Annotated in this window: 61 protein-coding genes and 1 pseudogene (2 of these 62 cut by a window edge); 53 read left to right on the plus strand and 9 right to left on the minus strand. The window is 64.0% G+C overall.

Going from position 1 to position 55785, the window contains the following annotated elements:
- Positions 1-231: the start of a DUF1217 domain-containing protein gene (locus tag ABIB06_RS19575; protein WP_247444778.1), read on the minus strand. 558 nt of this gene lie to the left of the window's left edge; only the first 231 of its 789 coding nucleotides appear in the window; its start codon is at positions 229-231; the stop codon falls past the left edge of the window.
- A gap of 142 nt (positions 232-373) precedes the next feature.
- Here ABIB06_RS19575 and motA point away from each other — a divergent pair, with 142 nt between their 5' ends.
- The 37 genes from motA to ABIB06_RS19760 all read left to right on the plus strand — a co-directional run bounded on the left by motA (position 374) and on the right by ABIB06_RS19760 (position 31094).
- Positions 374-1273 (plus strand): flagellar motor stator protein MotA, encoded by a 900-nt coding sequence (gene motA / locus ABIB06_RS19580; RefSeq protein WP_247344698.1) that lies wholly within the window; start codon positions 374-376, stop codon positions 1271-1273.
- Positions 1270-2208 (plus strand): flagellar motor switch protein FliM, encoded by a 939-nt coding sequence (locus ABIB06_RS19585; RefSeq protein WP_502916556.1) that lies wholly within the window; start codon positions 1270-1272, stop codon positions 2206-2208. The genes motA and ABIB06_RS19585 overlap by 4 nt, the downstream gene beginning before the upstream one ends.
- Positions 2189-2503: a hypothetical protein gene (locus tag ABIB06_RS19590; protein ID WP_354050089.1), complete on the plus strand. Its 315-nt coding sequence runs from the start codon at positions 2189-2191 to the stop codon at positions 2501-2503. Before ABIB06_RS19585 ends, ABIB06_RS19590 begins: the two co-directional genes overlap by 20 nt.
- A gap of 76 nt (positions 2504-2579) precedes the next feature.
- On the plus strand, positions 2580-2960 hold the full coding sequence (fliN, locus tag ABIB06_RS19595; protein WP_247344694.1) for a flagellar motor switch protein FliN: 381 nt from the start codon (positions 2580-2582) through the stop codon (positions 2958-2960).
- 2 nt (positions 2961-2962) lie between these two features.
- Positions 2963-4003, plus strand: coding sequence for a flagellar motor switch protein FliG (locus tag ABIB06_RS19600; RefSeq protein ID WP_247444780.1), 1041 nt, complete (start codon positions 2963-2965; stop codon positions 4001-4003).
- Between the two features lie 13 nt (positions 4004-4016).
- Positions 4017-5102, plus strand: a complete 1086-nt coding sequence (flhB, locus tag ABIB06_RS19605; RefSeq protein WP_354050090.1) for a flagellar biosynthesis protein FlhB — start codon at positions 4017-4019, stop codon at positions 5100-5102.
- A gap of 64 nt (positions 5103-5166) precedes the next feature.
- Positions 5167-5568 carry a flagellar basal body rod protein FlgB gene (flgB, locus tag ABIB06_RS19610; protein WP_247344684.1) on the plus strand — a complete coding sequence of 134 codons (402 nt, stop codon included), beginning with the start codon at positions 5167-5169 and terminating at the stop codon, positions 5566-5568.
- Positions 5569-5579: 11 nt separating this feature from the next.
- Entirely contained in the window at positions 5580-5996 is a 417-nt protein-coding gene (gene flgC, locus ABIB06_RS19615) for a flagellar basal body rod protein FlgC (RefSeq protein ID WP_211399645.1), read from the plus strand.
- Between the two features lie 2 nt (positions 5997-5998).
- On the plus strand, positions 5999-6328 hold the full coding sequence (gene fliE, locus ABIB06_RS19620; protein WP_007595893.1) for a flagellar hook-basal body complex protein FliE: 330 nt from the start codon (positions 5999-6001) through the stop codon (positions 6326-6328).
- Positions 6329-6343: 15 nt separating this feature from the next.
- Complete coding sequence (gene flgG / locus ABIB06_RS19625) at positions 6344-7132, plus strand: flagellar basal-body rod protein FlgG (RefSeq protein WP_247344678.1); 789 nt, start codon at positions 6344-6346, stop codon at positions 7130-7132.
- 13 nt (positions 7133-7145) lie between these two features.
- Positions 7146-7622 (plus strand): flagellar basal body P-ring formation chaperone FlgA, encoded by a 477-nt coding sequence (gene flgA / locus ABIB06_RS19630; protein WP_247344674.1) that lies wholly within the window; start codon positions 7146-7148, stop codon positions 7620-7622.
- Entirely contained in the window at positions 7619-8749 is a 1131-nt protein-coding gene (gene flgI, locus ABIB06_RS19635; protein ID WP_354050093.1) for a flagellar basal body P-ring protein FlgI, read from the plus strand. Before flgA ends, flgI begins: the two co-directional genes overlap by 4 nt.
- Positions 8750-8816: 67 nt before the next feature.
- Positions 8817-9578 carry a MotE family protein gene (locus ABIB06_RS19640; RefSeq protein ID WP_354050095.1) on the plus strand — a complete coding sequence of 254 codons (762 nt, stop codon included), beginning with the start codon at positions 8817-8819 and terminating at the stop codon, positions 9576-9578.
- Positions 9579-10274, plus strand: coding sequence for a flagellar basal body L-ring protein FlgH (gene flgH / locus ABIB06_RS19645; protein WP_354050097.1), 696 nt, complete (start codon positions 9579-9581; stop codon positions 10272-10274).
- 42 nt (positions 10275-10316) lie between these two features.
- Complete coding sequence (locus tag ABIB06_RS19650) at positions 10317-10760, plus strand: flagellar basal body-associated FliL family protein (protein WP_354050098.1); 444 nt, start codon at positions 10317-10319, stop codon at positions 10758-10760.
- The gene (gene fliP / locus ABIB06_RS19655; protein WP_354050100.1) at positions 10757-11497 is read left to right on the plus strand and encodes a flagellar type III secretion system pore protein FliP; all 741 of its coding nucleotides are present in this window, start codon (positions 10757-10759) and stop codon (positions 11495-11497) included. The genes ABIB06_RS19650 and fliP overlap by 4 nt, the downstream gene beginning before the upstream one ends.
- 242 nt (positions 11498-11739) lie before the next feature.
- Positions 11740-12648 (plus strand): flagellin N-terminal helical domain-containing protein, encoded by a 909-nt coding sequence (locus tag ABIB06_RS19660; RefSeq protein ID WP_354050101.1) that lies wholly within the window; start codon positions 11740-11742, stop codon positions 12646-12648.
- 273 nt (positions 12649-12921) lie between these two features.
- A complete protein-coding gene (locus ABIB06_RS19665) occupies positions 12922-13833 on the plus strand; it encodes a flagellin N-terminal helical domain-containing protein (RefSeq protein WP_247344659.1) in 912 nt (303 codons plus the stop codon).
- A 305-nt stretch (positions 13834-14138) separates the two neighbouring features.
- Positions 14139-15770: a flagellar basal-body MS-ring/collar protein FliF gene (gene fliF, locus ABIB06_RS19670; RefSeq protein WP_354069180.1), complete on the plus strand. Its 1632-nt coding sequence runs from the start codon at positions 14139-14141 to the stop codon at positions 15768-15770.
- The gene (locus tag ABIB06_RS19675; protein WP_354050104.1) at positions 15767-16456 is read left to right on the plus strand and encodes a hypothetical protein; all 690 of its coding nucleotides are present in this window, start codon (positions 15767-15769) and stop codon (positions 16454-16456) included. Before fliF ends, ABIB06_RS19675 begins: the two co-directional genes overlap by 4 nt.
- Positions 16457-16462: 6 nt before the next feature.
- Complete coding sequence (locus ABIB06_RS19680) at positions 16463-17782, plus strand: MotB family protein (protein ID WP_354050105.1); 1320 nt, start codon at positions 16463-16465, stop codon at positions 17780-17782.
- Positions 17779-18981 carry a chemotaxis protein gene (locus ABIB06_RS19685; protein WP_354050107.1) on the plus strand — a complete coding sequence of 401 codons (1203 nt, stop codon included), beginning with the start codon at positions 17779-17781 and terminating at the stop codon, positions 18979-18981. The genes ABIB06_RS19680 and ABIB06_RS19685 overlap by 4 nt, the downstream gene beginning before the upstream one ends.
- A complete protein-coding gene (gene fliK / locus ABIB06_RS19690) occupies positions 18978-20342 on the plus strand; it encodes a flagellar hook-length control protein FliK (RefSeq protein ID WP_354050109.1) in 1365 nt (454 codons plus the stop codon). Before ABIB06_RS19685 ends, fliK begins: the two co-directional genes overlap by 4 nt.
- Entirely contained in the window at positions 20293-20874 is a 582-nt protein-coding gene (locus ABIB06_RS19695; RefSeq protein WP_247444791.1) for a transglycosylase SLT domain-containing protein, read from the plus strand. Before fliK ends, ABIB06_RS19695 begins: the two co-directional genes overlap by 50 nt.
- Positions 20875-20970: 96 nt before the next feature.
- Positions 20971-22197 (plus strand): flagellar hook protein FlgE, encoded by a 1227-nt coding sequence (locus ABIB06_RS19700; protein ID WP_354050111.1) that lies wholly within the window; start codon positions 20971-20973, stop codon positions 22195-22197.
- Between the two features lie 34 nt (positions 22198-22231).
- Entirely contained in the window at positions 22232-23707 is a 1476-nt protein-coding gene (flgK, locus tag ABIB06_RS19705) for a flagellar hook-associated protein FlgK (protein ID WP_354050113.1), read from the plus strand.
- Positions 23708-23710: 3 nt separating this feature from the next.
- Complete coding sequence (locus tag ABIB06_RS19710; RefSeq protein ID WP_247444794.1) at positions 23711-24757, plus strand: flagellar hook-associated family protein; 1047 nt, start codon at positions 23711-23713, stop codon at positions 24755-24757.
- Between the two features lie 46 nt (positions 24758-24803).
- Positions 24804-25148, plus strand: a complete 345-nt coding sequence (flaF, locus tag ABIB06_RS19715; RefSeq protein WP_354050115.1) for a flagellar biosynthesis regulator FlaF — start codon at positions 24804-24806, stop codon at positions 25146-25148.
- The gene (gene flbT, locus ABIB06_RS19720; protein WP_247344631.1) at positions 25148-25558 is read left to right on the plus strand and encodes a flagellar biosynthesis repressor FlbT; all 411 of its coding nucleotides are present in this window, start codon (positions 25148-25150) and stop codon (positions 25556-25558) included. Before flaF ends, flbT begins: the two co-directional genes overlap by 1 nt.
- A gap of 14 nt (positions 25559-25572) precedes the next feature.
- On the plus strand, positions 25573-25992 hold the full coding sequence (gene flgD / locus ABIB06_RS19725) for a flagellar hook assembly protein FlgD (protein ID WP_247444796.1): 420 nt from the start codon (positions 25573-25575) through the stop codon (positions 25990-25992).
- Positions 25989-26255, plus strand: a complete 267-nt coding sequence (fliQ, locus tag ABIB06_RS19730; RefSeq protein WP_106945789.1) for a flagellar biosynthesis protein FliQ — start codon at positions 25989-25991, stop codon at positions 26253-26255. The genes flgD and fliQ overlap by 4 nt, the downstream gene beginning before the upstream one ends.
- A gap of 96 nt (positions 26256-26351) precedes the next feature.
- Positions 26352-28433, plus strand: coding sequence for a flagellar biosynthesis protein FlhA (flhA, locus tag ABIB06_RS19735; protein ID WP_354050118.1), 2082 nt, complete (start codon positions 26352-26354; stop codon positions 28431-28433).
- Positions 28430-29182, plus strand: coding sequence for a flagellar biosynthesis protein FliR (gene fliR, locus ABIB06_RS19740; protein WP_354050120.1), 753 nt, complete (start codon positions 28430-28432; stop codon positions 29180-29182). Before flhA ends, fliR begins: the two co-directional genes overlap by 4 nt.
- Positions 29183-29188: 6 nt before the next feature.
- The gene (locus tag ABIB06_RS19745) at positions 29189-29608 is read left to right on the plus strand and encodes a hypothetical protein (protein ID WP_354050122.1); all 420 of its coding nucleotides are present in this window, start codon (positions 29189-29191) and stop codon (positions 29606-29608) included.
- Positions 29605-30084 carry a rod-binding protein gene (locus ABIB06_RS19750; RefSeq protein WP_247444812.1) on the plus strand — a complete coding sequence of 160 codons (480 nt, stop codon included), beginning with the start codon at positions 29605-29607 and terminating at the stop codon, positions 30082-30084. The genes ABIB06_RS19745 and ABIB06_RS19750 overlap by 4 nt, the downstream gene beginning before the upstream one ends.
- Before the next feature lie 42 nt (positions 30085-30126).
- Positions 30127-30639 (plus strand): flagellar biosynthesis protein FlgN, encoded by a 513-nt coding sequence (locus tag ABIB06_RS19755; protein WP_354050124.1) that lies wholly within the window; start codon positions 30127-30129, stop codon positions 30637-30639.
- Positions 30636-31094 (plus strand): hypothetical protein, encoded by a 459-nt coding sequence (locus tag ABIB06_RS19760; RefSeq protein WP_354050126.1) that lies wholly within the window; start codon positions 30636-30638, stop codon positions 31092-31094. Before ABIB06_RS19755 ends, ABIB06_RS19760 begins: the two co-directional genes overlap by 4 nt.
- Before the next feature lie 126 nt (positions 31095-31220).
- On the opposite strand, the gene ABIB06_RS19765 is transcribed toward ABIB06_RS19760, so the two are convergent.
- Positions 31221-31991: a response regulator transcription factor gene (locus ABIB06_RS19765; RefSeq protein WP_354050128.1), complete on the minus strand. Its 771-nt coding sequence runs from the start codon at positions 31989-31991 to the stop codon at positions 31221-31223.
- 818 nt (positions 31992-32809) lie between these two features.
- Here ABIB06_RS19765 and ABIB06_RS19770 point away from each other — a divergent pair.
- Positions 32810-33748: a hypothetical protein gene (locus ABIB06_RS19770; RefSeq protein ID WP_354050129.1), complete on the plus strand. Its 939-nt coding sequence runs from the start codon at positions 32810-32812 to the stop codon at positions 33746-33748.
- A gap of 14 nt (positions 33749-33762) precedes the next feature.
- Here the strand turns inward: ABIB06_RS19770 and ABIB06_RS19775 are convergent, their stop codons facing one another.
- The gene (locus ABIB06_RS19775; protein WP_354050130.1) at positions 33763-34338 is read right to left on the minus strand and encodes a MarR family winged helix-turn-helix transcriptional regulator; all 576 of its coding nucleotides are present in this window, start codon (positions 34336-34338) and stop codon (positions 33763-33765) included.
- A 428-nt stretch (positions 34339-34766) separates the two neighbouring features.
- Between ABIB06_RS19775 and ABIB06_RS19780 the strand changes: the two genes are divergently transcribed.
- Together ABIB06_RS19780 and ABIB06_RS19785 are read left to right on the plus strand one after the other, a co-directional pair.
- The gene (locus ABIB06_RS19780) at positions 34767-36056 is read left to right on the plus strand and encodes an MFS transporter (RefSeq protein ID WP_354050132.1); all 1290 of its coding nucleotides are present in this window, start codon (positions 34767-34769) and stop codon (positions 36054-36056) included.
- 99 nt (positions 36057-36155) lie between these two features.
- Positions 36156-37043, plus strand: coding sequence for a dienelactone hydrolase family protein (locus tag ABIB06_RS19785; RefSeq protein WP_354050133.1), 888 nt, complete (start codon positions 36156-36158; stop codon positions 37041-37043).
- 112 nt (positions 37044-37155) lie between these two features.
- Here ABIB06_RS19785 and ABIB06_RS19790 read toward each other — a convergent pair whose 3' ends face one another.
- Both ABIB06_RS19790 and ABIB06_RS19795 read right to left on the minus strand, forming a co-directional pair.
- Positions 37156-38418, minus strand: coding sequence for a serine hydrolase domain-containing protein (locus ABIB06_RS19790; protein WP_354050135.1), 1263 nt, complete (start codon positions 38416-38418; stop codon positions 37156-37158).
- A 121-nt stretch (positions 38419-38539) separates the two neighbouring features.
- Positions 38540-39388 (minus strand): SDR family oxidoreductase, encoded by an 849-nt coding sequence (locus tag ABIB06_RS19795; RefSeq protein WP_354050136.1) that lies wholly within the window; start codon positions 39386-39388, stop codon positions 38540-38542.
- 148 nt (positions 39389-39536) lie between these two features.
- On the opposite strand from ABIB06_RS19795, the gene ABIB06_RS19800 reads away from it, so the two are divergent.
- Complete coding sequence (locus ABIB06_RS19800) at positions 39537-40253, plus strand: HAD family hydrolase (protein ID WP_354050138.1); 717 nt, start codon at positions 39537-39539, stop codon at positions 40251-40253.
- Positions 40254-40321: 68 nt separating this feature from the next.
- Here ABIB06_RS19800 and ABIB06_RS19805 read toward each other — a convergent pair whose 3' ends face one another.
- Together ABIB06_RS19805 and ABIB06_RS19810 are read right to left on the minus strand one after the other, a co-directional pair.
- A complete protein-coding gene (locus ABIB06_RS19805; protein ID WP_247350762.1) occupies positions 40322-40729 on the minus strand; it encodes a nuclear transport factor 2 family protein in 408 nt (135 codons plus the stop codon).
- A gap of 96 nt (positions 40730-40825) precedes the next feature.
- Positions 40826-42310, minus strand: coding sequence for a mannitol dehydrogenase family protein (locus tag ABIB06_RS19810; protein WP_354050140.1), 1485 nt, complete (start codon positions 42308-42310; stop codon positions 40826-40828).
- 141 nt (positions 42311-42451) lie between these two features.
- Between ABIB06_RS19810 and ABIB06_RS19815 the strand changes: the two genes are divergently transcribed.
- The 12 genes and pseudogenes from ABIB06_RS19815 (at position 42452) to ABIB06_RS19870 (ending at position 54679) form a co-directional block, all read left to right on the plus strand.
- Complete coding sequence (locus ABIB06_RS19815; protein WP_354050142.1) at positions 42452-43261, plus strand: FadR/GntR family transcriptional regulator; 810 nt, start codon at positions 42452-42454, stop codon at positions 43259-43261.
- A 55-nt stretch (positions 43262-43316) separates the two neighbouring features.
- Positions 43317-44309, plus strand: coding sequence for a sialic acid TRAP transporter substrate-binding protein SiaP (locus tag ABIB06_RS19820; protein WP_502916555.1), 993 nt, complete (start codon positions 43317-43319; stop codon positions 44307-44309).
- Positions 44310-44380: 71 nt separating this feature from the next.
- Entirely contained in the window at positions 44381-44959 is a 579-nt protein-coding gene (locus ABIB06_RS19825) for a TRAP transporter small permease (RefSeq protein WP_354050146.1), read from the plus strand.
- Between the two features lie 4 nt (positions 44960-44963).
- Positions 44964-46370: a TRAP transporter large permease gene (locus ABIB06_RS19830; protein WP_247350770.1), complete on the plus strand. Its 1407-nt coding sequence runs from the start codon at positions 44964-44966 to the stop codon at positions 46368-46370.
- Positions 46367-47418, plus strand: a pseudogene (locus tag ABIB06_RS19835) (L-idonate 5-dehydrogenase). Before ABIB06_RS19830 ends, ABIB06_RS19835 begins: the two are co-directional and overlap by 4 nt.
- Positions 47419-47432: 14 nt before the next feature.
- Entirely contained in the window at positions 47433-48623 is a 1191-nt protein-coding gene (uxuA, locus tag ABIB06_RS19840) for a mannonate dehydratase (protein ID WP_354050149.1), read from the plus strand.
- A 237-nt stretch (positions 48624-48860) separates the two neighbouring features.
- A complete protein-coding gene (locus tag ABIB06_RS19845; protein WP_354050151.1) occupies positions 48861-50522 on the plus strand; it encodes a thiamine pyrophosphate-binding protein in 1662 nt (553 codons plus the stop codon).
- Between the two features lie 3 nt (positions 50523-50525).
- A complete protein-coding gene (locus tag ABIB06_RS19850; protein WP_354050153.1) occupies positions 50526-51791 on the plus strand; it encodes an NAD(P)/FAD-dependent oxidoreductase in 1266 nt (421 codons plus the stop codon).
- 9 nt (positions 51792-51800) lie between these two features.
- On the plus strand, positions 51801-52544 hold the full coding sequence (locus ABIB06_RS19855; protein ID WP_354050154.1) for an aspartate/glutamate racemase family protein: 744 nt from the start codon (positions 51801-51803) through the stop codon (positions 52542-52544).
- A 174-nt stretch (positions 52545-52718) separates the two neighbouring features.
- A complete protein-coding gene (locus tag ABIB06_RS19860; protein WP_354050155.1) occupies positions 52719-53261 on the plus strand; it encodes a thiamine pyrophosphate-binding protein in 543 nt (180 codons plus the stop codon).
- Positions 53261-53851, plus strand: coding sequence for a thiamine pyrophosphate-dependent enzyme (locus ABIB06_RS19865; protein WP_354050157.1), 591 nt, complete (start codon positions 53261-53263; stop codon positions 53849-53851). Before ABIB06_RS19860 ends, ABIB06_RS19865 begins: the two co-directional genes overlap by 1 nt.
- Before the next feature lie 54 nt (positions 53852-53905).
- Entirely contained in the window at positions 53906-54679 is a 774-nt protein-coding gene (locus tag ABIB06_RS19870; protein ID WP_354069177.1) for an SDR family NAD(P)-dependent oxidoreductase, read from the plus strand.
- 1 nt (position 54680) lies between these two features.
- On the opposite strand, the gene ABIB06_RS19875 is transcribed toward ABIB06_RS19870, so the two are convergent.
- Both ABIB06_RS19875 and ABIB06_RS19880 read right to left on the minus strand, forming a co-directional pair.
- The gene (locus ABIB06_RS19875; protein ID WP_354050159.1) at positions 54681-55475 is read right to left on the minus strand and encodes an IclR family transcriptional regulator; all 795 of its coding nucleotides are present in this window, start codon (positions 55473-55475) and stop codon (positions 54681-54683) included.
- A 19-nt stretch (positions 55476-55494) separates the two neighbouring features.
- A protein-coding gene (locus tag ABIB06_RS19880; RefSeq protein WP_354050161.1) for an FAD-dependent oxidoreductase crosses the window boundary here: on the minus strand, positions 55495-55785 show its end. Its footprint extends 1443 nt past the window's final position; only the last 291 of its 1734 coding nucleotides appear in the window; its start codon lies off the right edge, out of view; it ends in the stop codon at positions 55495-55497.

Raw genomic sequence — 55785 nt, forward strand, 5'->3', positions numbered from 1 at the left:
CACCTTGCGCATGAACGCCTTGGCGTAGGTCATGTCGCTGAGACCAAAGGCCTTCATCGCGTAGGAATAGAGGCGATAGTCCTTCAGGAAGTCGTCGATGGTCTTCACATTGCCGATGTGGCTGAGGAAATAGTCGGTGTCGCGGCTGACATCCGGCTGCGTCGCGACCTGCGTCAGCGACTTGCCCATGTCCTTGGTCAGTCTGGTGTAGTCCGCGATGGTGGATAGCATGACACGCGTCCCTCTGGCCGCTCTTGCGACGTCGTCCCAAGCTGCCGTGAATTGCTTGCGCGAGGCTGACGACGGGGAAGCCAGCTTCGCGCAAGGCTCGCCGACTAGATATTCCCGATAGGATCGGTGATGGAGCGGCGTGTTGGGCAGTTTCGTGGGGATCGTCATCACGGTAGCGGCACTGCTGGGTGGATTTGCCGCCATGGGCGGGCATCTGGGCGTGCTCATGCAGCCGTGGGAGTTCGTGATCATCATGGGCACCGCGGTCGGCACCTTCATCATGGCCAATCCCTGGAAGACGGTCGTGGATACCGGGCTTGCCTGCATGCAGGCAGTGACGGGGGCGGTGCCCGGTCAGCGCTACTATCTCGACCTGCTCGGCGCGCTCCACGCGCTGATGCGCGAGCTGCGGGGCAAGGGGCGCAACGAGGTCGAGGCACATATCGACGATCCCGCGTCCTCCGAGATCTTCAAGGCGTTCCCGAGCGTGCTCGGGGATCCCTCGGTGCTCCAGTTCATCTGCGACTACGTCCGCCTCATCATCATGGGTAACGCGCGAACGCACGAGATCGAAGCGCTGATGGACGAGGAGATCCACACCATCGTCAAGAGCAAGCTGACGCCCTACCACGCGCTGGTGGTAGTCTCGGAGGCGTTGCCTGCACTCGGCATCGTCGCCGCGGTGCTCGGCGTCATCAAGGCCATGGGCGCGCTCGACCAGTCGCCGAAGCTGCTGGGCGGCTTCATTGGCGCCGCCCTCGTCGGCACCTTCGCCGGTATCTTCCTGTCCTACGGCATCATTTCGCCCTTCGCGATGAAGGTGAAGATGACGCGCGAGAAGCGTTGCCGGCCCTACATCATCGTCAAGCAGACGCTGCTGGCGTTCATGAACGGCGCCATGCCGCAGATCGCCGTCGAGCACGGCCGCAAGATGATCGCGAGCCCCGAGCGGCCCTCGATCGACGTCGTCGAGAACGAGACGATCGCCGGCCCCAAGGCTGTCGTGACCGAGGTTGAACCGAAGGCTGCGCGCGCATCATGATGGAAGACCTCGACGTCGATCAGCGCAAGCAGCTGCCGAACTATCTGCTGGACGCCGCCGGCATATCGATCGATCGTATGCCGATGCTCAATGTGATCTTCGATCGCATGGCGGCATCGTGCACGGACAGCCTGCAGCCGATGGCCGGAACGCCGTGCTATTTCTCGGTCAACGGTATCACCAACGACCGCGTCGGCGACATCGTCAAGGACTACGAGGCCAACGCGGTTGCGGCCGTGCTCTATGCCGAGCAATGGGACTCCCGCATCATCATCATGCTCGACCGCGACTTCGTGTTCACCATGGTCGAGGCGATGTTCGGCTCCGACGGCGCCGAACCGCCGCTCGACGTCGAGCGCAGCTTCTCGAACATCGAGATCCGCCTGGTCCAGGCGCTGTTCGAACGGTTCGCCAAGGCGCTGCAATCGGCTTTCGCCGGCACCTCCAATGTCGCTTTCCGCGTGGAGCGGGTCGAGACCGCCATGGCGTCGCTGGCGATCGGGCGGAGCGGCAACATGTCGATCTGCGCGAACATCATGCTGCAGGCACTCTATCGCGGCGGTCAGATGTTCCTCATCATTCCGCACTCCGCGCTCAACCCGCTCAGGCAGAAGCTCGCGACCGTCGTCGTCAGCGACGGCCGTGCGGCAGATCCGCGCTGGCGCGAGCAGATGGAGAGCGAGGTACACCGCACCGAGGTGACGCTGAGCGCGGTGCTCGACGAGAAGATGATATCCCTCGAGGACGTCGTGAAATTCAAGGTTGGACAGGTGCTCGAGCTCGAAGCCACGCCGCGCACGCTGGCCCGGCTCGAGAGCAACAACCAGGTGCTGTTCTGGTGCCAGATCGGCCAGCTTGATGGCTACTACGCCATGCAAGTGGCAGATCCCGTCGATCAGAAACGGGAGTTCGTCGATGATATCCTATCTCGTTGATGCCGTGCTGCTGATAGCGCTGGCCTTCACCAGCATGCGAGTGACCCGGATGCATAGCGAGCTGGCACGGTTGCGCAGCTACCAGGGCGAGTTCTCGACCATCGTCCACGAGTCGGCGGGTGCCTTCGACACGGTCATCACCGCGGCGCATGATTCCACCGCGAATCTCGGTCGGCTTGCCAACGTGCTGAGCACGAAGATCGATCAGGCCCATGAGGCGATCGCGGCGCTCGATGCGAGAAGCGGGCTCGCACCCGCGGCGACCGCGGGCGGCACCGACGTGAACAAGCATTGAAGCCGAAGCCGGCAGAACAAATACGATCGGGACGTTGCGGCGCTCCGTTAGCGGAAATACCAAGAGGCGAAACCAAATGGCGCAATCCTTCGACTATGAGTCCGCAGCGGCGTCCGACGACGGGCATACCGAGACATCTCCGCTGGAGCGGCTGGCGGAGATCGCCGCGCGCACCGCGGAGGAGAGTGGCAAGTTCGCCAATGTCGATGCCATCCTGCGTATTCCCGTGACCATGCAGGTGGTGCTGGGATCGGCGACCATTCCGGTGGCAAACCTGATGAAGCTCGGCCGTGGCGCGGTGGTTCCGCTCGATCACCGGGTCGGCGAACCTGTCGACGTCGTCGTCAACGGCCGCATCGTCGCCCGTGGCGAGGTGGTCGTGGTTGAAGAGGACAATTCCCGCTTCGGCGTCTCGCTCACCGAGATTGTCGGGCCGTTGGGGCAGGGTGATACCTGACCATGGCGGCACAGGTCGGCATCGCTCCCACCAAACAGCGAGGCGTTGCCACGCTGGGCGGAACGGAGAAGGTCGCGGCACTTCTGCTCGCCATGGGCCGGCAGGCGGCCGCGAGCGTGCTCGCGCAGTTCGAGCCGCAGGATATCCGCACCGTGACCAAGGCCGCGGCCGAGCTGCGGCCGATCACCGCGCAGGAACTAGAGGCGATCGTCGAGGAGTTCGCCCAGCAATTCTCGATGGGCGCCAACATTCTCGGCACCCTCGGTGGCCTGGAAGCCGTGCTCGGCGACGTGCTTCCCGCCGACCAGGTCTCGGCCATCATGTCGGACCTGCTCGGCAATTCGAGCCGGTCGGTGTGGGACCGCGTCTCGTCGGTGTCGGAAAACTCGCTGGCGAGCTACCTCTCAAAGGAGCATCCGCAGACCGCGGCGCTCATTCTGTCCAAGGTCAAGCCGTCCTGCGCCGCCAAGGTCATGAGCCAGCTGCCGTCGAGCCTGCGCAACGAGCTGATGCGGCGCGTGCTCAGCCTCAAGCCGATCGTCGACGACGCCATGAGGGTGCTCGAAAAGACGCTGCATGAGGATTTGACGCTGAACTTCGCCCGCAACCTCGGCGCGGACACCTACGCCCGCGTCGCCGACATCATCAACAAGATGGAGCGCGGACACATCGAGGACATGCTGAAGAGCCTGTCGGAGAAGCGGCCGAAGTCGGCCGAAGTGCTGAAGGAGCTGCTGTTCACCTTCGACGACGTGACCAACCTGACGCCGAAGGCGCGCACCATGATCTTCGACCAGGTGCCGACCGATCGCATTGTCATCGCGCTGAAGGGCACCGACAAGCACTTCCGCGAGATGATCCTGTCCTCGGTCGCCTCGCGCGTCCGCCGCGTCGTCGAACACGAACTCGCCATCGGCGAGCCGTCGAACCAGCGCGACGTGCTGGAGGCGCGGCGTGTGATCACCGACCTCGCGCTCGACCTCGCGGAAAAGGGCGAAATCGAGCTCAACCCCGAGCAGGAGGATGAGCTGGTCTTTCGCTGACCGCTGAACGGGCATGGCAGAAACAACCGATCAGGAGAGCAAGACAGAAGAGCCGACCGAGAAAAAAGTCCGGGATGCGCTCGAACAGGGCAAAATCCCGGTCTCTCGGGAGGCTTCCATCTTCGCGTCGATGGCGGCGCTGATGGTGATTCAGATGTTTTTGATCGGCCAGGGCGTGCAGCAATTGACGCCGATGCTGACGAGCTTTCTCGACGATCCCGACGGCTTCCCTCTCAGCACCGGGGCCGACGCCCTCAATCTCCTCATCGTAGTGGGCCTTCAGGCATTGCGATTCCTGGTGCCGCTGGTCGTCATTCTGTCGGTGTTTGGGCTGGCAGCGTCGTTGCTGCAAAATGCGCCAAGCCTGGTGCTCCAGCGCATCACGCCGGATATGTCGCGAATCTCGCCGCTTAGCGGCTGGAGCCGGCTGTTCGGAACGCAGGGCCTCGTCGAGTTCGCCAAGTCGCTGTTCAAGCTTGTCTCGGTGACAGTCGTCGTTGTCGTCGTGCTGCGCTCGTCGGAAGCGAAGGCGTTCGAGGCGATGTATACCGATCCGGTCGCGCTGCCGGAGATGATTCTCAACATCGCCATGCGGATCGTCTCGGCGATCTGCATCGCGACCATCGTCCTGGTCGCGATCGATCTCGCCTGGGCGCGCTTCCACTGGCGCCGTGAGCTGCGCATGACGCGGCAGGAGATCAAGGACGAGCACAAGCAGGCCGAAGGCGATCCGCTGATCAAGGCGCGCCTGCGCTCGCTGGCACGCGACCGCTCGCGCCAGCGCATGATCGCCTCCGCATCGCGCGCGACGCTGGTGATCGCGAACCCGACGCACTTCGCGATCGCATTGCGCTACAAGCGCGAAGAAAACCCGGCGCCGATCGTCGTGGCCAAGGGCATGGACGTGATCGCGCTGAAGATCCGCGAAATCGCCGAGCAGAATCGTATTCCGGTGATCGAGAACAAGGCGCTGGCGCGGGCGCTCTACGAGGCGGTCCAGGTCGACCAGGTGATTCCGGCGGAGTTCTTCCGACCGGTCGCCGAGATCATCTACTTCCTGCAGTCCAAGCAGGCGCCGCAGACCGAGAAGGTCCAGTAGAATTCCGAGGATGACGTCTCGCGCATCAGCCTGACGAAAGCTTGCGACCCTAAGCTCAACCCGAATGAACCAGAATGGTGATGTCGTGGGACCGCTTTATCTCTTCGAACTCGCATCGTCGCAGGCGCGTTACCTCGAACTCCGCCAGTCGACGATCGCCACCAATGTCGCCAACGCCAACACGCCGGGCTTCAAGGCACGCGACGTCGAGCCCTTCAACAAGGTGCTTGACAGCACGCCGGTGAGGCTCGCGACGACGTCGCCGTCGCACCTGCAGCTCTCCGCGGCCGAGAGCGACACGCGGGCGACCGCGAAGAAGGACAGCTGGGACGTGGTTCACTCCGGCAACTCCGTCAGTCTCGAGCAAGAAATGATCAAGGGAAGCGACGTCAGTCGCGACTACTCGATGAACTCGGCGGTGGTGCGGTCGTTTCACCGCATGCTGCTGTCGAGCGCGAAGACCTGAGGTGAACTGACATGCTGGACTCACTGCAATCTTCGCTGACGGTCGCGAGCTCCGGGCTCGAAGCGCAGTCGACGCGCATGCGCATCGTTTCGGAGAACCTCGCCAACGCGACGTCGACGGGGCGCGCCGCCGGCGCCGATCCCTATCAGCGCAAGACAATCACCTTCGATGCCGCGATGGACCGCGCCTCGGGCGCGCAGCTGGCGAAGGTCAAGGAAATCGGGGTCGACACCACGCCGTACCGTGTGGAGTACGACCCGGGGCATCCCGCTGCCGACAAGGCCGGTTACGTCAAGCTGCCGAACGTCAACATGATGATCGAGATGGCGGACATGAGGGAAGTCAACCGGTCCTATGAAGCCAATCTCCAGGTCGTGAAACAGGTGAGGTCGATGCTGGGCATGACCATCGACCTGCTGAGGAGCTGACAATGCTTGAGGCAATTTCATCCACCGCGATTTCAACCGCGCAAGCGGCGAGCCGTGCGACCGAAGCGCAGGCCATCTCGCCGGCGGCGACGCCCGCGATCCAGTCCGGCGGCGATGTCGGATTCGAATCCGTGATGAAGCAGGTCACGACGGACGCGATCGGGACGCTGAAGGCGGGCGAAGCGGCCTCGATCTCGGCGATGCAGGGCAAGGAATCGACGCGGCGCGTCGTGGAAGCGCTGATGTCGGCTGAGCAGGCCTTGCAGACGGCGGTCGCGGTTCGCGACAAGGTCGTTCAGGCCTACCAAGAAGTCGTTCGGATGTCGATCTGATCAAGGAGTGACGCTGTGAAATCGCTTGCCATCGCGGCTACGGGCATGAACGCCCAGCAGACCAACATCGAAGTCATCGCCAACAACATCGCCAACATCAACTCGACGTCGTACAAGCGGGCGCGCGCGGAATTCACCGATCTGTTCTACCAGATGGACCGCATGCAGGGCGTTGCCAACACCAACGGCTCGTCGCCGATCCCGGAGGGCGCCAATCTCGGCCTCGGTGTCAAGTCGGCGGCGATCCGCAAGCTGCACATCCAGGGAGCGCTCACGCAGACCGGCAATCCCTACGACATGGCGATCAACGGGCGCGGCTGGTTTCAGGTGCTCGGCCCGAACAACGAGGTGCAATATACCCGCGCGGGCTCGTTCAACACCAATGCCAACAGTCAGCTCGTCACGACCGACGGCTATCTGCTGGATCCCGCAATCACGGTGCCGCAGGGAACGGTCCAGGTCACGGTCAACCAGACCGGGCAGGTGTTCGCCAAGCTGGATACGGAAGTGAACCCGCGGCAGATCGGCCAGCTCAACCTCGCCAATTTCGCCAATGAAGCCGGCCTCGAACCGCTGGGCAGCAATCTCTATCGCGAGACCACGGCGTCGGGCACGCCGGTGGTCGGGCTGCCGGGCGATTCCGGCTACGGCAAGATCAACCAGCAATATCTCGAAGCCTCGAACGTCGACCCGGTAAAGGAAATCACCGAGTTGATCTCCGCCCAGCGCGCCTACGAAATGAATGCCAAGGTCATCCAGGCCTCGGATGAAATGGCCCAGACAGTCTCGAAGGGCATGCGCTAGTTCCGGTGTATCCATGTTGAACAGGATGGGCTTGATGGTGCGCGGGTTGGCCGCCATGCTTCTGGTTCTCGCCTCCGCGCGGGTCGCGGCGGCCGAGGAGAAGCGGCTGCCGGTGCCAGCCGTCTCGATCCGCGCCGGCGAGCTGATCCGGGACGACATGATCACCGAGCGCGCCTTTGCGCCGAACGTGCTCGGCGTCGCCATGTTCATCGAAGGCCGCCAGATCCTGGTCGGCCGGATGGCGCGGCGCACGTTGCTGCCGGGCCAACCGATCCCGACCAATTCGGTGGAGGATCCCTGGACGGTCGCCCGCGGCGCCATGGTCAAGGTCGTGGTCGAAGACAGCGGCCTGTCGATCGTGACCTACGGCGCAGCGATGCAGTCGGGTGCGCCCGGCGCGCTCATCCCGATACGAAACACCGATACCGGTGTGATCATCAGGGGCGTCGTTCAGCCCGACGGCACCGTCAAGGTCGTGGACGGGTCATGACCAGAGTCCTGCTTGCGCTCGTGCTACTGGTTTCCGCCGCCAGCGCCCAGGCCGCCGTTCGCATCAAGGACATCGCGGACATCAAGGGATTGCGCGAAAACCAGATCGTCGGCTACGGCCTCGTCATCGGCCTGAACGGCACCGGCGACACGCTCCGCAATGCCCCGTTCACGGAGCAGTCCCTGCAATCGATGCTCGAGAACATGGGCATCAATGTCAGGAACGAGACCACGAGCACCAACAATCCCCCGCGTCCGACGACGCTGCGCACGCGCAACGTCGCGGCCGTGATGGTGACCGCGGACCTGCAGCCTTCGATCAGTGCGGGCGAGCGCATGGACGTGAGCGTGTCGTCGCTCGGCGATGCGACCTCGCTGCTCGGCGGCACCCTGGTGATGACGTCGCTGCGCGCGGCGGACGGTGCGGTCTATGCAGTGGCGCAAGGCGCGGTCACAGTCGCGGGTTACAGCGTCGGAGGCCAGGCCCAGAACGTCAGCCAGGGCACGCCGACCGCGGGCCGAATCCCGAACGGCGCGCTGGTCGAGCGCGAGGTGCAGGGTAGTCTCCATGAGATGGAGTACCTGGTGCTGGAGCTGAAGAACCCCGACTTCGTCACCGCAACACGCATCCTCGACGCCATCAACCGCTACGCGGGCGGACGCTACCGCGCGCAGATCGCCTTCGAGCGCGATTACCGCACGATCGTGCTGTCGAAGCCACGCCACATCGGCCCGGTCCGATTCCTTGCCGAAATCGGCGAGCTGACCGTCGAACCGGACACGCCGGCGCGGGTGGTGATCAACGAGCGCACCGGTACGGTGGTGATCGGACGCGACGTACGGATATCGACCGTTGCCGTGACGCACGGCAATCTGACGGTCCGCGTCACCGAGCTTCCCGTGGTGTCGCAGCCGGCGCCGTTCTCGAAAGGGCAGACGGTGGTCGTGCCCCAGACCATGGTCGAGGCCAACGAGGCCGGATCGCAGGTGGCGATCCTGAGCGGCGTCGATCTCCAGCGCCTGGTGCGCGGGCTGAACCAGATCGGCCTGAAGCCATCAGGCATCATCGCGATCCTCCAGGCGATCAAGACGGCCGGCGCCCTTCAGGCAGATGTCATCGTGCAATGATGCGTAAGCGTCGTGCAAGCTTGGTCGCTCAATGCTCAGGTCTTGACCGAGAATCGCACGCGGCCCGATGTTGAAGCTGGATCACAAAGCCAAACTCCTCCTCCTGGTCGCGGCCTCCGCGCTCGCGAGCGCTTCGCCCGTGCTGGCGCTGGATGAGGCCAAGTCGTCGAAGCCGCTCAACCTGCTGTCCTTCGCGCGCGCCCGCGCGCCTGGACCGCAGAAGCCGATCACGTCGATCCCAAGCGACAATGCGTCGATCCGGGCGACCGCGTGGGCAGCCGAAGATTCAGGACCCGCGACCACGGGTGCCGTGCCAGCTTCCGAGAAGCCCGCGCCTGTACCCACAGCCGCGCCGGTGCGCTCCGCCAAGCCTGGCAGCGTCACGGTGCCGCCGAAGCCGGCGCCGCCCCAGGCCGCTGCAACCGCGGACAATGAAGTGGCCCTGTTCTGCAGCAATGTTGCCGACCCCGCCGTCGATGCAAGGCTGGCCTGGCAACTCAAGGAGCTGGAGAAGGCCGAGAACCTGCTCCGCGAGCGGATCGCCGAGGTTGAGGCCAAGCGCGCCGAATATGAGAAGTGGATGGCGTTGCGCGACGACTTCCTGAAGAAGGCCGAAGCGAGCGTCGTCGAGATCTACTCGCGTATGAAGCCGGACGCCGCAGCGACGCAGATCGCCGGGATGGCGGACGAGACGGCTGCGGCCGTGCTCGCAAAGCTCACCCCGAGGAGCTCGAGCGCAATCTTCAACGAGATGGAGACGGGGCGCGCGGCGCACCTCGCCGATCTGCTCGGCGGAATGCGTCGCGTGGATGACGGAAAGACCAAATAGATGAAGTATCTAATCGTCATCCTGTCTCTGTTGTTGCTTGCCGGATGCGTCACTGATCCGGCCGAGGTCCTGACTGGCCCGCGATTGTCGCCGGTCGGGAGCGGCCTGAGGACGCAGGCAGATCCGATTCCCGTGACGCCCCGCATGCGCTCGCCCGTCAGCTATCGCTCGACCTGGGACGACGGCACCGATCTCTACCGCGACGCCCGCGCCCGGCGCACCGGCGACCTCGTGACGGTGATCATCTCGATGCAGGACAAGGCCAAGCTCGACAACAAGACCGACCGCTCGCGCGATTCGCAGATCAAGTTCGGGCTCGACTGGCTGATGGACATCGCGGGATGGCAGGACAAAGGCTCGACGAGCGCCAACCTCAGCACCAACACCCAGATCAAGGGCAACGGCCAGATCGACCGCACCGAGGATATCAAGCTGTCGATCGCAGCCGTCGTCACCGACGTGTTGCCGAACGGCAATATGATGATCAGCGGCTCGCAGGAATTCAAGGTCAACACAGAAATGCGCGTGCTCAACGTCGGCGGCATCGTGCGTCCACGCGATATCTCGCGAGCCAACACGATCTCATACGAGAAGATCGCCGAGGCGCGCGTAGCCTATGGCGGTCGCGGAAATCTGTCTGACGTGCAGCAGCCTGGATGGGGACATCGGATCTATGACGCCGTGGCACCATTCTGACAGCAGCGGCCGTCGGGCCACGCCGCGAGGGCAGGGGACGTCATGCGCCTGATTGCGGCCATCGTGGTGTTGACCCTGATCGCGATCGGCGCGGGCGCCGTTGCCGGCCTGCACCTGTTTGCGGCCGCCGAGCGCGTCGCCGACGCGAAGAAAACCGCAACGCCGGCACCCCTTGCCTCGAGCTACGCCGGCAGCGCGCGGCTCAGGAAACTGTCTCCGATCGTGACCAATCTCGGCGCGCCGGCCAACAACTGGGCCCGCATCGAAGCCTCCATGGTGACCGAGAGCATGAACGACGAGGATGCCGGCATCCTGGCGGCCCACGTCAGCGAGGACATCGTCACCTATCTGCGGTCGGCGACGGTTGCGCAGTTCGAGGGATCCCGCGGGCTCCAGCATCTGCGCGACGACCTGACCGAGCGCGCCAATATCCGCTCCTCGGGCAAGATCCGCGAATTGATCATTGAGACGTTGGTGATTCAGTGAAACTGAGAATCCTGTTGCTTGCCTTGGTCCTGGTCGTGCTACCCGAGGTGGCACTGGCCCAGATTCCTGACCTCAACTCCCTGCTGCCGCCGGGCAACGGCTCCACCAGCGGCCGGATCATCCAGCTGATGGCGGTGATCACGGTGCTGTCGGTGGCGCCGGGACTGCTCATCATGGTGACGAGCTTCACGCGATTTGCGGTGGCGCTGTCGTTCCTGCGCGCCGGTCTCGGCCTCCAGACCACGCCGGCCAATCTGGTGCTGATCAGCCTTGCGCTGTTCATGACCTTCTACGTGATGGCGCCGACCTTCGACCGCGCCTGGGAAACCGGCGTCCAGCCGCTGATGAAAAACGAGATCTCGGAGGAAGAGGCCTATCTCAAGATCACCGATCCGTTCCGCGAGTTCATGCTGGCCCATGTCCGCGACAAGGATCTGCAGACCTTCGAAGCGCTCGCCGCGGAAAGCTTCCGCAAGAAGTTCGACGACAAGCGCGTCGACATGCGCGTCATCATTCCGGCCTTCATGATTTCCGAGCTCCGACGTTCGTTCGAGATCGGATTCCTCATCATCCTGCCTTTCCTCGTGATCGACATGATCGTGGCGACGCTGACCATGTCGATGGGCATGATGATGATGCCGCCGACGATCCTCGCGCTGCCGTTCAAGATGCTGTTCTTCGTGCTGATCGACGGCTGGAACCTGCTCGCCTCCGGACTGGTGCGGTCGTTCTCGTAAGAGGAGCGATCGCGGCCGATCGGCTGGTTATGGTTAGCAAAAACTAACATTAACCATATGATATTGCTATGTAATTCAAGCCGATCTTAATCTGCGGGCAAGATTCGGCATGTTAGCAATGCGTCACGGCGGGTTGGACCCACCCACATCAGTCCAAAGGCATGATGCCGCCCCTCTGTACCGGTGAAAGCCCGGTATGTCCCCTCGTGAAAATGTAACGCGTACATAAAGGGACATTCGCAATGTCAAGCCTGCTTACGAACTCGACCGCCATGACCGCACTCCAGACCCTGCGGTCTGTGAGCTCGCAGCTCTCCACCACGCAGACCCGCATCTCCACCGGCCAGCGCGTGTCGACTGCTTCCGACAACGCTGCCTACTGGTCGATCGCGACGTCGATGCGCGCCGACAACGCCGCGCTCTCCGCGGTCTCCGACTCGCTCGGTCTGTCGGCCGCGACTGTCGACACCGAATATACCGCTCTGACCACCGTCATCGGCGACAAGGACTCCGGCCTGACCAAGCTTCAGTCCCTGCTGGTCGAAGCCAAGACAGCCGGTATCGACCGCAGCAAGATCCAGGCGGACGTCACCCAGATCCAGCAGCAGATGAAGGCGACAGCCAGTGCGGCGACCTTCAACGGTATCAACTGGCTGAGCACGACCGCCACCACGCCGACGACCTTCAGCCTCGTGTCGTCGTACTCGCGTGTCGGCGGTACGCCCACCATCGGTTCCATCACCGTGACGACCGCCAACTACTCGCTCTACACCGCGACGCAGACCGGCATTCTGGACACGGCGGGCAGTACCGCTCCGTCGATCAACACGATGACCATCTCCGCGCTGACCGACTCGGCGGCTGACCAGACCCTGCTCGACGGCTACATCGCGCAGGTTACCGCCGGCATCAACTCGGTGGCATCGGCCGCCGCCAATCTCGGTGCCGTCAAGAACCGCCTCTCGACCAACTCGGACTTCGTGAAGTCGCTGATGGACTCCGTGGATCGCGGTATCGGTCAGCTCGTCGATGCCGACATGAACCAGGAGTCCACCCGCCTGTCGGCCCTCCAGGTCCAGCAGCAGCTCGGTGTGCAGGCGCTCTCGATCGCCAACAACAGCAGCCAGAGCATCCTGTCGCTGTTCCGCTAAGCCTCGAGCCATCTTGGGAGGGCCGCGCTTCTCGCAAAGCGCGGCCCTTTCGTTTTGGCGTGATGCCGCGCGCAGGCCGTAATTTTCGGCTGCCCTGTTGCCGAACGGGCACAGAGCCACAAGCCTCGCACAAGCTTGGCTCGCTACCTTCGCCGTTACGACAGGTTGGGCCTTGACGCTTTTGCGCAGTCCAAAGGCATGACGCCGCCCTGTCGTACCGGTGCAAGCCCGGTATGTCCCCAAACCTAATCCAATCTTCAAAGGGACATCAAAATGGGTTCTAGTCTCCTCACCAACTCCTCCGCAATGACCGCGCTGCAGACGCTTCGGAACGTCAGCTCGCAACTTGCTACCACGCAGAACCGGATCTCGACCGGCCAGCGCGTCTCGACCGCCTCGGACAACGCCGCCTACTGGTCGATCGCGACGTCGATGCGCTCCGACAATGCCGCGCTTTCCGCCGTCTCCGACTCGCTCGGTCTGTCGGCTGCGACTGTCGACACCGAATATACCGCTCTGACCTCGGTTATCGGCGACAAGGACTCCGGCCTGACCAAGCTTCAGGCGTTGCTGGTCGAAGCCAAGACCGCCGGTATCGACCGCACCAAGATCCAGGCTGACATCACCCAGATCCAGCAGGATATGAAGCTCAAGGCCAGCTCGGCGACCTTCAACGGCATCAACTGGCTGAGCACGACCGCCGCCACGCCGACGACCTTCAACCTGGTGTCGTCGTACTCGCGCGTCGGCGGTACGCCCACCATCGGTTCCATCACCGTAACGACCGCCAACTACTCGCTCTACACCGCGACGCAGACCGGCATTCTGGACACGGCGGGCAGTACCGCTCCGTCGATCAACACGATGACCATCTCCGCGCTCACCGACTCGGCGGCCGACCAGACCCTGCTCGATGGCTACATCTCGCAGGTCACCGCCGGCATCAACTCGGTGGCCTCGGCTGCCGCCAATCTCGGTGCCGTCAAGAACCGCCTCGCGACCAACACTGAATTCGTCAAGACCCTGATGGACTCCGTGGACCGCGGTATCGGCCAGTTGGTCGACGCCGACATGAACGCGGAATCGACTCGCCTCCAGGCGCTGCAGACCCAGCAGCAACTCGGCGTTCAGGCGCTCTCGATCGCCAACCAGAACAGCCAGAGCATCCTGTCGCTGTTCCGCTAAGCCGCGGCTTCGAAAACGACCGTGCTCCCCAGGGAGCACGGTGTCCGCCATGAACGGCGGATTTGACGGCACAAGACGTGCCCACATCGGTCTCCTGACGCCACATTCCAGGGCAGCACGCCCTGGCCGATCGCGCCGCGATGCGACCGGCTGTCCGCCTGTTGCCGACGCGCGCGATTGCGTCACTCAATCTCTTGTAAAATTGCAACGCCTCGCCTGCGAACCGACACATTCGTTTTCTCGCGCAACCTTCAGACAAGGTTGGCAGCGGAGTGTCCTCTACGTTCGCATTGGTATGAGGTCATATGCTGTTCAGTCGTGTGCAGATACAGCAACTGCTCAACAATCTGCCGGAGCTTGGGCCGCGACGCCTGATGGCCTTGGGACTGATCGGCTTTGCCGTTCTCGTCACCGTCGTCGGCGGCGCCTATTATCTCAGCCGGCCTGAGTTCGAGACACTCTACACGGGTCTTTCCCGCGAAGACGTGACGCGCATGGGTGCCGCGCTGCGCGAGCAAAACATCGCCTTCGACGTCAATACGGCCGGCGACGCGGTTTCGGTGCGCCCGAGCCAGACCATGCAGGCGCGGATGCTGCTCGCCGAGAAGGGGCTGCCGACCAGCGCCAATTCCGGCTACGAGCTGTTCGACAAGATCGGCTCGCTCGGCCTGACCTCATTCATGCAGGAGGTCACCAAGCTGCGGGCGCTGGAAGGCGAGATCGCGCGCACGGTGCAGTTGATGAAGGGCGTGAAGGCGGCGCGGGTGCATATCGTGCTGCCGGTGCGCGGCTCGTTCCGGGCGACGCAGCAGCCGCCTTCTGCATCGGTCGTGTTGCGCACCGACGGCACGATCGAGGCGCGCACGGCGCAGTCGATCCGTCATCTCGTCGCTGCCGCCATTCCGGGCATGAGCCGCGACAAGGTCACGGTGCTGGACGCCGACGGTTCGATGCTGCTCGCCGAGGAGGACGAAGCGACTGCAGCGCCAACCAAGATGGCGAGCCTTCAGAAGACTGTCGGCGGGATGGTGCAGGAGAACATCCGCAAGGCGCTGACGCCGTATCTCGGGATCGATAATTTCGAGGTGAGCGTCTCCCCGCAGCTTTCCACGGACAAGCGGCAGATCAACGAGACTGTTTACGATCCTGAGAACCGCGCCGAGCGCTCAGTCCGAAACGTGCGCGAGAAGGAGTCGTCGCAGAACGCGGACCGTTCGCAGCCGACGACGGTGCAGCAGAATCTTCCCGACCAGCAGGTGAACGCCGGCGGTGGCAAGAACTCCAACGAGGACAAGAGCCGCCGCGAGGACGTCACCAATTTCGAGGTCTCGTCCAAGACCACGACGACGGTGAGCGACGGCTATTCGGTGAAGAAACTCTTCATCGCCGTCCTGATCAATCGCGGGCGGCTCGTCGCCGACATCGGCGACAAGAGCAACCAGGCCATCGTCGACAGCAAGCTTGCCGAGATCAGCCAGCTCGCAGCCACGGCCGGTGGGCTGGACAAGGCGCGGGGCGACCAGATCCAGGTGACGGCCGTCGATTTCATCGAAGGCTCGCGCGAACTGGCGCCGGTGCCGCCGATCAGCTTCGTCGAGATGATCAACAAGCAGCTCGGCAGCGTCATCAACGCGGTCACGATCCTGGCCGTAGCCTCGATGCTAGTGTGGTTCGGACTTCGGCCCGCGGTCAACGGCATCCTGACCCATCGCGCGGCGCAGGAGCAGACCGAGGCGGCGGAAGCTGCCCAGCTCGAGGCAGCCGCCGGCGCTCTTGCATTGGCGGATAGCGAGGAGACCGAGCTCAATTTGGTCGAAGACCTCGAAGGCAAGATGCAGCGAACGCCGCAGAAGCGGCTGGAGCAGATCGTCCGTCTCGATCAGATGCAGGCGGCGGCGATCCTTAAAGACTGGATGCGACGCGAGGAGGCGGCATGAACGCGGCAATCGGAAAACTCCTGACCCAGTTCGACGCGAACGGGCGAGCCAAATCGCCGCCGCCCAAGATCCAGGATGTGCTGACAAGGCCGAGGGAGGTTCGGCGCGAGCCTCAGCCGCAGCCACAGGCCCATTCGCAGCCGCAGCCGCTGCTTCAGTCGCCGCCTCCGGCGCCGAAGACGGAAGCTCCGGCGGTCAATCTTCTGGACGATGCCTATCGGCGCGGCCACGCGGCCGGCGTAGCGGAGAGCGACGCCAGGATCGCCGAGGAACGCGTGCGCAGCGCGATCCGGCTCGGCGAGGAGCGGGCCAAGTGGTCCGATCAGCAGGCGGTCACGATCGTCAGCGGCTTCGAGGCGGCTTGCCGCGAGATCGAGACCAACATCGCCAGCTCTGTTGCGCGGATATTGCTGCCGTTTCTCGCCGATGCGGTCCGCGACAAGGCGATCGGGTCGCTGGTCGAGCAGATTGCGGCACTGACCGGCAATTCGCCGGTGCCGGTGTTCAAGGTCACCGGCCCGAGCGAACTGCTCGACCTGGTGAAGACCCAGCTCCAGACGGCCCGGCGAACGGGCATCGAGTACGAGGCCGCCGATACTTTCGAGGTCCGCGTCGTAGCCGACCAGACCGTGATCGAGACGCAGATCACGGCCTGGAGCGAACGCCTGAAAGAGGCGCGCCGGTAGCCCGTCATGAATGAGGTCAAATCAGAGCTCGTCATCATCCGCCGACGGAGCGCCTTCGACGACGAGAAGCCTCACGGCGGCGTCTGGAAGATCGCCTATGCGGACTTCATGACCGCGATGATGGCGTTTTTCCTGGTCATGTGGCTGATCAATGCGCTCAACCAGGATCAGAAGCAGGTGGTCGCGAGCTATTTCAATCCGATCATGCTCGCGGAGAACGCGCCTGCCCCGAAAGGCCTCAAGGACCTCTCCAAGAAAGAGACGTCGTCGTTCGAAGGCCAGGACGGCCGGCGTCAGCCGGCAGGACCGAGCGAGGAACGTCGCGGTGACTCTCCGACGGCCGAGAAGCCGCCCTTCTACGAGGAGAAGGTCCTGTTCCGCGATCCCTATACGACGCTCGCGGAGATCGCCAGCAGCGCAAACCAGGCCTCGGGCCAGCGGCGCGCCGGCGCTCTGACCTCTGCTGAAGAGGAGGGACTCAAGGGCGGCGACGCCTACCGCGATCCCTTCGATCCCGGTTATTGGAAGCTCGCGCCACAGGCATCCAAGGATGCCGATCGCATCATGGAGAGCGAGCCCAAGCCGAATGCGTCCGCGCGCGACACAGCGTCCGGCACGGGCGAGCCGCAGGCGCGCCGGGCCAAGCAGGACGATGCCGCCGGAAGCGTGGCTCCGAACGCCGATGCATCGTCCGCAAGCCTGTCGCCCCTGCTGCCGCCGGGGCCCGCGCCCTCGCAGTCTTCACGCGAAGGGAACGCGCAGCCGGGCGCCCAGGCCGGCATTCAAGCCAACGCCGCCGCGCAGTCGCGTCCCAACGATACGACGAAGGAATCCGAGCCGCGCGACGCAGCTCAGACGCAGCAACCGACGGTCAAGCAGCTTCAGTCGGCGATCGCGGAGGCGCTGTCGGATGTCAAGGCCGGCGCGGGACCGGTGGCTGAGGTGCGTCAGGTCGAGGAAGGCCTGCTGATCAGCCTGACCGACGACGCGAGCTTCGGCATGTTCGCGCGCGGCTCGGCTGAACCGCGGCCCGAGCTCATCCGTGTAATCGACAAGATCGGTCCGCTGCTGACGAAGCGTCCCGGCATGATCATCGTCCGCGGCCACACCGACAATCGGCCATACCGCTCGGAGACCTACGACAATTGGCGGCTGTCGACGGCCCGTGCGCAGATGGCCTACTACATGCTGGTCCGCTCCGGCGTCGACGCGCAGCGCATCGAGCACGTGGAGGGTTATGCCGATCGACGGCCGAAACTCCAAAACGATCCGGCGGCCGCGCAGAATCGCCGGATCGAGATCCTGGTCCGGGAGAAGCGTCCTTGAACAGGTCTCTGCTCCGCGCCGCGTTGCTGATGCTGCTGCCGTTCACGGCGGCAGGCGCATTTGCCGAGCCGGCACCGACACCGACCCTGGCGGCATCGATATCGGGCGAGCCATATGAACTCGTTCGCGCATTGCAGGCCGTGCAGGACGGCATCGCCAACGGCGATACCGCGGCGCATGGCAACCACATCGCGTTGATCCGGCAGATCGGCGAAAAATTTCTCGCCGCCGATCCGGGCGTGTGGAGCAACCCGCAGAACGGCCAAGCCGTCGTCATCTACCTGCTCAGCGGCGGCGGGCCGCAAATCGTCCGCAAGTTGCCGCGCGACAAGCTGAACGTCGACGGACGGCTGTTCGATGGCGCACTCGCCTATGTCGAGGGCCGTCAGGATGAAGCGCGCGAGCTGCTCAAGGACGTCAAGCCGCGGACGATCCCATCGGGCCTGGGCGGACAGGTCGCGCTGGTCCAGGGCGCGTTGTTCGCACGCGCCGAAGCATCGCTCGCGATCGAGCGTCTGGATGACGCGCGCCTGCTCTTGCCGGGCACATTGGTGGAGGAAGCCGCGCTGCGGCGCGAAATCCTGTTGGTCGGGCAAGCCGAGGATTTCGATAAATTCGAGTTCCTGACGCTGGCCTATATCCGCCACTACGGCAACTCGGTCTATGCCGGCGACTTCTGGCAGCGCTTTTCCACCGGACTGACGCAATCGAGCCTCGCGCTCGACGAGCGCCGGTTTGCGCGGATCACCACTTTGCTGGAGCAGATCGATCGCGCGAGCCGCCTGAAGCTCTATCTCGTGATCGCGCGCGCCGCGATGGCGCGCGGAGGTCTCGTCGTAACCCGGCTTGCCGGCGAGCGCGCGCTGACGCTCAGCGCCGATGCTTCAGCGGATCGCGAACGGGCGCATTTGTTCCGCGGCGTGTCGCGGGCGCTCACCGACGAATATGACGGTGGTCTTGCCGAGTTGAAGGCACTCGACCGGTCGAAGCTGCCCGAGCGCGACATTCCCTTGCTCAATGCAACGGTGCAGCTCGCACTCGACGTTCGCAAGCCGTTCGCCGGCGCATCCGCCGCCGCAGCCGACAAGCCTCCGGTCACGCCGGCGCGTATCGATCTCGCGTCGTCGACCGCAACGCTTGCGCGCGCACAGAAGCAGCTCGGCGAACTCGAGCTCCTCACCAGGGATCGCCGTCCATGACGAAGCTCAGTGGAACCTCCGGACAGGTCTTTTCGGGCCTCGCCGAAAGCCTCAGCATGCGAGGCACATCGCGCGCCGGCAAGAGCGGCGGGGCGAAAGCGCAGCCGGACACGTCGTTCAACGATCTGCTGTACACCGTCTCGAATCTCGCGAAGCGGGCGCTCAACGACGAGGGCAGCGACACGGTCGTGAAAGCCGGAACACTGCGGACGCGCCTGGCGCACCAGAGTGAGAAGGACAAGTCGAACGACGACACGGTGCACGAAGGCCCCGCGGCGGCCGAGGACCCCGGATTCACCGAGAGGCCCACCGAGAAATCTTCCGACAAGAAGACCGACAAATTGTCCGGGAAACATGTCCCTGTCGACCATACCGGGCAGGCCGACGTCCAGAACCAATCGAGCATTGCGGTGATCGTCGGACAGGAGATCGCCGCCGGACCGGTCGCGCAGCCGCAGATGCAAGCACCGGCGGGCGACAAGAACGATGCGTCCGGGCGCGACGGGCGGTCTGCCACGACGAAGCGCGAAGTTCAGGCCATGGGCATGGCGAAGACGATGACAGCCGACCCCGGCCCATCTGCTGTGGCTCCGATCGCCGCGCACTCGCAGGCCGCGGCTCCGCACGCGACGGCCGCCGCCCAGGCGACATCGACGCAAGACAGCGAGCCGTCGCCGAAGGCAACGGCACCCGGCTTCGAGGCCGTTGCGGCCAATGTCGAGCGTGCTGCCAAGGCCTCGGCGCGGGATGCATTGCCCGAGACGACCAAGGTCACCGTAGTCCAGCAGGAGACCCATCTGCCCCCGGCGCAGTTCAACGCTCCGCACCAAGTTGCCAATGCAGTCGTCGCCGAGCTGAAGGAATCTCCGGCACCGACGGCGTCCGCAGCTCCAGATCTTGCAGCGTCCCAAGCCAATGCGCCGGATCAGCCGCTCAAGATCCTGACCATCAATCTCGAACCGCCTACGCTCGGCAACGTCACCGTGCGCCTTCGTCTCGTTGGCAACGAGGTGTCCGTCCACCTCGCCGCCGAGCGCAAGGATACGAGCCAGATGCTTGACCAGCAGCGCGACTCGATCCGCGAGCTCATGCAGTCGGCGGGCTACGTGGCGGACGTTGCGCCCGTCCAGCACGGCTCGTTGGATGGATTCCAGAGCGGCTCCGGTCAGTCGCAGCCGCAGCTCTCGGGCCAGCAACAGCCATCGTCGCAGTCGCAAGGCACGTTCGACGGCGCGAGAAATTCGTCGGGACAGTCGGACGGCGGTGCGAAACAGGCCCGACAGGAGCGCCAGTTCAACCAGGAGACGCGTCATGACCAGGACGTGGCGCCGCAGATTCGTCGCGGCCCTGTTTATCTGTAACGCCGGCGCCGCGGCCGCGGCGACCGACAATTCGCGCCCCTGCGAGCGCGAGATGGCGCGTGCGTCTCAGCAGCACGGAATTCCGCTCGGCATTCTCTATGCCGTCGGCCTCACCGAGACCGGGCGGCGCGGCGCGCTTTATCCTTACGCGCTCGGCGCCGAAGGACAGACCGTGTTCGCCAAGGACATGAACGACGCGATCGCGAATTTCGAATCCATGCGCAGCAAGGGGATCAAGCTGATCGACCTCGGTTGCATGCAGATCAACCACTATTACCACGGCGACAAATTCGCGTCGGTGCGGGCGATGTTCGATCCCGCCAAGAACGTCGACTACGCCGCGCGCTTCCTGAAGGAGCTGAAGCAACGCGAGGGCAGCTGGACCATGGCGGTCGCCCGCTACAATGCAGGCCCCAACAACCAGCCGGCGCAGAAGCGCTACGTCTGTCATATCGTCGCTCATCTGGTCTCGAGCGGCTTCGGCGCGTGGACCGATAAGGCGCGCTCGTTCTGTCAGCCCAAAACGACCTGAAGGGATGACGTCAAAGTTGTGCATCGTTCCGCACCATCAGCCCCGCGCAAGCAACAACCACCATTGTAACTGCAACCTACCGAAGGAGCCCAATTCATGAGCCTGTATGGTGTTATGCGCACCGGTGTTTCCGGGATGAACGCGCAGTCCAACAAGCTGTCGACGGTGTCGGACAACATCGCCAACGTCAACACCACCGGCTACAAGCGGGCTTCGACCGAATTCTCCTCGCTGATCCTGAAGAGCGGCTCGGGCAATTACGATTCCGGCGCGGTCGAGACCACGGTCCGCTACGCCATCAGCGATGCCGGCAATTACCAGTTCACGACCTCGGCGACGGACCTCGCGGTGCAGGGCAACGGCTTCTTCGTCGTGCAGGATCCGAACGGCAACAATTTCCTGACGCGCGCCGGCGCGTTCGTGCCCGACAGCACGGGCAATCTCGTCAACTCCGCCGGCTTCCAGCTGATGGGTTACAACATCGCGAACGGCGCCACGCCCACCGTCGCCGCCAACGGCTTCGGCGGCCTGCAGGTCATCAACGTCAACCGGATGGCGCTCCAGGCGTCGCCTTCGACCAAGGCAGCTGTCGATGCCAATCTCGATCCGAGCGCTGCGATCATCGCGGGTCCGCCCGGTCCCGGCGCTTACACGTCGAAGACCTCGGTCGTCACTTACGACAACATCGGCAACGCGGTGACGGTCGACGTCTATGCTGCGAAGACCGCCGCGAACACCTGGCAGATCCAGCTCTACGATTCTTCCACCGGCACCGCGCTCGCGGGTGGTCTCAATACCTTCACCTTCGATGTCACCGCGACCGGCAAAGGCAAGCTCGCGGCCGCAAGCCCGACCTCGCTCACCGTGACCATCCCGGGCGGCTCGTCCTTCAACATGGATCTGTCGGCCATGACCCAGGTCGCTTCCAGCTTCGACTTCAAGGCGACGGTCGACGGCAACGCCCCGTCCGCGGTGGAGAAGGTGAACATCGACGACAAGGGTGTGGTCACCGCGGTGCTCAAGAACGGCACCGAGCTGCCGAGCTTCCAGATCGCGCTCGCGAACGTTCCGAGCCCGGACCATCTGACGCCCGAAGTCGGCAACGTCTATTCACCGAACCTGGATTCCGGAAACGTGCAGGTCGGCCTCGCCGGCCAGGGCGGGCTCGGCACCATCCAGTCGGGCGCTCTGGAAGACTCGAACGTCGATCTGGCGGACGAGTTGACTGCGATGATCGAGGCGCAGCGCGGCTTCACTGCGAACTCGAAATCGTTCCAGACCGGCGCCGACTTGCTGGATGTCGTCGTCAACCTGAAGCGCTGAGTCCCTCAGCGCTCGATCCCGGCAAGAGCAGATCATGAACCTTACCGCCGCTCTCGAATCCGCCCGCTCCTCGCTGATGACGTCGGGCATCCAGTCGTCGGTCATCTCGCGCAACATCGCCGGGGCCACCGCCACCGGCTATTCGCGCAAGCTCACCGTGCTGGACAATCACCCCGGTGCTGGCGTCTACGTCGCGGCGATCCAGCGCGCCGCCAGCAGCGGCTTGTACACCAACGTCCTGACCGCGACTTCGTCGTCTACCAAGCAGAGCGCGATCTATGACGGTCTCCAGAAGATCGCGGCCTCGACGGTCGACGATCCGGAGCTCGACCAGTCGCCGACGGCGCAGCTCAATGCGTTGAAGAAGGCGCTCCAGCAATATGCCAACGCCCCGGACAACACCACGCTAGCGCAGGCGGCGGTCGCGTCCGCCAAGGACATGGCGACGGCGCTAAACCAGGCGACCCAAACCGTGCAGTCGGTTCGTGAGGGCGCGGATGCCGACATGAATACGTCGGTTCAGAATATCAATCAGTTGCTCTCCCAGTTCCAGAGCGTGAACACCGCGATCGTGAAGGGTACGATCTCCGGCGACGACGTCACCGACTACCTCGACCAGCGCGACAGCATCGTCTCGAAACTGTCGCAAGAACTCGGCGTCACGATGTCGATCCGTCCCAACGGCGACGCGGCGCTCTATGCCGATAGCGGTGTCGTTCTGTTCGACAAGACGGCGCGCGCGGTGAGTTTTTCCCCGACCAACGCCTACACTGCCGGCACGACGGGCAATGCCGTCTACATCGACGGCGTACCCGTGACCGGCGCGAATTCCGTCATGCCGCTCAAGTCCGGCAAGCTCGCCGGCCTCGCCGAGTTGCGTGACAACGCCACGGTCACGTATCAGAGCCAGCTTGACGAAGTCGCACGCGGCCTGGTCGACGCCTTCAAGGAAGTCGACCAGTCCGGCGCCGCGCTGCCGGACGTCCCCGGCCTGTTCACCTACCCGGGTGCGCCGGCGATGCCGGCGAGCGCCACCGTCTCGGTCGGCTTGGCCGGCTTGATCAGTGTGGCCGCTTCGGTCGACCCTGTTCAGGGCGGCAACCCCAATCTGCTGCGCGACGGCGCGATCAGCGGCAACGCCGCATATCAATACAACACCGCCGGCAACGCCGGCTACTCGACCCGGCTGCAGCAGCTCATTGGCAACATGGATGCGTCGCAGCCGTTCGATGCAACCACGCAAGGCAAGCCGAACGGCAGCTTGATCGACTTCGCGTCGTCCTCGGCGAGCTGGATCGAAAGTCAGCGCACGGCCGCGAACGACAACGTCACCTACCAGAACACGCTGCTCGACCGTAGCACCGCGGCGCTGTCCAACGTCAACGGCGTCAACATGGACGACGAGATGTCGCTGATGCTCCAGGTCGAGCGGACCTATTCGGCCTCGTCGAAGATCATTTCCACCGTCGACGAGATGTTGCAGAGCCTGCTGGCTGCTGTGGGGAATTAAGTCATGATGAGCGCGAACTACATCTCGACTTTGATGCTGTCTTCGTCGCTGAGGTCCTCGGTTACGAACAATCAGGCCGCGCTCGCCAAGGCTTCGAAGGAAGCCACCACCGGCCGCTTTGCCGACGTTGGCCTCGAGCTCGGTGCCACGACGGGAAGCGACGTCACCCTGCGAGCGGACCTGAGCTTCGCCGATCAGCTCGTCGATACCAACGGGCTGGTCTCGGGACGCCTGGACATAACACAGAGCCGGATCACCCAGCTTGGTTCGACCGCAACGGACTTCCTCAAGGACCTGATCGCGGCCCGCAGTACCGACGGCGGCGGGCGGATCATCCTGCCGCCCGCGTCCTCCAACCTCCAGGATCTGATTGGCGCGCTGAACGTCTCCTATAACGGCTCGTCTCTTTTCTCGGGCATCAACACGCAGAACACGCCGATCACGGCCTACACCGCGGGCTCGGCCAGCAAGAACCAGGTCGATGCGGATTTCCTCGCGACCTTCGGCTTTGCGCAGTCTTCGGCCAGCGTGAGCAGCATCACCCCGGCTCAGATGCAGACCTTCCTCGACACCACCTTCGATGCCGAGTTCGCGAGCCCGGCCTGGAACACCAATTGGTCATCGGCTACCGACCAGGTCATGCAAAGCCGTATCTCCACGACCGAGATCGCCGATACCTCCGTCAGCGCCAATCAGCCAGGCTTCCGCAAGCTCGCCGAGGCCTACACCATGATGGCGGATCTCGGGAACGTGAACCTGGACCAAGCGACGTTCCAGGTCGTCGTGGACAAGGCTATCGGCCTTGTCGGAAACGCCATCAGTGACCTTGCTACCCTCGGCGGCAACATCGGCACGGTCCAGCAGCGGATCACCGGCGCGACCGATAGGCTGAAGCTGCAGCAGGACATCCTCAACAACCAGATCGTCAAGATGGAGGCGGTCGACCCGACCGAGGCCTCGGTCCGGGTCAATACGCTGCAAACCCAGATCAAGACAGCGCTGGCGCTGACATCGCAGCTCCAGCAGATCAGCCTCATCAACTACCTCTGAGCCAAGTACTTTTGAGAAGCCTCCTTTGTAAGGCAGAGTTGTCCTGATGACGTTTGAAGCCTATGAAGTGGTCGTCGACGAGAGCGGATATGAAGCGCGGGGCCGCGAGCGGCAGGCGCTCAGTCTCGGCATCGACCGGCTCGAGCGGATCCAGAAAGACCGCTTCAGCATCGAGGATCTGGTCGAGAGCCTGCTTTATGTGCGGCGGCTGTGGACGATCTTCATCGAGGATCTCGCGCATCCGGAAAACGGACTTCCGGTCAAGCTGCGCGCCGACATCATCTCGATCGGCCTGTGGGTCGTCAAGGAAGCCGACCGCCTTCGCGAAGAGAGGTCGAACGACGTGATGCAGCTCATCGAAATCAACCGCCTGATCCGAGACGCTCTTTGATGAAGATATCCTTGCGGGCGGGCGAACGGGTCTACATCAACGGCGCGGTGCTGCGTGTGGACCGCAAGGTCTCGGTCGAACTCGTCAACGACGTGATGTTCCTGCTCGAAGGGCAGATCATGCAGGCCTCCGACGCCACCACGGCGCTGCGGCAGCTCTATTTCATCGTCCAGCTGATGCTGATGAATCCGACTGATGTCCGGGATGCTTCGGCGCTCTACGGGCAGCATCACGCAGCCCTGATCGCGGTGTGCGAGAGCCACGAGATGCTGCTCGGACTTGGCGCGGTCGACGAACTGGTCGGAGCAACCCGTTACTTCGAGGCGCTCAAGCGGATCCGGGCGCTGTTTCCGGTGGAGCAGGCCATCCTGGCCGGCGCCACGATCGATTCCCCATTCGAGGCTGCCTGACAGCGGAGAGTCACATGAACGTCACCAGCGCGACCGATAGCACCAGCAAGTCCAGTTCGACCAGCTCAACCACGTCGACGTCGAGCACCGGCGTCGACTACAACACGTTCCTTCAGCTCCTCATCGCAGAGATGAAGAACCAGGATCCGACCAATCCGATGGATACCTCGCAATATATGAGCCAGTTTGCGCAGCTCTCGTCGGTCGAGCAGGCGATGCAGACCAATACCAAGCTCGACTCTTTGCTATCTTCGCAATCGCTGTCGCAGGCAGACGGGCTGATCGGAAAGACCGTCAGCTTCACGGACTCGACCGGAGCGACTTTCAGCGGCAAGGTCGCTTCGATTTCCATCAACACCGACGGCTCCGTCGCGACGCTCGAGGACGGCACGAAAGTCGCGGTCGGCCCGGGGCTCACGATCAGCCAGTCATGAACGAACGGGACGCTCTCGACATCGTCCAGGCGGCGATCTGGACCATCATCGTCGCCTCCGGGCCTGCCGTTGGCGCCGCGATGCTGGTCGGCACCCTCATTGCGCTGATCCAGGCTCTGACCCAGATCCAGGAGGTGACGCTGACCTTCGTTCCGAAGATCATCGTCATTCTCTTGGTCGTTGCCGTTTCCGGCTCCTTCATCGGAGCTCATCTCTCCACCTTCACCGAGATGGTCTATTCGCATATCGAGCGCGGCTTCTGATCCGGGCGGGCTCGGGCACCCCTGGCCGCCTCCTGCCACCACCCCCGCGTAAGCTTTGCACGGCAGATTAAGGGCCGGATCCTCTGCCGGTGACCCATGTCCGATACGTTAGCTGCCAGCCTGCCGACCCCGCGACGATTGGGCGCCGACGCCTTTTTCGCAGGCGGCATCGTGGCCATGCTCACGATCCTGTTCCTGCCTATCCCGCCGATCCTGATCGATCTCGGCCTCGCCTTCTCGATCGCACTGTCGGCGCTGATCCTGATGGTCGCGCTGTGGATCCAGCGGCCGCTCGATTTCTCGGCTTTCCCGACCGTGCTGCTGATCGCCACGATCCTGCGGCTGGCGCTGAACGTCGCGACGACTCGTCTGATCCTGTCGCGCGGCGGGGAGGGGGAAAACGCCGCGGGCCACGTCGTCGCCGGCTTCTCGAAGTTCGTCATGGGCGGCGACTTCGTCATCGGCCTGATCATCTTCGCGATTCTGGTCACGGTAAACTTCGTCGTGATCACCAAGGGCGCGACGCGTATCGCCGAAGTCGGCGCCCGCTTCACCCTGGACGCCATCCCCGGCAAGCAGATGGCGATCGACGCGGACCTGTCCGCAGGGCTGATCGACGACAAGGAAGCCCAGCGCCGGCGCCGCGAGCTGGAAGAGGAGAGCGCGTTCTTCGGCGCCATGGACGGTGCCTCGAAATTCGTCCGCGGCGACGCCATCGCCGGCCTGATCATCACCGCGATCAATATTTTCGGCGGCATCATCATCGGCGTCACCCATCACGGCCTCACGCTGTCGCGTGCCGCCGACGTCTACACAAAACTCTCCGTGGGCGACGGTCTGGTAACGCAGATGCCGGCCCTGATCGTGTCGCTATCGGCGGGCCTGCTGGTCTCCAAGGGCGGCACCAGGGGGTCGGCGGAGCAGGCAGTGTTGCGCCAGCTCGGCGGCTATCCGCGCGCGGTGTCGGCCGCCGCGCTGATGATGTTCGTGCTTGCCTTGATGCCGGGGTTGCCGATGGCGCCCTTCTTGCTGCTCGGCGGCGCCATGGCCTTCGTCGGATACTCGCTGCCGAGGCGGCAGGCGGCCCTGAAGCAGAAGGACGATGCGCGCAAAGCCGACGAACGCGCCCAGGTCGAGGCCAAGGAATCGGTCAAGGAATCGCTCAAGACCGCGGAGATCGAGCTGGCGCTCGGCGGCCACCTGTCGGTCCATCTGCTGGGCTCGCGTACCGAGCTCGCACACCGTGTGGCTAAGATCCGCAAGAAGTTCGCCAAGCAGTACGGCTTCGTCGTTCCCGAGATCAAGCTCACCGACAATCTGTCGATCGATCCCAAGGGATATCAGATCCGGATCCACGACACCCGCGTCTCCCAGGGCGAGCTCAGGCTCGGCGAGGTGCTGGTGCTCGTCGACAAGGACGGCAAGCCCGACGTCCCCGGCGAAGAGGTGATCGAGCCGGCCTTCGGCATGAAAGCGCTGTGGGTGACGGACGCTTTCACCGACGAGGTCAAGCGTCAGGGCTGCAAGCCGGTCGACAATCTGTCGGTGCTGCTCACGCATCTGAGCGAAGTGATCAGGGCCAACCTCGCCCAGCTCCTGTCCTACAAGGACATGCGCGGCCTGCTCGACCGGCTCGATCCCGAATACAAGCGCCTGGTCGAGGATCTCTGCCCGTCGCAGATATCGTACTCGGGACTGCTGGCAATCCTGAAGATCCTGCTGGCCGAGCGCGTGTCGATACGCAACCTCCATCTGATCCTGGAGGCCATCGCCGAGATCGCGCCCCATGTGCGGCGCTCCGAGCAGGTGGCGGAGCATGTGCGTACGCGTCTGGCCCAGCAGATCTGCGGCGACCTGTCCGACAACGGCGTGCTCAACGTGGTCCGTCTCGGCAACCGTTGGGACCTGGCGTTCCACCAGAGCCTGAAGCGCGACGCCAAGGGCGACGTCGTCGAATTCGACGCCGATCCGCGCCTGATCGAGCAGTTTGCGACCGAAGCCAGCGCCGCGATCCGCAAGTTCACCGAGAACGGCACCAGCGTCGTGCTGGCGGTGACCCCCGAAGCCCGTCCCTACGTCCGGATGATCCTGGAACGGGTATTTCCGACACTGCCGATTCTGTCGCATGTCGAAGTCGCGCGCAGCACCGAGATCAGAGCACTCGGAGCCATATCGTGATCAGCGGCCTCGCCGACAGCGTGCTGGTGACGTTCATCGTGTTCTGCCGCATCGGTGCCTGCCTGATGCTGGTGCCGGGCTATTCCAGCGTCAACGTCCCGGCCCAGGTCCGCTTATTCGTCGCGCTCGTCACGACGTTTGCGCTGACGCCGATCCTGATCGCTGTCCTGAAACCTCTCACGGACAACGCGGCGCCGCTGACGCTCGCGCTGCTGATCTGCTCCGAGCTTGTGGTCGGCAGCGTCATCGGGCTCGGCGGCCGCGTGTTCTTCCTCGCACTCCAGACCATGGCCACTGTGATGGCGAGTGCCATCGGGCTGAGCAACATCCCGGGGACGCCGATCGGCGACACTGATCCGGCGCCGGCTCTGGTGCCGCTGATCATGACGGCCGTCACCACGCTGTTCTTCATAACCGACCAGCACTGGCAGGTCCTGCGCGGGTTGATGAACTCCTACGACGTCTGGCATCCCGGCGATAAGTTCGGCGGCGGCATGGCGCTGGAGCTGCTCGTCGGCCGGCTGTCGGAAGCATTCGTCCTGACGCTGCGGATCACCAGCCCTTTCATCGTCTATTCGGTCATCGTCAACCTGGCGGTCGGCCTGGTCAACAAGCTGACGCCGGCGATTCCGGTCTATTTCATCTCGGTGCCGTTCGTGCTGTTCGGCGGCTTCCTGCTGCTCTACCTCACCAGCGACGAGCTCTTGACGCAATTCATGCTCGGCGTCTCGTCATGGCTGGCGGAGTGATCGGTCATGACCTCGCGCGCGGACAAGCTCGGCCGGTTGGTCTCGCTCGTGAAGCTCCAGCTCCGGCTGTCCGAGTGGCAGCTCGCGCATCTGCGGCAGCAGGAGCGCAGCTTGCAGGACGAGCAGGAATGGCTGGTCGGAGCCCTGAACGATGGCAAGCCGCCGGCGGGATCATCGAGCGAATCGATCGCGCGGCGCCTGACCAGGACCAGCGTCGGCACGCGCGCGATTCAGGCGCAGGCCTCGCAGCAGCTCGACCAGGTTCGCGCGGAGAGCCGCCGTGTGAAGCAGTTCGAGCAGGTCGCCAAGGCGGCGCTCGCGGACAAGCGTCGCGACGCCGAGAAGAAATCGCTCGAGGAGATGACGGGAACAAGTCTCACCGTGCGCGAGTGGACGCCACGGCCAGCCAACCGGAACAAGACATGATCGTGACAGCGACACCCGACCTCGTCCTCGACGTCCTCGATGCCGCCGACCCGGTAGCGCAGCGCGCGGCGACCGCCAAGCTCGATGCGCTGAAATCATCGGACACGGATTTCGCCGCCACGATGGACGCGGAGGTCGGCAAGGCGAAGGCGGCCGCTGCAGAACAATCCGCGTCGAAGGTTTCGGAAGCGCCGTCGGGTGCGGTGAACGGGGCGCCGGTGCAGGTGATCAAGGCGCCGGCATCCGGCGAGGTGTATCGGAAGTTCGAGGCTTTCATCCTCCAGACCTTCGTCGAGACGATGTTGCCGAAGGAGTCGGAGGAGGTCTTTGGCAAGGGTACGGCCGGTGGCGTCTGGAAGTCGATGCTGGCGGAGCAACTTGGTGCTCAGCTGGCAAAGGGCAAGGGCATTGGCATTGCCAAGCAGCTCGCCGCCGCGCATCCGGCCGGGCCGGACGTTACGGGCAAGGCCGGATGACGATCCGGGAATGGGTGACAGAAGTTGAAGGGTGAATTTCCTATGCAGGCACATGAAGGCGCGGCGGCCCTGGTGATGGAGCAGCCGGTCGTGGACACCGAGGCGATGACGACGGCAGCCGCGCCCGGTGATGCGCTGTTGCCCGTGCTGCTCTCGAATGTCGGTGGCGAGTTGGCGAACGAAGGCGCGGATACAGCGAGGTCGGATGAGGTGCGGGGCCTGCTGGCTGCGATCCGCCGGCTCGAAAGCATCGTTGAGGAAGAGACGGTCGCGCTCGGTACGGGCAAGAAGATCGATTTCGACGAGTTCAGCGCCCGGAAGAGCCGGAGTATGCTGGAATTCGTCCGCCTGATGCGGGCCCGAATGCATCTCGGCGGCGAGGTCGAGATCACCGAGGAGATCCAGCGGTTGCGCGAGAAACTTGAGCGAAATCGTTCTCTCCTCGAAATGCACTACGACGCGGTACGCGAGGTCGCGACCATAATCGTCAAGGCCATCAGGGACGCCGAGTCGGACGGCACCTATACCGGTCGAGCAGCACAGGACGGAAGATGATCAGACTGGTGCTGGCCGGGCTCTGGGTATGCATCCTCACCGCGGGCACGAGCTATGCCGTCGCGTATTGGAAGGAAAACGGCACCCTGTTGCCGGCGAAGGACGAATATCTCGACGGGCTGCAGTATCAGAAGACGCGGGCGCTGAGCGTGCCCATGGTCGAGGGTGGCAACGTGCAGGGCTACATCGTCGCGCGCTTCGTCTACACCGTGGAGGCGCGGACCATGCACCAGCTCAACGTTCCGCCCGAGCCGTTCGTCGTGGACGAAGCCTTCCGCAGGATCTATGCCGACGACCGCCTCGATTTCAGGAAACTCGCCCGTTACGACCTCTCCATCCTCACGACGGCCATCAAGCAGCGCGTCAATGAGCGGATGCAGGCCGAAGTCGTCCAGGATGTCCTGGTCGAGGACTTCAACTACGTGTCGAAGGAAGAATTCCAGCAGAAGCCCTAGGTGTCGCGGCGCCTCGCGTCGCGAAGCTTGGCATCTGTTCCGGCGTTTCCGCCGCTGAAAGTACAACGGCCTCTGCGAAATTGGTTCGCAGAGGCCGTTGTCGTTTTCGTGGCAGTACCCTGCCGATCAGTTTCCGGCCGGATACGCCGCTGGGGCGACATGCGCCCTGTTCAGGAGGATGCCGACCTCGTCGAGTTCCTGCATCGGCACGTCGATGGTCTCCCCCGCCGGGATGTCGAGACGGTATCCTACGTAGCGCCGGGCCACGATCGCATCGAATCCGAGGCGGTCGCGGAGTTTCTTGCGCAGCTTGCTGACGTGGCTCTCGATCACGCTCTCGTCGAAGGTCGCCTCGAAGATGCCGTAGACCGCGTTGAAGATCTGCGTCTTGGTGACCCACTTGCCGTGGTTGCTGACCATATATTCGAGGATGCGCAGTTCGCGTCGGGGCAGGGTGAGGGCGTGGCCCGCGATCTCGGGGTCACGTCCGTTGAAAAAGACCTGGATCCTGGTCTCGCAGGGCCTCGGCAGTTCCCCGACCCGGCGGCGCGCGATCGCGGCCGTTCGAGCGAGGATCTCGCGGAGATGAATCGGCACGTGCACGACGTCATCGACGCCCGATTCGAACAGCTCCAGCGTGTTCTTGAGCATCTTCTGGCCGCTCATGGCGATGATGGGAGCCGAGGAGCGCTTGCGCATCGCCCGCGGCAGGCTTCCGCGAGCGTCGCAATCCCCGAGGAGGAAGGCGTCCACCGCAGCCAAATCCGATTCACTCGCAGATTGCAGCCAGTCCCAGAATTCTCCGGAGGAGAAGCCGATCGACGATACACCTTCGCGAACGAGCCCTCCGACATAGCTGTTCGTGACGCTCTCGCGATCATCAACGATAATATACATCAGTCTTTCGCCCCTGTTTCGCACTTGCTGCGGCCGGTTCGTTGTTGTGATGCCCGGCTCGGCAGCGGTGCTGTTTGACGACATTCCTTCCCGCGAACCGTTATTATGGTTTCATATTCGCGGGCAGCCCTACGCATTCAGTGCCTGCGTCTCGCAGGCCTGCTACTTCGACTCGATACTGAACGCCTACTGCGTGAGGCCCGGCGGGTGTCTTACGGATCACCTCGCGGAGCGGATTGAGAAAGCGACCTAGAACAGTTGCGCCAAGTTGCTCATCGCGTCCGAACGCTACTGTACTGTGTCGTTCTCCTCGCTAACTGGCGAGAATCACTTGAGTAGGACCGTAACAATTGCCGATTCCCGATCAAGCGTGCGCAACAAAGCGGTTGCTACGCGTGCTTGATACTGTTGGTTTGTTTCGAGTTGTTTCTTTGTATGTACAATCGCATCAGTTGATTTGGAATTAAAACTAGTTTTGCACCTTGGCGGTTCTAAAGGTCCGCATCCCCGTATGAATACAGCCTTTTCAGGCGATGCCGCGGTTCATGCACATCGGGAGGTTTTCAACCCGGGATTGACTCTCGTCGCCCTGTTTCCACATGCGACAATTCGACTCATGTATGGCAAGGCGACTCCAGCTTGGCGAAATCTTGACGGAGGTGTGTCTTTCGAGTCGCACTCTCGCCACGTGTATGACGCGTTTGACTCATGTGGCGTCGCTTCGCGCGCGATGAAAAGATTTCGATGCGCACGTTTCAGGCAAGCTTCGGCACATAACGTCACCGTTCGATAGGTCGAACCGAACGGAGCATTCTCACATGTTGTCCGATGGACAAGCTCGCCCCAACGCGACCGCCAATGTTTCCGCAGCGGCGAAGCCGGCTGCGGAGGCGCGCGATGCCGGGGACAATGCGACGGGAGCCGCCAGGCCTGCTGCGACGACCAGGCGTGTGTCGGCAGCGGCGAGTGATGAAACTCTGGCGAAAGAGGCGCTCGAGGGTCTGAAGCGTATTCGCGCCAAGGCGCGGCTCGACAAGATGGCGATACACAAGCCTGCGCCGGTCGTGATCAAGCCGGCCGTGATCGTGGCCAAGCCGCCGCCGCCGCGTCCGACATGGGTCGCGCCGCTCGCGACATTGGCAGTCGCTGCGATGGTGGTGGTCTGCGCCTGCACTGGCGTGATCGTCTATCTCACCACGCAGCCCGTCCAGAGCAATGTCGCGGCCAATACGGAGATCAGGAATCTGCGCGAGACGGTGGCGCAATTGCGCAAGCAGATGTCGGGCGTGTCCGACAATCTCGACGGCCTGCGCACGGCGGTCGATCAATCGAACAAGGCGACCAATGACCGTTTCGGCCGTTTTGGCGAGAACCTGGATCGCATCGAGCGGGTGAGCTCGTCCTCGACGGTGAAGCTCGACAAGCTTGCCCAGGCGCAGGCCCAGGCTCCGACGCCCGTTGCCTCACAAACACAGCCAATGCCGATGATGGCTTCAGTCGCGGCGCCCGAGGTCACGGGATCGGTGTCTCCGTCCGAGCGCATGTCGGCGCCGCGCAAGACCATCAAGGGCTGGTCGGTCCGCCAGGCCTATGAAGGGATTGCGATCCTGCAAGGCCCGAACGGCGTCGTCGAGGCCGTGCTGGGACAGCAGGTGCCGGGCCTTGGCCGTATCGAGGAGATCAAAAACGAGAACGGACGTCTGGTGGTGGAGTCCAGCGGGGGCGTCATCTATTCGTCACGCAAGGCAACGCCCTGATCCAGGGCCGCCTTCTATTGGCGGTGGTGCTCGAAGCTGGTGCATAGCAGGTCGACCTCCGCCTCCGCGATCGGCGCGCGAAACAGGCGGCAGCTGAACTCGGCCGCCGTCTTGCTGTCCGTGGTGCGATCTTCGCGCAGGAAGATGCAGCGCTTGCAGACGTCGGTATGGTGCCGCTGTTCGGCCGCATCGGCCTGATCGAGCACATGCCGGAGCGTATCGCGAAAGCGAGTCTTGGCCTCGTCGTCGAGAACGGCAATCGGCTCGAGCAGAACGCTGATGGGGTCGCGCACGAGAAATTTCTTGCCCTGCTGCGTCACACTCAGCAACACAGAGCGCTTGTCCGTGGCGGAGCGCTTGCGCTCGATGTAGCCCAGCCGCTCGAGCTCGCCGATGACGAAAGAGGCGGTGCCGCGCGTGGTGCCAACGTAACTCGCGAGCGCCGAGGGCGTCCGGGAAAACCGGTTGGCGCGGGAGAGGAAACGCAGCGCCATCCATTCGCGGTCGCGCAGGCCATGCTTGGCGCCTTCGAACCACAGGATACGGGCCATCTGTCCCAATAATTCGATCGCTTCGCGAGCCAAATGCATTTCAATTCCAGGTCGGATAAATCTTTATTCAATTGAGCTTCTGGCAGCGCAATCCGGGTGGTTGATAATGAAGCTCCCGAGAGAGACGGAACTTCTGGCGGTGGAACTAGAGCGTCACGAAGAAAGTTCGAGTAAATCGCCCGGCTCAACTGTTCTGAAAATTTCAGTCAAATAAACTGCGATTCGCCTGCAAAATCCCGATAGCGTACGACGGGGAGCAACATGATGTGCCCTTGCGACCACAGCAGAGCCCATTTGTTGCGGCGACGCGGTTCGAATAGCGCGAGCAGGCAGTTGCGCTGCAACTCGTGGCAGGGAAAGTGGAGGCGAGAGAACCACCGTTTTCGGTTAATGGATGTTGCGTCGCAATGCAGGCAGGCGGTTGAGTCCCAAATACGATCGAGCCCGGGAATGCCAGAGTATCGTCTGTGATCGAGCAAGCGAAGCCGTTCAACGTCAAGCGCGCAGCATTGGCCGCCACCGTCGGCAACATGCTCGAATTCTACGACTTCATCACCTACAGCTTCTTCGCCATCCAGATCGGCCATACCTTCTTCCCGACGGGAAGCGAGTACGGCAGCCTGATGTTGTCGCTGGCGACCTTCGGCGCCGGCTTCGTGACGCGGCCGATCGGCGGAATCGTGCTCGGGATCTATTCCGACCGCATCGGCCGGCGCCCCGCCATGCTGCTGAGCTTCGCGCTCATGGGGCTATCGATCCTGACCATCGCGCTCACGCCGTCCTATCAAGCGATCGGCCTTGCCGCGCCCATCATCGTGATCGCGGCGCGTATGACACAAGGCTTTGCCCTCGGCGGAGAGGTTGGGCCGACCACCGCCTATCTGATCGAGATTGCCCCGCCCGAGCATCGGGCGCTGGTGGTGGCATGGCAGCCGGCGAGCCAGGAGATCGCCGCGACCGCGGGCGCGCTCGTCGGCGTCATCCTGAGCCGGACGATGGCGCCGGAAATGCTCGACGCCTATGGCTGGCGGGTGGCGTTTCTGATCGGGGCGGTCTGCATACCGTTCGGGTTCTGGATGCGCCGAACGCTGCCCGAGACGATCCCGCAGGCCGAAGCCGGTGCCCCCACCGTCGAACACGTCAGTCATCTTTCGCAGGCGAGGCGCCACCTTGGCATCATCGGACTTGCGCTGATGATCCTGGCAAGCGGCACCATCTCGACCTACGTCACCCAGTACATGACGACCTATGCGCAGAACACGTTGCATGTGTCGTCCACACTGGCTTTCGCCGTGTCGCTGGTCAGCAACGGCATTCAGTTTGTCGGCGCACTGGTCGGAGGCTGGCTGGCAGATCGTCTCGGTCGCAAGCCGGTGATGATCTGGCCGCAGCTCGCAACGCTGCTGCTGACCTACCCGACCTTCCTGTGGATCGTCCATGCGCCGAGCGCGTTGTCGCTCCTGGCCGGTTTCGGTGTCCTGTCGGTCATCGGGTCGCTGCCATTCACTGCGTTCTACGCGACCTTCGTCGAGGCGCTGCCCCAGAACATTCGCGGTGGCGTGTTCGCGACCGTCTATGCGGTCGCGATCGCCAGCTTCGGCGGCACGGCGCAGCTCGTGGTCACCTGGCTCCTCCACCTCACCGGCAATCCGCTGGCGCCGGCCTGGTACCTGCTGCTTGCGGCAATCGTTGGACTTGTTGCGATGAGTCTGATGCCCGAGACTGCCCCGGGGAAGCAGCGTCAGGGCAAGGCCTGAAAGCGGCGTGCTCGCAGGCTGGTGATTTGCGTTTCACCGGCAATTATCGGCGAATGCGTCGCTTGGGGACAGGGCCAGGCATCAGGAAGGGATGAGCCGATGAGTATTGAAACCACCATGACATCCGACGTCGTCGGGCTGACCAAGGCCGCCCCGGTCTCGCGGCGCGGATTCATGAGCGCCACCGCGGCGGTTGCCGCCGGCTACACGCTTGCGGCCGGGCCCGTACGCGCCGAGGCGATCACGACAGACACCAGCGGTCTCCAGGCCGGCGACGCCAAGATCAAGATCGGCTCCGAAGAGATGCCTGCCTATCTCGCCCGCCCGGCCGGCAACACCAAGGCGCCGGTGATCATCGTGGCGATGGAGATCTTCGGCCTGCACGAATACATCAAGGACGTGACGCGGCGCCTCGCCAAGCTCGGCGCGTTCGCAGTCGCGCCTGACTATTACTTCCGCAAGGGTACCGATCTGACCAAGATCGCCGAGATCAAGGACCTGCTGCCGATCGTCAATGCCAAGCCGGACGCGGAGCTGCTGTCCGATCTCGATGCGACGGTGGCGTGGGCGGGATCGCAAGGCGGCGACACCGCGAAGCTCGGAATCATCGGCTTTTGCCGCGGTGGACGCACCGTCTGGGAATATGCCGCCCACAACGGCACGCTCAAGGCTGGCGTCGCCTTCTACGGTCCGCCGGTCGATGCTCCCAATCCGCTGTGGCCGAAAAGCCCGATGCAGCTGGCGCCCGAGATGAAGGCGCCGGTGCTCGGCCTCTATGGCGGCGCCGATACCGGCATTCCCGTCACCCAGGTCGAGCAGATGAAGGCTGCGCTCGAGCAGAACAAGAAGACGGCCGAATTCAAGATCTATCCGGAAGCGCCGCACGGCTTCCATGCCGACTACCGCGGCAGCTACCGCAAGGACGCCGCGGAAGATGCCTGGAAGCAGGCGCAGGCCTGGTTCAAGAAATACGGCGTTCTGAGCTGACTTCGCAGCATGATCCGGAAAAGCGTGTAGCGGTTTTCCGACAAGATCATGCTCAAACGATCCAAGAGGGCGATCCAATCGTCCGCCCTCTTTCCGATGCGGCGTGCCGATCTCATTTCACCATCGCGCCATAGACGATGTCCTGGACCTGCTCGCGATAAAATTTCCGCAGCTCGCCCGGCGCTGCCGTTCCGACAACCACGACGAGACGTTCCTTGGGATCGCAGAAGAACTGTGTCCCGTACGCGCCATTCCACGTGAACTCGCCGGGATTGCCGGGGACCGACGACAATCCCTCGCCGGTGCGGACAGCGACCGCGAGGCCAAAGCCGAAGCCGGCGCGATGCGGCTCGATGTTCGCCACGTTGTTCTTGATCTCGGGGCCGAGATGATTGGTCGTCATGTGATGCACGGTCTTGGGACCGAGGACGCGCTGGCCGTCGAGCTCGCCGCCGTTGAGCAGCATCTGCCCGAAGCGGATGTAATCGCCGACGGTTGCGAACGAGCAGGCGCCGCCGCAGTCGGATTTTGTCGGCGTGTCCAAAAGCTTGATGGCTTGCGGCTTGCCGGTCAGCGGATCGTTGGCGAACGGGCGGGCGAGGCGAGGGCGCTGTGCGTCGGTCGGATGGAAGGTCGCGTCCTTCATGCCGAGCGGTCGCCAGACATTGGCGGCGAGATAGTCGCCGAGCTTCTGCTCGCTCACCTTCTCGACCACAGCACCAAGTACGTCGATCGAAAAACCGTATTCGAACTCGGTCGAGGGTTGATGCGCCAGCGGCAGCTTTGTGATGCGATCGATGAACGCCTGGGTGTCGCCTTCGATCGCCGGCGCGGTGCCTTCAGGATATTGTCGCGCAAGCATGCTTGAGCTGTCCGGGCGGCCGCCATACATCAGGCCGGACGTGTGCCGGTAGAGATCGTGAATGAAGATCGGCGATGCCTGCGGTTCGAGCTTCAATGAACCGTCGGCCTGCTGAACGCCGACCTTCATGTCGGCAAAGCCGGGATAATAGTCGGACAGCTTGGCCTGGAGCGGCAGCTTGCCCTGCTCCATCAATGTCAGGCCCGCGACTGCGGCCATCGGCTTGGTCATCGATGCCAGCGCGAAGATCGCGTCAATAGGCATCGGCGTGCCCTTGTCCGGATCCAGCATGCCATAGGCCTTGTAGTGCACAAGCTTGCCGTCACGGGCGATCGCGACGACCGCGCCGGGGACGCGCTTGGCGGCGATCTCACGCGCGAAGAAATTGTCGAGCCGTGCAAGGCCTTGTTTCGAGAAGCCGGCGTCGTCGGGACTGGCTTCGGGCAGCGGCGCGGCGCGCGCTGCACCAAGCGTGATGACGGCAGCCGCCGCGACCATGGCGATCGTCTTCATTGTATCCTCCCAAGCGCGGGCTCGTTATGCAGTGGCCCCGCTGAGTGGTTAGATCACGACCGCACCGGCGCGAAGTCAAGCGCAGGCAGGGCATGTCTGGGACGCCGGGAATGCCGGAACCCTATCGTCCCTCACCCGCGTGCCACAACGCATCCAGAGCATGGCGGTAGGTCGGATAAGCAAGTGTAACGCCGAGCTCGCGCTTCAATTTCGCGTTGGAGACACGGACGCTGCTGGCATAGAAGCTGCGCGCTATCGGCGACATCCCGGCGGTCTCGAAGGCCTCTTCGGGCGGCGGCGCAACGTTCATCAGCTTCGCCGCGTAGGCGATCACGTCCTGCGGCGGCGCCGGCTCGTCGTCGCAGACGTTCCAGGTGCCGCCGCTCGCGTGATGAACCGCGGCCGTGATCGTGCTTGCGATGTCGTCGACATGGATGCGGTTGAACAATTGTCCCGGCTTGATGATGCGCCGGGCCCTTCCCGCGCGCAGCGTCACCAGCGCGTTACGGCCGGGGCCGTAGATGCCCGCCAGCCGCAGGATCGCGGCGTTGCCGCGCGTTATGTCCGTCCAGGCCCGCTCGGCAGCGACCCGCATACGGGTGCGGTCGAGGATGGCCTGCGGCGGTGTGCTCTCGTCGACCCATCCGCCGCCGTGATCGCCATACACGCCGATGGTCGAGAGATAGATGACTTTGCGCCGGCCCGCCGCCAGCACGTCGCCGAACGCGGCGATGGCGGGATCGCCGGCGCTGCCGGGCGGGATCGATACGAGAAGGACGTCGGCGTCGCCGATACGTTCGACCGTCTCGTGCGCGGGGCTGCCGCCGGAAAAGGCATGCATCTCGATGCCGGCGGGGTCATCTCGCTTCGCGGGATCGCGCACGGTGGCGGCGATATGTGAGAAGGTGCCGCCAAACCTGCGGACGAAATGCCCAGCGCTGTAGCCAAGGCCAAGGATGAAGAGCCGCATGTGTCCGCCGTGCTGGTTCCGTTCGCGCCGTTGCGCGTGTCTCCGCTCATAAGGGATTTTTGGGTCCGGCAAAAGATATTGCAATTTTACTCGCACGCTGCCTCGGGCGATGCTCACTTGTCACAGCGGCAGGAGGGACGGATCGATCATGCAGGCAGAAGCGCCCGCCATAGTGCCATGTGACGCCGCTGAGCTGATCCGGCGCGCCGCAGCGCTGATCTTCGATATCGACGGCACCTTGGCCGAAACCGAGGAACTGCATCGGCAGGCCTTCAATTATGCCTTCGTTCGCCACGGTCTCGACTGGCAGTGGGACCGGGCCGTCTACAAGGACCTGCTGCGGGTCACCGGTGGCAAGGAGCGCATTCGCGCCTTCCATGGACGGCTGAAGATTGCTGCGCCATTGTCGGACGCGAACATCGCGGAACTCCACCGCATCAAGACCGCGCATTACGCCGAACTGGTCGAGACCGGCTGCTGCCCCTTACGGCCCGGCGTGACCGGTCTCCTCATTGCTGCCAAGGCGCGCGGCCAGCGGCTCGCGATCGCGACCACGACGTCCCACGGCAACATCGATGCGCTGCTGTCGCGGGCGCTGGGGACGCGCTGGTCCGCGGATTTTGAGGCGATCGTGGCCGGGGACGATGTGGAGCACAAGAAACCTGCGCCGGACGTCTATTTCGAGATCCTGGCGCGGCTGAAGCTCAAGGCGTCCGACTGCGTCGCGATCGAGGATTCCGCCAACGGCCTGATCGCGGCCTCGCGGGCGAAGATTCCCGTGCTCATCACCCGCAGCATGTTCTTCCGGGACGACGATTTCAGCGCGGCGCGGGTCGTGCTGGATGATTTGTCGGAGCTCGGATGAGGCCGCAGAACAAAAAAACTGAAAAACAACCCCATGCACAGTAGAAAGTGCCTGCGGGCCGGCCGCGTTCAGTGGACGCGGTGGCTCGTTCTATCATCCTCAGCCTGCTCGACAATCTGCGCGATTGGGCTCGACTGATGATGCACCAGCCGCCATCCGTCGCCGACCCGCCGAAAATGGTTGGCAGCAGCCAAAGCGGTGCCGTCAACGATCTCGATGCAGAGCACGCGCGCGCTGTCGCCGTCGACGATGGCCTGCGGTTCGGCGCAGACGATCTGCGGCCGCTGCGGGTTTTGCAGGATATCGCGCCAGCTTCCGATCACCGTGGCGCGCCCGATAATCGCCGGCCAGCCGGGATGGATGCAGGAAATGGCGTCGTCATCTGCCCACATCTGTTCCATACCGTCGAAGTCGCCGGTTGAAAAGGCGGCGTAAAAGGCCGCGTTGGCGGCGATGATCTTGCTGTCCTTTGCCATGCTTCTCGGGTGGGGCAATGACAGGCAAAAATCAAGCGCGACTTCCGTCGGCTTTCTGTTCGATCTGGACCGCAGTGCAGCATGCCTGCTTTGTGGTCACGCGGAGAGGTGCGTCTCCACCGCCCGCCGCGCGCCATCCTCAAAGAGACGGCCAAGCGCCGCGGTCACGGCCTCGCGCAGGCGCGGCTCGGCACCTAGCGGCCCGAACACTTTTCCGACGCCGAGCAGTGCGGGCGCCAATCGCTCGGCGACGGGGCCTGCCTCGCGCGCCAAGCCAGCGAACTCGGCGGCGAGCGGATCGCGCACGTCGATGGCGCGGCCTTGCTCGTCGAGGCCGGTGACGTAGCGCATCCAGCCGGCCACGGCGAGCGCATGCGTCGCGACCGGTAAATTCTTAAGCAGGCGATCCTGCATCGCGCCAAGCAGCCGCTGCGGCAGCTTTTGCGATCCATCCATCGCGATCTGCCAGGTACGATGATGCAGCGCCGGATTTGCGAAGCGCTTGAGCAGCGAGGCGCGATAGGCGGCCAGATCGGCACCGGCAGGCATTGTCAGCGTCACCGCGGCCTCCTCCATCACCTGCGCGGCAAGACGCGCGAAATGCGGATTCAGCATGGTGTCGGCGATGGTCTCGTAGCCGGCGAGATAGGCGAGATAGGCGAGCGCGGAATGGCTGGCGTTGAGCAGCCGCAGCTTCATCAGCTCGAACGGCTTGACATCAGTGACGAGCTCGACGCCCGCGGCGGCAAGGTCAGGCCGGCCCGCCGTGAAGCGATCTTCGACCACCCATTGCGTGAACGGCTCGGTCATGACGGGCCAGGCGTCGCGCAAGCCGAGCGCGGATGAAACCGTATCGCGGTCGCTATCCGTCGTCTCCGGCACGATGCGGTCGACCATGGTCGAGGGGAAGGCCGCTGTATCCGTAATCCACTTGCCGAGGTCCTTCGAGCGCAGCGCTGCGAACTGCGTCACGATCCGCTGCACGGTGTGGCCATTGGCGGCGAGGTTGTCGCAGCTCAGCACGGTGAAGGGCGGGGCACCCAGTGCTCGCCGCCGCGCCAGTGCCGCAACGATGAAGCCGGGCGCCGAACGCGGCGCGTCGAAACTGTTGAGATCGTGCACGACATCAGGATGCCGCTCGTCGAGATCGCCGGTCTGCGGCGTGTGGCAATAGCCCTTTTCGGTGACGGTGAGGGAGACGATACGAATGGCGGGATCGGCCATCCGCTCGATCAGCCGCGCCGGGCTCTCGCGCGCGACCACGCTGTCGAGCAGCGCGCCGATCACCCGGTGCTGGGTGCCTTCGGCCGCACGAACCGCAACCGTATAGAGATGGTCCTGCGGGGCGAGGGCGTCGCGCGTGTCAGGGCTGCGCAGGCTCGCGCCGACGATGCCCCACGACGCGGCGCCGGCGGCAAGGCAATCGTCGATGAATACGGCCTGATGGGCGCGATGAAAGGCGCCGAGGCCGAGATGCACGATGCCGGGCGTGACCCGCGAACGGTCATAGGCCGGGCGGCGGATGCCAGGTGGCAGCCGGTCGAGATTGGCGCGGCCAAGGCGCGTTGAACCAAGGCGCATGGACGTATCTCCCCTTGCTTTGCCGCTGCTTGACATGGCGTCTGTCCTCGGTCAATGCTGCGGTCAATTGGTAAGACCAATTTTCCAAAATTGGCGGGCTGACGGGATCAACCCGGTTCGGCCCTTTCAGGGAGGACCAGCGTGCCGCTGGAAGCTGTGGAGGCGAGACGGCTTTATCGCCAGGTCGCCGATCAATTGCGAAGCCTGATCGACAGCGGTGAATACGCGGTCGGCAGCCGCTTGCCGACCGAGCGCGAGCTCGCCGAGCAGCTCAAGATCTCGCGGCCGACTGTGCGCGAAGCCCTGATCGCGCTCGAGGTCGAAGGCCGCCTCCGCATCCGTGTCGGCTCCGGCATCTACGTGATCGAGCCCGCCGCCGTTGCGGCGCCCGCGCCTGCTTCCGTCATCGAGGGCCCGTTCGAGCTGCTGCGCGCCCGCGAATTCCTGGAGAGCGCCATCGCCGAAGAAGCCGCGCGCGTGGCGACGAAGGGCGACATTGCCCGCATCGATGCGTCCCTTGTCGCGATGGAGAATGTAGAGCACCCCGGCGAAGCCTCGATGGTCCACGACCGCGCCTTCCACATCGCGATCGCCGGAAGCCTCGGCAATGCCGTCCTCGTGCGCGTGGTCGGCGAGCTGTTCGACCAGCGCCTCAATCCCTATTTCGCGCAGCTTGCGCATTATTTCGAGAGCCCCGGCACCTGGCGCATTGCGCTCGACGAGCATCACGCGGTGCGCGATGCGATCGCGGCGCATGATCCCGGGGCCGCGCGCGATGCGATGCGCGATCATCTTGCGCGATCCCAGGAGCGCTTTGCGCAGAACTTTGGCGCCGAGAACGCGGCAGGAGGGTCGTCCGGGCGCGCGGCGCAATCGACGGCAAAGCCGTCAAAACCGGAACATGCGCCGAAGAAGAAACGGGCTGCGAGCAGCAGCGCGCGGCGGCGATGAGATTGAGCGGTCCGCATCCAGGTCGGGGCGGGCGGACAAGAAGCAGACTTAGAAGATGGAGGAAAAATCAGTGTTGAGAAAGATCGCAACGGTGCTGGCGGTCTCGGCCGCGGCCATGTTTGCTACGACCAATGCCGGCATGGCGCAGACCAAGCTCAAATGGGCGCATGTCTATGAGACGTCGGAGCCGTTCCATACCGCCTCGGTCTGGGCCGCGCAGGAGATCGGAAAGCGCACCAACGGGCGTTATGCGATCGACGTCTATCCGGCGTCGCAGCTCGGCAAGGAAGCCGACATCAACCAGGGCCTCTCGCTCGGCTCGGTCGACATCATCATTTCCGGATCGAGCTTCGCGGCCAAGAGCTTTCCGCCGATCGGCGTGACCTACTATCCCTACACCTTCCGCGACGCCGACCATCTGCTCGCCTACACCAAGAGCGACATCTTCAAGGAGCTCGCCAAGGGCTATGAGGACAAGAGCGGCCACCATATCATCGCGGTGACCTATTACGGCGTGCGCCAGACCTCGTCGAACAAGCCGATCAAGACCTGTGCCGACCTCAAGGGCCTGAAGATGCGCGTGCCCGACGTTCCGGCCTATCTGGCGATGCCGCGCGCTTGCGGCGCCAACACTGCGCCGATCGCGTTCGCGGAAGTCTATCTCGCGCTCCAGAACGGCACGGTCGAGGCCCAGGAGAACCCGCTGACCACGATCGAAGCCAAGAAGTTCTACGAGGTGCAGAAGCACATCGTGCTGACCGGCCACATCGTCGATCACCTCAACACGGTGGTGGCGGGCGCGCTGTGGAAGAAGCTCAGCGACGAGGACAAGAAAATCTTCACGGACGTGGCGCAGGAAGCCGCCGCCAAGGCGACCGAGGAGATCAAGCAGAACGAAGCCAAGCTGGTCGCCTTCTTCAAGGAGAAGGGCCTGACCGTGACCGAGGTCGACAAGAAAGAGTTCCGCGACACCGTGCTGAAGAACGTCGCGTTCGAGACCTTCGGCTATCGCAAGGCCGACTGGGAGCGGATCCAGGACGTGAAATAACAATGGGTCGTCATTCCGGGCGCGCGCTTCGCGAGGCCCGGAATGACGCTCGGTACTTGAGGAGTAACCCCATGTCCACAGTCGAAACGCACCGGCAGATCACCGGGGACGAGATCGCCCATACCTTCGAGGAGGAGGCGACACCGAAGGTCGATCTCGGCATCTACGCTTTCGAGGACTGGGTCGCGCTGGCGATCTTCTGGGTAATGGCGCTCGCGGTCTTTCTCCAGTTCTTCACCCGCTACGTGCTCAACGACAGCTACGCCTGGACCGAGGAGATCGCGACCTACTGCCTGATCGGCGTGGTCTTCATCGGCTCCTCGATGTGCGTGCGGCTGTCGCGGCACATCCAGGTCGACCTCGTCTACCGCTATTTGCCGCACCTCGTGGCGCGCGCGCTGTCGACGGTGATCGACCTGATTCGGATCGCTTTCTTCGGCTACGCCATCAAGCTGGTCTGGGTCTACATCCAGATCATCGGCGACGAGTCCATGACCACGATCAATTTTCCCAAGGACTACGTCTACTACGCGGTGCTGCTCGGCTTCGTGCTGATGTTCGTGCGGTCGTTGCAGGTCGCAGTGCAGCATTTGCGACAGGGCTATTCGATCCTCGAACGTCCCGGCGCCTACGACGGTTTTGAAGGGTAGTTCCATGTTGCTGTTGCTTGGAGGCTTTCTCATCCTGATGCTGCTCGGCGTTCCCGTGGCGATCGCCATGGCCGCGTCGTCGCTGCTCTACATCCTGGTCAGCGGCGTGACGCCCGACGTCACGCTGGCGCAGCGCATGATCGCCGGCGTCGAGAGCTTTCCGCTGCTGGCCGTGCCGTTCTTCATCCTGGCCGGCAATCTCATGAACATCGCCGGCGTCACCGGGCGCATCTACAAGTTCGCCGTCGCGCTGGTCGGCTGGATGCGCGGCGGTCTCGGCCACGTCAACATCATCGGCTCGGTGATCTTCTCCGGCATGTCCGGCACCGCGATCGCGGATGCCGCCGGCCTCGGCACCATCGAGATCAAGGCGATGAAGGACCACGGCTATTCCACGGAATTCTCCGTCGGCGTCACCGCGGCCTCGGCCACGCTCGGGCCCATCATCCCGCCGTCGCTGCCGTTCGTGATCTACGGCATGATGGCGAATGTCTCGATCGGCGCGCTGTTTCTGGGAGGCGTCATTCCAGGCGTCGTCCTGACGCTGCTGATGATGGCCACCGTCACCTATTTCGCGCACAAGAACAAATGGGGCAGCGATACGCCGTTCTCATGGCCGCAATTGGGATCGGCGGGGCTCGAGATCGTCGTCGTACTGAGCTTTCCGATGGCTGTCTGGCTTCTGACGGTCGCCGGTCTCTCCACCAATTGGGCGGTTGGGCTTGGCCTAGTCGTGCTGCTCGCGATCGACTGGTACTTCGACTTCTCGGCGGTGATGGCGCTGATGGCGCCGGTGATCCTGATCGGTGGCATGACGCTCGGCTGGTTCACGCCGACGGAAGCCGCGGTCGCCGCCGTGATCTGGTCGCTGTTTCTCGGCCTGGTGCGCTACCGCACCATGACGATGAAGACGGTCGCGAAAGCGACCTTCGACACCATCGAGACCACGGCGTCGGTGCTGTTCATCGTCACGGCAGCCTCGATCTTCGCCTGGTTGCTCACGGTGTCGCAGGCGGCCCAGATGCTGTCGGACTGGATGCTCAGCATTACCCACAACAAATGGGTGTTCCTGGCACTCGCCAACGTCCTGATCCTGTTCGTCGGCTGCTTCATCGACACCACGGCGGCGATCACCATTCTGGTGCCGATCCTGCTGCCGATCGTGCTCAAGCTCGGCATCGACCCGATCCATTTCGGTCTGATCATGACGTTGAACCTGATGATCGGCCTGCTGCATCCGCCGCTCGGCATGGTCCTCTTCGTGCTCGCCCGCGTCGCCAAACTCTCGGTCGAGCGCACGACGATTGCGATCCTGCCATGGCTGGTGCCGCTGATGATCGCGCTGATCGCAATCACCTACATTCCTGAATTGACCCTCTGGCTGCCGAAATACATGGGACTTTCCAAATGACATCCACTTCTCTCGCCGCAACCCTGTTCGGTCCCGAAGATCTGCGCATGATCGAGCACCCGCTCGACAAGCTCGCTGATGGCATGGTGCGCATCCGCTTCGGCGCCGGCGGCATCTGTGGCTCGGACATGCATTATTTCCGTCATGCCCGGACCGGCGATTTCGTCGTGAAGTCGCCGCTGGTGCTCGGCCACGAGATCTCCGGCGAGGTCGTGGAGATCGCGGGCGCCGCGGCGAACCTGAAGGCCGGCGACCGCGTCGCCGTCAACCCGTCGCGCTGGTGCGGCCATTGCGTCGCTTGCCGCGAAGGCCGGCAAAACCTCTGCGAAAACATCTACTTCATGGGTTCGGCCTCGAAGACGCCGCACATGCAGGGCGGTTTTGCCGATTACTTCGATGCGATCCCGGCGCAATGCGTGAAGATCCCCGATCACGTGTCCTATCAGGCCGCGGCGCTGGCCGAGCCGCTCGCGGTCTGCCTGCACGCGGTCGCGCGTGCCGGCAACATCGAAGGCAAGCGCGGCATCATCTTCGGTGCCGGCCCGATCGGGCTTCTGACCATGCTCGCCGCGCGCCGCGCCGGCATGACCGATATCACGGTTGCCGACATCGCGCCGGCGCCGCTCGCCTTTGCAAGCCGCCTCGGCGCCTCTCACGTCGAAAACGTCGCGGGCGGTGAGGAAGGCCTGAAGGCACACAAGCCGCGTCGCGTCTCTACGATGTCGCCTTCGAGGTCTCGGGCACGGCTGCTGGACTCGCCAGCGCGATCGGCATCGTCAGGCGCGGCGGCATTGTCGTGCAGATCGGCAACCTTCCGGGCGGCCAGATCCCAGTGCCGGCCAATGCGGTGATGGCGAAGGAGATCGACCTTCGCGGCTCGTTCCGCTTCGGGCTCGAGTTCATGACCGCGGTGGAACTGATTTCTGCCGGCAGCGTCGACGTGCTGTCACTGGTCACCGCCGAGCGGCCGCTATCTACCGCGCCGGAGGCGCTGCGGCTGGCGCTCGACCGCTCGCAGAGCGTCAAGGTCGTGCTGACCGCGAATTGATCGGAGAAAAGGGCATGATGCTAGAGGGATGGCGCTGGTACGGGCCCGATGATCCCGTCTCGCTGGATGACGTCAGGCAGGCCGGCGCGACCGATATCGTCTCGGCGCTGCATCAGGTGCCGATCGGCGAGGCCTGGACACGCAAGGCGGTCGAGGAGCGCAAGAACTTCATCGAGCGCGGCCAGCCGAGCCGCTCGCAACTGAGCTGGTCGGTGGTGGAATCGATTCCAATCCCCGACGACGTCAAGCGTCTCGGCGGCAAGGCGACGCGCTCGATCGAGACATGGATCGCGAGCCTGGAGGCGGTTGCTGCGGCCGGCATCAAGATCATCTGCTACAATTTCATGCCGGTGGTCGACTGGTGCCGCACCGATCTGGAATGGGAACTTCCGAACGGCGCTCGCGCCATGCGCTTCGACCAGGAACGCTTTGCCGCGTTCGAGCTGCATATCCTGAAGCGGCCGGCCGCGACCGCCGAATACTCACCCGAGCAGCAGGCCCGCGCGAAAAAGCTGTTCGACCAGATGAGCCAGGCCGACATCGACTATCTCGTCATGGTGATCGCCAGCGCGTTGCCGGGGTCGACCACCGAGCCGATGACCATCCCGCAATTCCGCGACCGGTTAGAGACTTATCGCGACATCACGCCAAAAATCCTGCGACAGCACCTCGCCGAGTTCCTGGGCCGCGTCGCGCCAATCGCCGAACAGCTCGGGGTCTCACTGACCCTGCATCCCGACGATCCGCCGCGCCCGCTGTTCGGCCTGCCGCGCGTCGTGTCCAGCGCCGATGACTATCAGGCATTGTTCGATGCCGTGCCGTCGAAAGCGAATGGCATCTGCCTGTGCACGGGTTCGCTTGGCGTGCGCGCCGACAACAATCTCCCCGCAATGGCCGAGCGCTTCGGCCCGCGCATTGCATTTGCGCATCTGCGCGCGACCAAGCGCGAGGCCGATGGCCTGTCGTTCTACGAGTCCGATCACCTCGACGGCGATGTCGACATGATCGCGGTGCTGAAGGCGCTCCTGAAGGAGAACGCGCGGCGTTCGCCCGACAAGAGAATCGTGTTCCGGCCTGACCACGGCCACCGCATGCTCGACGATCTCGCGGCCACCAAGCGCACCAATCCCGGCTACACCGCGATCGGCCGCCTCCGCGGCCTCGCCGAGCTCCGCGGCGCGATCCGCGCGATCGAGCATCAATAGCAGGCAGCTGTGCCGAGCTTCGGATCGAGCCGGTCGATCATTGGCGCGGCGCTCGATCATGGCCGCAGAGTCCTGACGAATGGGCGGATGTGCAAAGACCAGGGGCGGGCATGACGCCTGCGCAGGGTGCGAAAAGCCATTCGATCTTGCGCGCCCTGCCGGCCTGTCCTACGCCAGCTCTGAACAAGATTTTCGCGAAGCCATGAAGCGCATCGCCAAAGCCTCGAGGGAGCCGTCATGACCATTCGCAACACCCGCACCGGGGGCCAGATCCTGATCGATCAGCTGGTCGCGCAAGGCGTCGAGCGCGTCACCTGCGTGCCGGGCGAGAGCTACCTCGCGGCGCTCGATGCGCTGCATGACAGCCCGATCGACGTCATGATCTGCCGCGCCGAGGGCGGCGCCGCGATGATGGCGGAGGCCTACGGCAAGCTCACGGGCCGCCCCGGAATCTGCTTCGTCACCCGCGGTCCCGGCGCCACCAACGCCAGCCACGGCGTCCATATCGCGATGCAGGATTCGACGCCGATGATCCTGTTCGTCGGCCAGGTCGACACCGGCATGCGCGAGCGCGAGGCGTTCCAGGAGCTCGACTACAAGGCTGTGTTCGGCACCATGGCAAAATGGGCGGTCGAGATCGATCGTCCCGACCGCATTCCGGAGCTGGTCGCGCGCGCCTTCCGCGTCGCCATGCAGGGCCGTCCCGGTCCCGTCGTGATCTCGCTGCCCGAGAACATGCTGACCGAGACCGCGGCCGTTGCGGACGCGATGCGTATCGAGCCGGCGGTGAGCTGGCCCGCGCCTTCTGATATCGAGCGCGTTGGCGCCATGCTTGCCAGCGCCAAGGCGCCGCTCGTCATTCTCGGCGGTTCGCGCTGGACAGACGAGGCGACCAAGAGCATCGCGCGGTTTGCCGAGCGGTTCGACTTGCCGGTCGCGACCTCGTTCCGCCGAGCGTCGCTGATCGACGCGGACCATTCGCACTATGCCGGCGACCTTGGCATTGGGCCGAGCCCGGGGCTGAAGGCGCGCATCGACGGCGCCGATGTCATTCTGCTGATCGGCGGCCGCATGTCGGAAATGCCGTCCTCGTCCTACACACTGTTCGATATTCCGACCCCGCAACAGAAGCTGATCCACGTGCATCCGGGCTCGGAAGAGCTCGGCCGCGTCTATCAGCCGGAGCTGGCGATCCAGGCGACGCCCGCCGCGTTCGCCGAAGCGGTCGAGACGCTAAAGCCCGCCGGGGCGCTCGCATGGAAGGGTGAAGCGGCCAAGGCGCATGCCGATTATCTGGCCTGGACCGACAAAGCGCGCGAGCTGCCCGGCACGTTCCAGTACGGCCAGGTCATGACCTGGCTACGCGACCGACTGCCGAAGGACGCGATCGTCTGCAACGGCGCCGGCAACTATGCTGGCTGGATCCACCGCCATCACCGCTTCCACAGCTTTGCGGCCCAGCTTGCGCCGACCTCAGGCTCGATGGGCTATGGGGTGCCGGCGGCGGTGCTCGCCAAGCGGCAATATCCAGATCGCACCGTGATCGCCTTCGCGGGCGACGGCTGCTTCCTGATGAACGGCCAGGAGTTCGCGACCGCCGTGCAATACGACGCGCCGCTCGTCGTCATCGTCGTCGACAATTCGCAATACGGCACCATCCGCATGCACCAGGAGCGCGACTATCCCGGCCGCATAGTCGGCACCCAGCTGAAGAACCCGGATTTTGCGATGTACGCAAAAGCGTTCGGCGGCCATGGCGAGCGCGTCGAGCGTACCGAAGAGTTCGCGCCGGCCTTCGAGCGTGCGCTCGCCTCGGGCAAGCCGTCGATCCTCCACTGCATCATCGATCCGCGCGCGATGTCGGTCGCCAAGGACTTTGCCCCTGCGGTGAAGGCTTAAGCCATGTCCAAGGGCCGCCACGTCGCCATCATCGGTGCCGGCGCGGTCGGCGTGATCAGCGCAATCGAAGCGCTGCGCGAGGGACATCGCGTCACGCTGATCGACGCAGGCGAGCCCGGTGGCGAACAGGCGGCGAGCTACGGCAATGCCGGCTGGCTCTCCTCGCATTCGGTGATCCCGCCGGCCGAGCCCGGCGTCTGGAAGAAGGTGCCGTTCTATCTGATGGACCCGCTCGGGCCGCTCGCGATCCGCTGGTCTTATCTGCCGAAGGCGCTGCCCTGGCTGATCAGATATCTGCTCTCGGGCTGGACCGAGGCGCGGGTCGAGAAGACGGCCTTTGCGCTACGCGACCTCCTGAAGGACGCGCCGCTGTTGCACAGGAAGCTCGCGGAGGAGGCGGGCGTTCCTGAGCTGGTCGAACGCAACGGCGTGATGCATGTGTTTCCGTCACGCGGGAACTTCGACAACGATCTCGGCTGGCGCCTGCGCGGAAAAGTCGGCGTCGAATGGATGGAGCTTAACGCCGACGAGATTCGTCAGCGCGAGCCGGATCTGCATCCGCGCTACACTTTCGGCGTGGTGGTGGAAGAGGCCGGGCGCTGCCGCGATCCCGGTGCCTATGTCGCAGCCCTCGCGCAACATGCGCTGGCAAGTGGCGCGCAGCTTGTGCGGGCCAAGGCGACGGGGCTCAAGCTTTCCGGCAACAAGCTCGTTGCAGTGATCACCGAGACCGGCGAGATTCCCTGCGATGCCGCGGTGATTGCCGCCGGCGCGCATTCGAAGCAGCTCACCGCATCCATTGGTGATCCGTTGCCGCTGGAGACCGAGCGCGGCTATCACGTCATGATCGAGAATCCGGAATCGGGCCCGCGCAGCTCGATGATGGCATCGGATGCGAAGATGGTAGTGAACTGGACCGACAAGGGTTTGCGCGCCGCCGGCACGGTCGAGATCGCCGGCCTCGAGGCCGAACCGAACTGGAAGCGCGCCGAGATCCTGCGCGACAACCTCCTCGGCATGTTCCCGAAACTGCCGACGGACATTCCGTCTTCCCGTATCAAGACCTGGTTTGGCCATCGGCCGAGCATGCCGGACGGACGTCCCTGCATCGGCTACGCGCGCGCCTCGCGCGACGTCGTCTATGCCTTCGGCCACGGCCATATCGGCCTGGTCGGTTCGGCCCGCACCGGCCGTCTCGTCGCCCAGCTTCTGAGCGGCAAGCCACCGGAGATTCCGCTCGCACCGTTCGCGCCCGATCGTTTCCTCTGAGATCGCACCATGACCACTCCAGCCAACTCGTCCTCCCGTATCGCCCGTGGCGGCAAGGCCATCTACGGCGCGCCGCTCGGCATCTTGATGCTGGAGGCGCGCTTTCCTCGCATTCCCGGCGACATGGGCAACGGCACGACCTGGCCTTTCCCCGTGCTCTATCGCGTGGTGAGCGGCGCTTCGCCGGAGAAGGTGGTGCTGAAGGGCGCGGCCGGCCTGCTGCCTGCTTTCATCGATGCGGCGAAGGAACTGGTGCGGCTCGGGGCCGAAGCCATCACCACCAATTGCGGCTTCCTCTCGCTGTTCCAGAAGGAGATCGCAGCCGCGGTCGGCGTTCCCGTCGCGACCTCGTCACTGATGCAGGTGCCGTGGGTGCAGGCGACCTTGCCGCCGGGCAAGCGCGTCGGTCTCGTCACGGTCTCCGGTTCGTCCTTGACGCCGGCCCATCTCGAAGGCGCCGGCGTGCCGCTCGACACGCCGCTGGTAGGCACCGAGCACGGCAAGGAATTCTTCCGCGTTCTGATCAAGGCCGAGAAGGACGACATGGACATCGCTCAGGCCGAGCGTGACGTGGTCGAGGCCGGCAAGGAGCTGGTCGCCAGGAATCCTGATGTCGGCGCGATCGTGCTGGAATGCACCAACATGCCGCCTTATGCGGCGGCGCTTCAGGCCGAAGTCGGATTGCCCGTCTATGATATCTATTCCATGATTACGTGGTTTCATGCCGGACTGCGGCCGCGTCGGTTTGGCTAGAGGTCGAGACGCTGCCTATCGACCGTATCACCTCCGCGATCAAGGAAGGCTAAGCGCAGATCATCCCGCTTTTGCTGCAGCTATACAATCCCTCGATATCTGGTTGTCCCAGACGGTCTGAGCCTCCCTATCAGAACATCGCTAGCATGCTTCCGAAATTCACGGAGACACGCGGTGCACAGCCCTCAGACCAATCTCGAAACGCGCGCTGGCGATGACTGGCCATCCGAGCTCTACCGCATCCTGAAAGCCGCCGACGTGCGGCAGATGTCCTATGTCCCCGATGCCGGCCACAGCCAGCTCATCCGCCTGTTCTCAGCCGACCGCGACGTCACCACCAACGTGCTGACGACGGAGGAAGAGGGCATCGCCATTGCCGCGGGGGCCTGGCTCGGCGGACAGCGCAGCGTGCTGCTGATGCAGTCGAGCGGGGTCGGCAACTGCATCAACATGCTGTCGCTGTCGGCGATCGGACGCTTTCCACTGCTGATGCTGGTGACGATGCGCGGCGAATGGGCCGAGTTCAATCCCTGGCAGGTGCCGATGAGCCGGGCGACGCAGCCCTCGCTGGAGGCGATCGGCCTGAAGGTGATGCGTGCGGAGACGCCGGAGGATCTGGTCGAGACGGTCGAATCGGCCGCAGCGCTCGCCTACCAATCCGATCAGCAGGTCGCAGTCCTGATCGGGCAACGTCTGATCGGCAAGAAGAAGTGGTGATGCCAATGCAAGCTCAACTCGACCGCCGTGCCGCCGTGGCCGCACTCCTGAAGAATCGCAAGGACACGCTGGTCGTCTCCGGCCTGGGCTCGCCGACCTACGACCTTCATTCGGTCGGCGACCACGACGGCAATTTTTATCTCTGGGGCGCCATGGGCGGCGCCGCGCTGATCGGGCTTGGCCTCGCTCAGGCCCAGCCGGAAAGGCGCGTGCTGGCCCTCACTGGCGATGGCGAGCAGCTCATGGGCCTCGGCGGTCTCGCCACCATCGGCGTTGCGCGCCCGCGCAATCTCGACATCGTCGTGATCGACAACCAGCATTTTGGCGAGACCGGAATGCAGGCAAGCCACACCGGGCGCGGGGTCGATCTCACCGCCATCGCCACGGCCTGCGGCTTTGTTGCGACCGGGACGGTGCGGACGCTCGAGGAAGTGGAGCGCCTCACGCGGCAGAACGCCGAGCCGGCTGATGGACCGCGGCTTTTTGTCATCAAGGTTCTGGCCGAAAATCCGCCACGATCGCTGCCCTCGCGCGATGCCGTCTTTATCAAGAACCGGTTCCGTGCTCATCTGGGTTTCGCGGCTGCGTAAGCCGGGTCTCACCCGGCAACAGCTTGCCTCAAGCAGCTATTCTGGAGTGAGACCATGAAACTAACCGGCAAGGTCGCCGCCATCACCGGCGCGGCGCGCGGCATCGGCAAGGCTTGCGCGAAACGATTCCTGGACGACGGCGTCAAGGTCGTTATCTCGGATCTCGATGCCGATGGCCTTGCCGCGACGGCTGCCGAACTGGGGCGGCCGGACGCCTTGCGCACCATCGTCGGCAACGTTGCCAGGCGCGCTGACGTCGACAAGCTCGTGGCCACCGCCGTGAAGGAGTTCGGCCGGCTGGACGTCATGGTCAACAACGCCGGCGTTGCCCGCAACCAGGACATTCTGGAGATATCCGAACAGGATTTCGACGACGTCATCGCCATCAACTTGAAGGGGGCGTTCTTCGGGGTCCAGGCGGCGGCCAAGCAGATGATCGCGCAAGGCGGCGGCGGGGTGATCATCAACATGTCTTCGGTCAACGCACTGCTGGCGATCCCGACGCTCGCGACCTACGCCATCTCCAAGGGCGGCATGAAGCAGCTAACGAGTGTCGCCGCCGTCGCGCTTGCCCCGCACAACATCCGCGTCGTCGCGGTCGGACCGGGTACGATTCTGACCGACATGGTGGCGTCCGCCATCTACACATCCGAAGATGCCCGCAAGACCGTGCTGTCGCGCACGCCGGCGGGCCGCGGCGGCGAGCCGGGCGAGGTGGCTTCCGTCGTGGCGTTCCTGGCGAGCGACGACGCGTCCTACATCACTGGGCAGACCATCTACCCAGACGGCGGCCGGCTGATCCTGAACTATACGGTGCCGGTGAAGTAGATCACTCCGCCGCAACCGTCATCCCGTGGCCCAGCCGTTTCGAAATGCTGCCGGCACAGTCGCGCAAGGCATGGGCGGTCGGGCTGTCCCAGCGCGCATCAAAAGTGCCTTCCGGTCCCATCGCGGTGATGACGAGGGCGACATGGCCGGAATGGTCGAATACGGGCGCGGAGAATGCGTTGACGCCGGGCAGGGGATCGCCGAGCACGCGGGCGAGGCCGTGCTTGCGGACCTCTGTGAGCATCTCAGTGACCTTCGCGCCTTTCACCGCGCGCTTCGGATTATACCCGACGCCGTGGCGATCGAGGCCGCTTTCGAGTGCGGCGTTGATTGTCTTCTCCGGCAGGAAGGCCGCAAAGGCCCGCCCTGTAGCGGTCTCCAGCAGCGCCATCACCGAGCCGGCCCGCATCACGATGTGCACGGGCTGGCCAGGCTCTTCGAGCTGCACCACGGTCGGGCCGTGCGTGCCCCAGACCGCCAGCGAGACCGCGTGCCCAATGTGACTTGCGAGCGCCGCGATCTTCGGCCTCGCGATGCGTACGCCGGACAGGCGGCGCAGGCTGATCAGGCCGAGCTCCAGCGCCAGTGCGCCGATCTCGTAGCGGCCGGTGGTCTCGTCCTGCTCGATCAGCCCGATGCGGGAGAAGCTGGCCAGATAAGGATGCGCCTTGGCCGGTGTCATGCCGGCCTCGCGCGCGAGATCGCGCAGCATCATCGGCTCACCGCATCTCGCCAGCGCGCGGAGCAATTCTCCGCCGACCTCGATCGACTGGATGCCGCGGCTTTCTCTCTTCATGCGCCTCCTGGCGTGTGGCTTACGCCGCGTCGCGCTTGGTGGCGCGGTCGGCGAGATGACGGCCGGCAATGTAGCCGAAGGTCAGCGCCGGCCCAAGCGTAATGCCGGCACCGGGATAATTGCCGCCCATGATGCTCGCCATGTCGTTGCCGGCGGCATAGAGCCCGGGAATCACCCGTCCCTCCGCATCGAGCGCTCGCGCGTTCTCGTCAGTGACGATGCCGGCATAGGTGCCGAGATCGCCGACCACCATCTTGATCGCGTAGAACGGGCCGTTCTCGATCGGCGCGACGCAGGGGTTTGGGCCGTG

Source organism: Bradyrhizobium sp. LB8.2 (genome assembly GCF_040548035.1).
Taxonomy (GTDB): domain Bacteria; phylum Pseudomonadota; class Alphaproteobacteria; order Rhizobiales; family Xanthobacteraceae; genus Bradyrhizobium.

Coding starts and splice junctions, on each gene's coding strand:
- ABIB06_RS19585 (WP_502916556.1), top strand. CDS start 1,270: ATGATGGAAGACCTCGACGTCGATCAGCGCAAGCAGCTGCCGAACTAT.
- ABIB06_RS19590 (WP_354050089.1), top strand. CDS start 2,189: ATGATATCCTATCTCGTTGATGCCGTGCTGCTGATAGCGCTGGCCTTC.
- fliN (WP_247344694.1), top strand. CDS start 2,580: ATGGCGCAATCCTTCGACTATGAGTCCGCAGCGGCGTCCGACGACGGG.
- ABIB06_RS19600 (WP_247444780.1), top strand. CDS start 2,963: ATGGCGGCACAGGTCGGCATCGCTCCCACCAAACAGCGAGGCGTTGCC.
- flhB (WP_354050090.1), top strand. CDS start 4,017: ATGGCAGAAACAACCGATCAGGAGAGCAAGACAGAAGAGCCGACCGAG.
- flgB (WP_247344684.1), top strand. CDS start 5,167: ATGAACCAGAATGGTGATGTCGTGGGACCGCTTTATCTCTTCGAACTC.
- flgC (WP_211399645.1), top strand. CDS start 5,580: ATGCTGGACTCACTGCAATCTTCGCTGACGGTCGCGAGCTCCGGGCTC.
- fliE (WP_007595893.1), top strand. CDS start 5,999: ATGCTTGAGGCAATTTCATCCACCGCGATTTCAACCGCGCAAGCGGCG.
- flgA (WP_247344674.1), top strand. CDS start 7,146: ATGTTGAACAGGATGGGCTTGATGGTGCGCGGGTTGGCCGCCATGCTT.
- flgI (WP_354050093.1), top strand. CDS start 7,619: ATGACCAGAGTCCTGCTTGCGCTCGTGCTACTGGTTTCCGCCGCCAGC.
- ABIB06_RS19640 (WP_354050095.1), top strand. CDS start 8,817: ATGTTGAAGCTGGATCACAAAGCCAAACTCCTCCTCCTGGTCGCGGCC.
- flgH (WP_354050097.1), top strand. CDS start 9,579: ATGAAGTATCTAATCGTCATCCTGTCTCTGTTGTTGCTTGCCGGATGC.
- ABIB06_RS19650 (WP_354050098.1), top strand. CDS start 10,317: ATGCGCCTGATTGCGGCCATCGTGGTGTTGACCCTGATCGCGATCGGC.
- ABIB06_RS19660 (WP_354050101.1), top strand. CDS start 11,740: ATGTCAAGCCTGCTTACGAACTCGACCGCCATGACCGCACTCCAGACC.
- ABIB06_RS19665 (WP_247344659.1), top strand. CDS start 12,922: ATGGGTTCTAGTCTCCTCACCAACTCCTCCGCAATGACCGCGCTGCAG.
- fliF (WP_354069180.1), top strand. CDS start 14,139: ATGCTGTTCAGTCGTGTGCAGATACAGCAACTGCTCAACAATCTGCCG.
- ABIB06_RS19675 (WP_354050104.1), top strand. CDS start 15,767: ATGAACGCGGCAATCGGAAAACTCCTGACCCAGTTCGACGCGAACGGG.
- ABIB06_RS19680 (WP_354050105.1), top strand. CDS start 16,463: ATGAATGAGGTCAAATCAGAGCTCGTCATCATCCGCCGACGGAGCGCC.
- fliK (WP_354050109.1), top strand. CDS start 18,978: ATGACGAAGCTCAGTGGAACCTCCGGACAGGTCTTTTCGGGCCTCGCC.
- ABIB06_RS19695 (WP_247444791.1), top strand. CDS start 20,293: ATGACCAGGACGTGGCGCCGCAGATTCGTCGCGGCCCTGTTTATCTGT.
- ABIB06_RS19700 (WP_354050111.1), top strand. CDS start 20,971: ATGAGCCTGTATGGTGTTATGCGCACCGGTGTTTCCGGGATGAACGCG.
- flgK (WP_354050113.1), top strand. CDS start 22,232: ATGAACCTTACCGCCGCTCTCGAATCCGCCCGCTCCTCGCTGATGACG.
- ABIB06_RS19710 (WP_247444794.1), top strand. CDS start 23,711: ATGATGAGCGCGAACTACATCTCGACTTTGATGCTGTCTTCGTCGCTG.
- flaF (WP_354050115.1), top strand. CDS start 24,804: ATGACGTTTGAAGCCTATGAAGTGGTCGTCGACGAGAGCGGATATGAA.
- flbT (WP_247344631.1), top strand. CDS start 25,148: ATGAAGATATCCTTGCGGGCGGGCGAACGGGTCTACATCAACGGCGCG.
- flgD (WP_247444796.1), top strand. CDS start 25,573: ATGAACGTCACCAGCGCGACCGATAGCACCAGCAAGTCCAGTTCGACC.
- fliQ (WP_106945789.1), top strand. CDS start 25,989: ATGAACGAACGGGACGCTCTCGACATCGTCCAGGCGGCGATCTGGACC.
- flhA (WP_354050118.1), top strand. CDS start 26,352: ATGTCCGATACGTTAGCTGCCAGCCTGCCGACCCCGCGACGATTGGGC.
- ABIB06_RS19745 (WP_354050122.1), top strand. CDS start 29,189: ATGACCTCGCGCGCGGACAAGCTCGGCCGGTTGGTCTCGCTCGTGAAG.
- ABIB06_RS19750 (WP_247444812.1), top strand. CDS start 29,605: ATGATCGTGACAGCGACACCCGACCTCGTCCTCGACGTCCTCGATGCC.
- ABIB06_RS19755 (WP_354050124.1), top strand. CDS start 30,127: ATGCAGGCACATGAAGGCGCGGCGGCCCTGGTGATGGAGCAGCCGGTC.
- ABIB06_RS19760 (WP_354050126.1), top strand. CDS start 30,636: ATGATCAGACTGGTGCTGGCCGGGCTCTGGGTATGCATCCTCACCGCG.
- ABIB06_RS19765 (WP_354050128.1), bottom strand. CDS start 31,991: ATGTATATTATCGTTGATGATCGCGAGAGCGTCACGAACAGCTATGTC.
- ABIB06_RS19770 (WP_354050129.1), top strand. CDS start 32,810: ATGTTGTCCGATGGACAAGCTCGCCCCAACGCGACCGCCAATGTTTCC.
- ABIB06_RS19775 (WP_354050130.1), bottom strand. CDS start 34,338: ATGCATTTGGCTCGCGAAGCGATCGAATTATTGGGACAGATGGCCCGT.
- ABIB06_RS19785 (WP_354050133.1), top strand. CDS start 36,156: ATGAGTATTGAAACCACCATGACATCCGACGTCGTCGGGCTGACCAAG.
- ABIB06_RS19790 (WP_354050135.1), bottom strand. CDS start 38,418: ATGAAGACGATCGCCATGGTCGCGGCGGCTGCCGTCATCACGCTTGGT.
- ABIB06_RS19795 (WP_354050136.1), bottom strand. CDS start 39,388: ATGCGGCTCTTCATCCTTGGCCTTGGCTACAGCGCTGGGCATTTCGTC.
- ABIB06_RS19800 (WP_354050138.1), top strand. CDS start 39,537: ATGCAGGCAGAAGCGCCCGCCATAGTGCCATGTGACGCCGCTGAGCTG.
- ABIB06_RS19805 (WP_247350762.1), bottom strand. CDS start 40,729: ATGGCAAAGGACAGCAAGATCATCGCCGCCAACGCGGCCTTTTACGCC.
- ABIB06_RS19810 (WP_354050140.1), bottom strand. CDS start 42,310: ATGCGCCTTGGTTCAACGCGCCTTGGCCGCGCCAATCTCGACCGGCTG.
- ABIB06_RS19820 (WP_502916555.1), top strand. CDS start 43,317: ATGGAGGAAAAATCAGTGTTGAGAAAGATCGCAACGGTGCTGGCGGTC.
- ABIB06_RS19825 (WP_354050146.1), top strand. CDS start 44,381: ATGTCCACAGTCGAAACGCACCGGCAGATCACCGGGGACGAGATCGCC.
- ABIB06_RS19830 (WP_247350770.1), top strand. CDS start 44,964: ATGTTGCTGTTGCTTGGAGGCTTTCTCATCCTGATGCTGCTCGGCGTT.
- uxuA (WP_354050149.1), top strand. CDS start 47,433: ATGATGCTAGAGGGATGGCGCTGGTACGGGCCCGATGATCCCGTCTCG.
- ABIB06_RS19845 (WP_354050151.1), top strand. CDS start 48,861: ATGACCATTCGCAACACCCGCACCGGGGGCCAGATCCTGATCGATCAG.
- ABIB06_RS19850 (WP_354050153.1), top strand. CDS start 50,526: ATGTCCAAGGGCCGCCACGTCGCCATCATCGGTGCCGGCGCGGTCGGC.
- ABIB06_RS19855 (WP_354050154.1), top strand. CDS start 51,801: ATGACCACTCCAGCCAACTCGTCCTCCCGTATCGCCCGTGGCGGCAAG.
- ABIB06_RS19865 (WP_354050157.1), top strand. CDS start 53,261: ATGCCAATGCAAGCTCAACTCGACCGCCGTGCCGCCGTGGCCGCACTC.
- ABIB06_RS19870 (WP_354069177.1), top strand. CDS start 53,906: ATGAAACTAACCGGCAAGGTCGCCGCCATCACCGGCGCGGCGCGCGGC.
- ABIB06_RS19875 (WP_354050159.1), bottom strand. CDS start 55,475: ATGAAGAGAGAAAGCCGCGGCATCCAGTCGATCGAGGTCGGCGGAGAA.